The organism is Bacillus sp. V59.32b (assembly GCF_003429085.1).
Taxonomy (GTDB): domain Bacteria; phylum Bacillota; class Bacilli; order Bacillales; family DSM-1321; genus Peribacillus.
Map to the genome: position 1 here is coordinate 1 of NZ_QVTC01000052.1, position 57552 is coordinate 57552.

General features: G+C 41.0%; 60 protein-coding genes and 1 tRNA gene. 38 read left to right on the plus strand and 23 right to left on the minus strand.

Features of this window, described 5'->3' with window-relative positions; translation table 11 throughout:
- Positions 1-296: 296 nt before the first annotated feature.
- Complete coding sequence (locus D0463_RS12280) at positions 297-485, minus strand: YjzD family protein (protein WP_117307687.1); 189 nt, start codon at positions 483-485, stop codon at positions 297-299.
- Positions 486-729: 244 nt separating this feature from the next.
- Here D0463_RS12280 and D0463_RS12285 point away from each other — a divergent pair, with 244 nt between their 5' ends.
- From D0463_RS12285 to D0463_RS12300, 4 genes are all read left to right on the plus strand, one after another.
- Positions 730-1455 (plus strand): hydrolase, encoded by a 726-nt coding sequence (locus tag D0463_RS12285; RefSeq protein WP_117307688.1) that lies wholly within the window; start codon positions 730-732, stop codon positions 1453-1455.
- An 82-nt stretch (positions 1456-1537) separates the two neighbouring features.
- Complete coding sequence (locus D0463_RS12290) at positions 1538-2341, plus strand: hypothetical protein (protein ID WP_117307689.1); 804 nt, start codon at positions 1538-1540, stop codon at positions 2339-2341.
- A gap of 161 nt (positions 2342-2502) precedes the next feature.
- Entirely contained in the window at positions 2503-3456 is a 954-nt protein-coding gene (locus D0463_RS12295; protein ID WP_117307690.1) for a BMP family ABC transporter substrate-binding protein, read from the plus strand.
- 19 nt (positions 3457-3475) lie between these two features.
- Positions 3476-3661 (plus strand): ComZ family protein, encoded by a 186-nt coding sequence (locus tag D0463_RS12300; protein ID WP_117307691.1) that lies wholly within the window; start codon positions 3476-3478, stop codon positions 3659-3661.
- A 129-nt stretch (positions 3662-3790) separates the two neighbouring features.
- Here the strand turns inward: D0463_RS12300 and D0463_RS12305 are convergent, their stop codons facing one another.
- Positions 3791-4012, minus strand: a complete 222-nt coding sequence (locus D0463_RS12305) for a hypothetical protein (protein WP_117307692.1) — start codon at positions 4010-4012, stop codon at positions 3791-3793.
- 204 nt (positions 4013-4216) lie between these two features.
- On the opposite strand from D0463_RS12305, the gene D0463_RS12310 reads away from it, so the two are divergent.
- Both D0463_RS12310 and fabF read left to right on the plus strand, forming a co-directional pair.
- The gene (locus D0463_RS12310) at positions 4217-5149 is read left to right on the plus strand and encodes a beta-ketoacyl-ACP synthase III (protein WP_117307693.1); all 933 of its coding nucleotides are present in this window, start codon (positions 4217-4219) and stop codon (positions 5147-5149) included.
- A 174-nt stretch (positions 5150-5323) separates the two neighbouring features.
- Positions 5324-6562 carry a beta-ketoacyl-ACP synthase II gene (fabF, locus tag D0463_RS12315; protein ID WP_117307694.1) on the plus strand — a complete coding sequence of 413 codons (1239 nt, stop codon included), beginning with the start codon at positions 5324-5326 and terminating at the stop codon, positions 6560-6562.
- Positions 6563-6668: 106 nt separating this feature from the next.
- Here fabF and D0463_RS20125 read toward each other — a convergent pair whose 3' ends face one another.
- The gene (locus D0463_RS20125) at positions 6669-6791 is read right to left on the minus strand and encodes a hypothetical protein (protein ID WP_290369216.1); all 123 of its coding nucleotides are present in this window, start codon (positions 6789-6791) and stop codon (positions 6669-6671) included.
- Positions 6792-7005: 214 nt separating this feature from the next.
- Between D0463_RS20125 and D0463_RS12320 the strand changes: the two genes are divergently transcribed.
- Both D0463_RS12320 and D0463_RS12325 read left to right on the plus strand, forming a co-directional pair.
- On the plus strand, positions 7006-7773 hold the full coding sequence (locus D0463_RS12320; RefSeq protein ID WP_117307695.1) for a DUF2268 domain-containing putative Zn-dependent protease: 768 nt from the start codon (positions 7006-7008) through the stop codon (positions 7771-7773).
- A gap of 155 nt (positions 7774-7928) precedes the next feature.
- Entirely contained in the window at positions 7929-8684 is a 756-nt protein-coding gene (locus D0463_RS12325; RefSeq protein WP_117307696.1) for a YjbA family protein, read from the plus strand.
- Positions 8685-8813: 129 nt separating this feature from the next.
- Here D0463_RS12325 and trpS read toward each other — a convergent pair whose 3' ends face one another.
- Together trpS and D0463_RS12335 are read right to left on the minus strand one after the other, a co-directional pair.
- The gene (gene trpS, locus D0463_RS12330) at positions 8814-9800 is read right to left on the minus strand and encodes a tryptophan--tRNA ligase (RefSeq protein ID WP_117307697.1); all 987 of its coding nucleotides are present in this window, start codon (positions 9798-9800) and stop codon (positions 8814-8816) included.
- 112 nt (positions 9801-9912) lie between these two features.
- The gene (locus tag D0463_RS12335) at positions 9913-10257 is read right to left on the minus strand and encodes a DUF3899 domain-containing protein (protein WP_117307698.1); all 345 of its coding nucleotides are present in this window, start codon (positions 10255-10257) and stop codon (positions 9913-9915) included.
- Positions 10258-10623: 366 nt separating this feature from the next.
- Here D0463_RS12335 and D0463_RS12340 point away from each other — a divergent pair, with 366 nt between their 5' ends.
- From D0463_RS12340 to D0463_RS12365, 6 genes are all read left to right on the plus strand, one after another.
- A complete protein-coding gene (locus D0463_RS12340) occupies positions 10624-12330 on the plus strand; it encodes a peptide ABC transporter substrate-binding protein (protein WP_117307699.1) in 1707 nt (568 codons plus the stop codon).
- 150 nt (positions 12331-12480) lie between these two features.
- Positions 12481-13410, plus strand: a complete 930-nt coding sequence (gene opp3b / locus D0463_RS12345) for an oligopeptide ABC transporter permease (RefSeq protein WP_117307700.1) — start codon at positions 12481-12483, stop codon at positions 13408-13410.
- Positions 13410-14444: an oligopeptide ABC transporter permease gene (gene opp3C, locus D0463_RS12350; RefSeq protein WP_117307701.1), complete on the plus strand. Its 1035-nt coding sequence runs from the start codon at positions 13410-13412 to the stop codon at positions 14442-14444. Before opp3b ends, opp3C begins: the two co-directional genes overlap by 1 nt.
- 17 nt (positions 14445-14461) lie before the next feature.
- Entirely contained in the window at positions 14462-15505 is a 1044-nt protein-coding gene (locus tag D0463_RS12355) for an ABC transporter ATP-binding protein (protein ID WP_117307702.1), read from the plus strand.
- Positions 15505-16446 (plus strand): ABC transporter ATP-binding protein, encoded by a 942-nt coding sequence (locus D0463_RS12360; RefSeq protein WP_117307703.1) that lies wholly within the window; start codon positions 15505-15507, stop codon positions 16444-16446. Before D0463_RS12355 ends, D0463_RS12360 begins: the two co-directional genes overlap by 1 nt.
- Positions 16447-16867: 421 nt before the next feature.
- Entirely contained in the window at positions 16868-18073 is a 1206-nt protein-coding gene (locus tag D0463_RS12365; protein ID WP_117307704.1) for a putative glycoside hydrolase, read from the plus strand.
- Between the two features lie 123 nt (positions 18074-18196).
- Here D0463_RS12365 and D0463_RS12370 read toward each other — a convergent pair whose 3' ends face one another.
- Positions 18197-18385, minus strand: a complete 189-nt coding sequence (locus D0463_RS12370) for a hypothetical protein (protein WP_117307705.1) — start codon at positions 18383-18385, stop codon at positions 18197-18199.
- A gap of 135 nt (positions 18386-18520) precedes the next feature.
- Here D0463_RS12370 and D0463_RS12375 point away from each other — a divergent pair, with 135 nt between their 5' ends.
- From D0463_RS12375 to pepF, 6 genes are all read left to right on the plus strand, one after another.
- Positions 18521-19096 carry a GNAT family N-acetyltransferase gene (locus D0463_RS12375; RefSeq protein WP_117307706.1) on the plus strand — a complete coding sequence of 192 codons (576 nt, stop codon included), beginning with the start codon at positions 18521-18523 and terminating at the stop codon, positions 19094-19096.
- Positions 19097-19606: 510 nt separating this feature from the next.
- Entirely contained in the window at positions 19607-20002 is a 396-nt protein-coding gene (spxA, locus tag D0463_RS12380; RefSeq protein WP_117307707.1) for a transcriptional regulator SpxA, read from the plus strand.
- Positions 20003-20480: 478 nt separating this feature from the next.
- The gene (mecA, locus tag D0463_RS12385; RefSeq protein ID WP_117307708.1) at positions 20481-21152 is read left to right on the plus strand and encodes an adaptor protein MecA; all 672 of its coding nucleotides are present in this window, start codon (positions 20481-20483) and stop codon (positions 21150-21152) included.
- Between the two features lie 158 nt (positions 21153-21310).
- Entirely contained in the window at positions 21311-22819 is a 1509-nt protein-coding gene (cls, locus tag D0463_RS12390) for a cardiolipin synthase (RefSeq protein ID WP_117307709.1), read from the plus strand.
- Between the two features lie 873 nt (positions 22820-23692).
- Entirely contained in the window at positions 23693-24904 is a 1212-nt protein-coding gene (locus D0463_RS12395) for a competence protein CoiA (RefSeq protein WP_160118422.1), read from the plus strand.
- A 79-nt stretch (positions 24905-24983) separates the two neighbouring features.
- The gene (gene pepF / locus D0463_RS12400; protein WP_117307711.1) at positions 24984-26801 is read left to right on the plus strand and encodes an oligoendopeptidase F; all 1818 of its coding nucleotides are present in this window, start codon (positions 24984-24986) and stop codon (positions 26799-26801) included.
- Positions 26802-27260: 459 nt separating this feature from the next.
- On the opposite strand, the gene D0463_RS12405 is transcribed toward pepF, so the two are convergent.
- The 4 genes from D0463_RS12405 to D0463_RS12420 form a co-directional block, all read right to left on the minus strand.
- A complete protein-coding gene (locus tag D0463_RS12405; protein ID WP_117307712.1) occupies positions 27261-28157 on the minus strand; it encodes a ClpXP adapter SpxH family protein in 897 nt (298 codons plus the stop codon).
- A complete protein-coding gene (locus D0463_RS12410; RefSeq protein ID WP_117307713.1) occupies positions 28154-28558 on the minus strand; it encodes a globin domain-containing protein in 405 nt (134 codons plus the stop codon). The genes D0463_RS12405 and D0463_RS12410 overlap by 4 nt, the downstream gene beginning before the upstream one ends.
- A gap of 244 nt (positions 28559-28802) precedes the next feature.
- Positions 28803-29480, minus strand: a complete 678-nt coding sequence (locus tag D0463_RS12415; protein WP_254052789.1) for a lytic transglycosylase domain-containing protein — start codon at positions 29478-29480, stop codon at positions 28803-28805.
- A gap of 43 nt (positions 29481-29523) precedes the next feature.
- The gene (locus D0463_RS12420; protein WP_117307714.1) at positions 29524-30102 is read right to left on the minus strand and encodes a CYTH domain-containing protein; all 579 of its coding nucleotides are present in this window, start codon (positions 30100-30102) and stop codon (positions 29524-29526) included.
- 141 nt (positions 30103-30243) lie between these two features.
- Between D0463_RS12420 and D0463_RS12425 the strand changes: the two genes are divergently transcribed.
- The 4 genes from D0463_RS12425 (at position 30244) to D0463_RS12440 (ending at position 33488) form a co-directional block, all read left to right on the plus strand.
- Positions 30244-30612 (plus strand): UPF0738 family protein, encoded by a 369-nt coding sequence (locus D0463_RS12425; RefSeq protein ID WP_117307715.1) that lies wholly within the window; start codon positions 30244-30246, stop codon positions 30610-30612.
- A 172-nt stretch (positions 30613-30784) separates the two neighbouring features.
- On the plus strand, positions 30785-31426 hold the full coding sequence (gene yjbM / locus D0463_RS12430; RefSeq protein ID WP_117307716.1) for a GTP diphosphokinase: 642 nt from the start codon (positions 30785-30787) through the stop codon (positions 31424-31426).
- 334 nt (positions 31427-31760) lie between these two features.
- Positions 31761-32555 (plus strand): NAD kinase, encoded by a 795-nt coding sequence (locus tag D0463_RS12435; protein ID WP_117307717.1) that lies wholly within the window; start codon positions 31761-31763, stop codon positions 32553-32555.
- A gap of 18 nt (positions 32556-32573) precedes the next feature.
- Positions 32574-33488, plus strand: coding sequence for an RluA family pseudouridine synthase (locus D0463_RS12440; RefSeq protein ID WP_254052790.1), 915 nt, complete (start codon positions 32574-32576; stop codon positions 33486-33488).
- Positions 33489-33570: 82 nt separating this feature from the next.
- Here D0463_RS12440 and prpE read toward each other — a convergent pair whose 3' ends face one another.
- On the minus strand, positions 33571-34314 hold the full coding sequence (gene prpE / locus D0463_RS12445) for a bis(5'-nucleosyl)-tetraphosphatase PrpE (RefSeq protein ID WP_117307718.1): 744 nt from the start codon (positions 34312-34314) through the stop codon (positions 33571-33573).
- Between the two features lie 194 nt (positions 34315-34508).
- On the opposite strand from prpE, the gene mgtE reads away from it, so the two are divergent.
- The gene (gene mgtE / locus D0463_RS12450; RefSeq protein ID WP_117307719.1) at positions 34509-35870 is read left to right on the plus strand and encodes a magnesium transporter; all 1362 of its coding nucleotides are present in this window, start codon (positions 34509-34511) and stop codon (positions 35868-35870) included.
- A 133-nt stretch (positions 35871-36003) separates the two neighbouring features.
- Here mgtE and D0463_RS12455 read toward each other — a convergent pair whose 3' ends face one another.
- On the minus strand, positions 36004-36786 hold the full coding sequence (locus tag D0463_RS12455; protein WP_117307720.1) for a YhfC family intramembrane metalloprotease: 783 nt from the start codon (positions 36784-36786) through the stop codon (positions 36004-36006).
- 304 nt (positions 36787-37090) lie between these two features.
- Between D0463_RS12455 and fabI the strand changes: the two genes are divergently transcribed.
- The 7 genes from fabI to spoVIF all read left to right on the plus strand — a co-directional run bounded on the left by fabI (position 37091) and on the right by spoVIF (position 41120).
- Positions 37091-37861 carry an enoyl-ACP reductase FabI gene (gene fabI, locus D0463_RS12460; protein WP_117307721.1) on the plus strand — a complete coding sequence of 257 codons (771 nt, stop codon included), beginning with the start codon at positions 37091-37093 and terminating at the stop codon, positions 37859-37861.
- A 195-nt stretch (positions 37862-38056) separates the two neighbouring features.
- A complete protein-coding gene (locus tag D0463_RS12465; RefSeq protein WP_117307722.1) occupies positions 38057-38617 on the plus strand; it encodes a hypothetical protein in 561 nt (186 codons plus the stop codon).
- A 58-nt stretch (positions 38618-38675) separates the two neighbouring features.
- Positions 38676-39038 carry a DUF1360 domain-containing protein gene (locus D0463_RS12470; protein WP_117307723.1) on the plus strand — a complete coding sequence of 121 codons (363 nt, stop codon included), beginning with the start codon at positions 38676-38678 and terminating at the stop codon, positions 39036-39038.
- A gap of 522 nt (positions 39039-39560) precedes the next feature.
- Positions 39561-40052 (plus strand): YhcN/YlaJ family sporulation lipoprotein, encoded by a 492-nt coding sequence (locus D0463_RS12475; protein ID WP_117307724.1) that lies wholly within the window; start codon positions 39561-39563, stop codon positions 40050-40052.
- Positions 40053-40133: 81 nt separating this feature from the next.
- Complete coding sequence (gene spoVAE, locus D0463_RS12480) at positions 40134-40490, plus strand: stage V sporulation protein AE (protein WP_117307725.1); 357 nt, start codon at positions 40134-40136, stop codon at positions 40488-40490.
- A gap of 108 nt (positions 40491-40598) precedes the next feature.
- Complete coding sequence (locus D0463_RS12485; protein WP_117307726.1) at positions 40599-40727, plus strand: YjcZ family sporulation protein; 129 nt, start codon at positions 40599-40601, stop codon at positions 40725-40727.
- A gap of 135 nt (positions 40728-40862) precedes the next feature.
- Positions 40863-41120 carry a sporulation-specific transcription regulator SpoVIF gene (gene spoVIF, locus D0463_RS12490; protein ID WP_117307727.1) on the plus strand — a complete coding sequence of 86 codons (258 nt, stop codon included), beginning with the start codon at positions 40863-40865 and terminating at the stop codon, positions 41118-41120.
- Between the two features lie 154 nt (positions 41121-41274).
- Here spoVIF and D0463_RS12495 read toward each other — a convergent pair whose 3' ends face one another.
- Positions 41275-43536, minus strand: coding sequence for an ATP-dependent helicase (locus D0463_RS12495; RefSeq protein WP_117307728.1), 2262 nt, complete (start codon positions 43534-43536; stop codon positions 41275-41277).
- 165 nt (positions 43537-43701) lie between these two features.
- On the opposite strand from D0463_RS12495, the gene D0463_RS12500 reads away from it, so the two are divergent.
- Positions 43702-44013 carry a hypothetical protein gene (locus D0463_RS12500; RefSeq protein ID WP_117307729.1) on the plus strand — a complete coding sequence of 104 codons (312 nt, stop codon included), beginning with the start codon at positions 43702-43704 and terminating at the stop codon, positions 44011-44013.
- Positions 44014-44045: 32 nt separating this feature from the next.
- Here the strand turns inward: D0463_RS12500 and D0463_RS12505 are convergent, their stop codons facing one another.
- The 7 genes from D0463_RS12505 to D0463_RS12535 all read right to left on the minus strand — a co-directional run bounded on the left by D0463_RS12505 (position 44046) and on the right by D0463_RS12535 (position 47872).
- Positions 44046-44531: a spore coat protein gene (locus D0463_RS12505; protein WP_117307730.1), complete on the minus strand. Its 486-nt coding sequence runs from the start codon at positions 44529-44531 to the stop codon at positions 44046-44048.
- 69 nt (positions 44532-44600) lie between these two features.
- Positions 44601-44927, minus strand: coding sequence for a hypothetical protein (locus D0463_RS12510; protein WP_117307731.1), 327 nt, complete (start codon positions 44925-44927; stop codon positions 44601-44603).
- 151 nt (positions 44928-45078) lie between these two features.
- Positions 45079-45501: a GNAT family N-acetyltransferase gene (locus D0463_RS12515; RefSeq protein WP_117307732.1), complete on the minus strand. Its 423-nt coding sequence runs from the start codon at positions 45499-45501 to the stop codon at positions 45079-45081.
- 4 nt (positions 45502-45505) lie between these two features.
- Positions 45506-46021 carry a YjcG family protein gene (locus D0463_RS12520; RefSeq protein WP_117307733.1) on the minus strand — a complete coding sequence of 172 codons (516 nt, stop codon included), beginning with the start codon at positions 46019-46021 and terminating at the stop codon, positions 45506-45508.
- Positions 46022-46110: 89 nt separating this feature from the next.
- Positions 46111-46833 carry an alpha/beta hydrolase gene (locus D0463_RS12525; RefSeq protein ID WP_117307734.1) on the minus strand — a complete coding sequence of 241 codons (723 nt, stop codon included), beginning with the start codon at positions 46831-46833 and terminating at the stop codon, positions 46111-46113.
- Positions 46834-46963: 130 nt separating this feature from the next.
- Positions 46964-47176: a hypothetical protein gene (locus D0463_RS12530; protein WP_367946585.1), complete on the minus strand. Its 213-nt coding sequence runs from the start codon at positions 47174-47176 to the stop codon at positions 46964-46966.
- Positions 47177-47326: 150 nt separating this feature from the next.
- Positions 47327-47872 carry a DsbA family oxidoreductase gene (locus tag D0463_RS12535; RefSeq protein ID WP_301950644.1) on the minus strand — a complete coding sequence of 182 codons (546 nt, stop codon included), beginning with the start codon at positions 47870-47872 and terminating at the stop codon, positions 47327-47329.
- Positions 47873-48093: 221 nt separating this feature from the next.
- Between D0463_RS12535 and D0463_RS12540 the strand changes: the two genes are divergently transcribed.
- A tRNA-Val gene (locus D0463_RS12540) sits at positions 48094-48166 on the plus strand.
- 713 nt (positions 48167-48879) lie between these two features.
- The gene (locus D0463_RS12550; protein ID WP_117307738.1) at positions 48880-49521 is read left to right on the plus strand and encodes a hypothetical protein; all 642 of its coding nucleotides are present in this window, start codon (positions 48880-48882) and stop codon (positions 49519-49521) included.
- A gap of 180 nt (positions 49522-49701) precedes the next feature.
- Here D0463_RS12550 and D0463_RS12555 read toward each other — a convergent pair whose 3' ends face one another.
- The 3 genes from D0463_RS12555 to fdhD all read right to left on the minus strand — a co-directional run bounded on the left by D0463_RS12555 (position 49702) and on the right by fdhD (position 52616).
- Complete coding sequence (locus tag D0463_RS12555; RefSeq protein WP_117307739.1) at positions 49702-50418, minus strand: 3-ketoacyl-ACP reductase; 717 nt, start codon at positions 50416-50418, stop codon at positions 49702-49704.
- A 365-nt stretch (positions 50419-50783) separates the two neighbouring features.
- Positions 50784-51803 carry a GTP 3',8-cyclase MoaA gene (gene moaA / locus D0463_RS12560; protein WP_117307740.1) on the minus strand — a complete coding sequence of 340 codons (1020 nt, stop codon included), beginning with the start codon at positions 51801-51803 and terminating at the stop codon, positions 50784-50786.
- A gap of 24 nt (positions 51804-51827) precedes the next feature.
- Complete coding sequence (gene fdhD / locus D0463_RS12565; protein ID WP_117307741.1) at positions 51828-52616, minus strand: formate dehydrogenase accessory sulfurtransferase FdhD; 789 nt, start codon at positions 52614-52616, stop codon at positions 51828-51830.
- 540 nt (positions 52617-53156) lie between these two features.
- Between fdhD and D0463_RS12570 the strand changes: the two genes are divergently transcribed.
- The 3 genes from D0463_RS12570 (at position 53157) to D0463_RS12580 (ending at position 57422) form a co-directional block, all read left to right on the plus strand.
- Entirely contained in the window at positions 53157-54425 is a 1269-nt protein-coding gene (locus D0463_RS12570; protein WP_117307742.1) for an L-lactate MFS transporter, read from the plus strand.
- 74 nt (positions 54426-54499) lie between these two features.
- A complete protein-coding gene (locus tag D0463_RS12575; protein WP_117307743.1) occupies positions 54500-54859 on the plus strand; it encodes a Na-translocating system protein MpsC family protein in 360 nt (119 codons plus the stop codon).
- Between the two features lie 202 nt (positions 54860-55061).
- The gene (locus tag D0463_RS12580; RefSeq protein WP_117307744.1) at positions 55062-57422 is read left to right on the plus strand and encodes an FdhF/YdeP family oxidoreductase; all 2361 of its coding nucleotides are present in this window, start codon (positions 55062-55064) and stop codon (positions 57420-57422) included.
- Positions 57423-57552: the final 130 nt, after the last annotated feature.

The following is a 57552-nucleotide window of genomic DNA, read 5'->3' on the forward strand; positions in this document are numbered from 1 at the left end:
AGTTCCTAAAGTAAAACAGTGGTTTGGCATTAGAGGAACCTCGGCTAAAATCTGCCACATCGTGTGGCAAACGCCGACGCCAGCACATCCTGTGCAAGTCCGAGGGGCTGGGCGCTGGCCGACTAAGATCGCCACGTCCTGTGGCGACGTCGGCACTAGTAGGTCCTGTAGCCGAGCCTTACAAGGCGGAGACTAGGCGTAGTTGTGCTTAGGCACAGAGCAACGTATATAATTTGCTTTACCAAAAAGGACATCCCAAACATTTGGGATGTCCTTTACTCACTAAGAAAGTGGCATTAATGATGTGTTTTTTCAATCGGATCATTCGGAAGCAAGGCAGGTACAATCATGATTAAAATGGTTGCCCCGACCGCTAAAATCGTGGCTGTTGTAAAATCGTATGAAACCCCGATCATATTGGAAACCACATAAGTAAGCATATGAACTAATATCATCGTCCAGAAAAACGTCATAAAGTATCGCATTGAATTCACCTCGTTCCACTACAATCGTTGTTTATTTTACCACACCTAGTTTACTTATAGCATTTATTTTAAATAAATTATTTGAAAAAATCTAGACAATTGCTCCTATAGAATATTATAAATGAGTTAAGCAATTTTCAAAATGAAGCCGGAAATAGGCGTTATATGATAGGCATATAAACTTTCTGAATTCCTCGCCAAACATATAGTAATACAGGTAATTTCCCAAAAAGGAGCAGTACTTATGGAACAGCGAACATTTCAAAGTGAAGGCCAATGGAATATCGTCTATTACCCGGTGAAGCCCAGCGGTTTTTCGGTGCTTATCATTGGAGACCAAAACCATTTTGTTGAGGAAGAAAACAGTTATTGGCTCCAGCATCCGGGAAGATTACAGATTTTAGACCGTTTAAAAGAATGTGGCTATATGGTTTTCTCGTCCAATTTTTACAAAAGCGGATGGGGGAGCCAAAAGGCTGTTGAATTGGCGAAAAAAATATATTTTATCATGATGAAGAATGAAATATTGAATAGTAAAATTCATATCTTGGCTGAAGGGACGGGGGCTCTTACCGCAGTGAAGCTGATGGATAACATGAAGGAGCATATCAGATCGGTTGTTCTAATTAACCCTTGTTTATCATTAAAAGCGCATTTAAAGAAAGAAAAGGAAAATAAATTTTTTTATAAAACGCAGCTTAAAGAAATTTCAAGAGCGTACGGTATGAAAGAAGAGAGGTGCGAGCAGTTCATCATATCTTCTGAGGAGACATGGCCAAATAAAGAAATTCCCTTGAAAATCATTCAGGTCGTCGAAAGCATGGAAAAGGGTCAGACGGATTTATACAGAAGGCTTGAGCAGCAATCCGAAAGAGCAGAAACAGATATCACGTATTTGCTACCGGAAAAGAGATACAAAATTCCTTTGCAAATTCAACAATTCTTTAAGAAATATGAATCTTCTTTATGATAAAAGATATATTTACATGATTGCCTGCATACGATACAGCATGCGTACGGCAGTATAACAAACATGGTCGGGGGGCTTAATCATGGAATTATCCATTGTTTTAGGAGCCTATCAGTTTATCGGGTTTCATGTGTGCAAGCATTTGCTGGATCAGGGCATTGAGGTGCTTGGTGTCGATTGGACCGAGGATCCAGACTCTGATCCTATAATAGAAGAAAAGCAATTGGAGATAGGGAGAAATTCCAATTTTACTTATCTGCCGTTAAATCAATTGCAAGCTAATGAAGGAACAAGTAAGACAACTCTCTTTATCTGCTGGTATGATGTGATCAAAGCCAGAATTAGTATGGATGAGGGTGTGAAAAACACGATTCCAATTTTGATGAACAAGTTCCAAGAAAGGGCTGAAAGGCCACGCATTGTTTTGTTATATCCGCTTGGCATCGCGGATGAAGAACAAATCTGTCCAGCGGATCAAATCATTTATCTTCCAACCATCTATGGACCATGGCAACATGAAAACATGGTATTCGAGCAAGGAATACGAAGCAATAGTACAGCAAAATTAAAATCAGCCATTGAAGATGAATATACGCTTGACGCGATATATATAAAAGACCTCCTCGATTCTTTCGAAAACATGCTCAGTCAATCTGAAAAGAAGATCATAGTGCGCAGTTCCGCAGCAGATCAATGGGCTCTCGCAGCGAGGGAGCTATTTGACACCCCTGTGATTGATGATGTGGCTCCTGGACAGGTTGGGACGAAAGAGACGGCAGGTTATGTGTACGAAGTAAATAATAATATTACACCTAAGCAAGGAATAGAACGGCAAAGGCAGCATCATAAACGCCAGGAGCTTCTTAGACGATGGAAGAGCCGCTAAACATAATCCTTTTCATTTAATTCTCGAAAAAGTAAAATGAAAGAGGACATAATTACCAGGTAGTTCGCACTAGCCCGAATACTTTATAAACATTTATCTATGAAAGATAGCTATTTTCTATGTTCAGGAGTGTTTGCTGTTACTTTAAGGAGTTGCATATGATGGTTAAGAAAATAGGTATCATCTTTTATATTTTCATACTGCTTTTGGCCGGGTGTGATCAACTAATGGGCGCGGGAAATCTAAAAAAAGTCGGACTGCTTGTTCCTGAAACGATAAACGATCAAGTATGGGGAACAAAGGGCTATAAAGGATTATTGAATATACAGTCGCGTTTTGATGTCGAAGTCTATTACAAAGAAAGCATGAATTCTAAGCTCATTGTTGAGCAAGCGGTAAAGGATTTTCACGAAAAGGGCATAAACCTAATTATTGGTCATGGCAGTGATTTTGCAGATTATTTTAATGAGATAGCTAAGGATTATGAGGATATCCATTTTGTAAGTTTTAACGGAGATGCTGGCGAACCCAATACAACGAGTCTGAAATTCAAAGCACATGCCATGGGTTTTTTTGGTGGAATGGTAGCTGCAGAAATGTCCAAAACAAACAAGGTCGGAGTCCTTGCTGCATTTGACTGGCAGCCTGAAGTTAAAGGTTTTATAGAGGGAGCGAAACATCAGAAAAGAGATATTGAAGTGGATACTCAGTATGTCGGTGACTGGGATTCTGAGGAGAAGGCGTTAATCTTGTTTGATGAAATGACGGCTGGTGGAGCGGATGTTTTGTATCCCGCGGGAGACGGGTATAATGTACCTGTAATCGAAAACATTAAAGAAAAGGGGTTATATGCCATCGGTTATGTATCGGATCAATCAGATTTAGGAGAGTCCACAGTCCTGACGAGCACGATCCAGCATGTAGATGTGCTATATGAACTCGCAGCCGAGAGGTTTAATGAAGGGGAACTCAAATCAGGTAATTTATATTTTGATTTCCAAGACCAAGTCATTACGATGGGGAAATACAGCCCGCTCGTAGATAAAGATTTTAAACGGGAAGTGGATGAACATATCCAGGACTATATCGAAACCGGCAAACTGCCAAACGAATAATATATGAGGAGCAGATAAGATGGAGCAGGATAAGAATATGGAATTCATGGCAATTGCTATGAAATATTTTCCAGAAGCAAAAGCGAAATTAGAAGCGGCAGGCATTTCATTTTCAATGGAGATGGCAGAGCCCTTCATGGACTTATTCCAAAAAGTAATGTACGAAGCCTACGAACTAGGCAAAAAGGAAGCGCAAGAAAGTTAAAGAATCTCGTGATTCGTGAGCCTTTAAGGCGGCGATGAGGAGTAGTCGTAAAAGAAAGTTATCTTTTTCTTTCGGCCAATGAAAAAAGCTGGCTTAGCATGATGAAGCCAGCTTTTTTCTATGTCTGGATTATCTGTCCTTGGTTAGCCATTTGGCCAGCAATGGGTTGAGTTTGGATAGGCCGGGTTTAATTTGATCGTAGACATTCATTAGGACATCGATATTTTCCATGAGTTTTTCATAATCGATATTGCTTGTTTCGGTTTCAAGAATTGATTCCTCTTCTTCCTTTGCTTCCGCTCTTCTTCCGAACATCAGTTGTGTAAACCGGTCTCCGTTTCTCTGTTCCACTCGTCACATGCACCACCTTAGCTTTCCGCTTCCTTTGTCTAATCTACTGTATGAATGCAAAGCATTCCTTGGATAGGCCCTTGTCTTTCTCGGAAGAAATAATTGTTTTCTATTGCAAGATGGAGAAGTTTTCTATAAAATTAGTACCAGGTAATAATAATTGATAATAATTACAAATGAAAATAAAAATAAAGGGGTGTCCATATGAATGCTGGCATTTTAGGAATTGGCCGCTACTTACCTGAAAAGATTTTAACTAACCTCGATTTGGAAAAAATAGTCGATACTTCTGATGAATGGATCAGGACGAGAACGGGAATTGAAGAAAGAAGAATAGCAAGTGATGATATCGATACATCTGACATGGCTTACGCGGCGGCGCTAAAAGCCATTCAGGAATCAGGAATTTCAGCAGAGGATATTGACTTGATTTTAGTGGCTACGGTTACTCCGGATCAGCCGTTTCCCTCTGTTTCCTGTATGCTTCAAGAAAAATTGGGCGCAAAAAAAGCTGCCGCCATGGACATTAGTGCAGCATGTGCCGGATTCATGTACGGGATGGTAACCGCGGGTCAATTTATCCAAACAGGAGCTTATAAGCATGTATTAATAGTAGGAGTGGAAAAACTCTCCAAGGTTACAAACTGGGAGGATCGCAATACAGCCGTACTTTTCGGTGATGGGGCAGGAGCAGCGGTTATGGGCCCGGTTTCCGATGGCCGGGGGATTCTTTCCTTCGAATTAGGGGCAGATGGTACAGGAGGCAAACATTTATATCAGGACGAACACATTATCATGAACGGTCGCGAAGTGTTTAAATTCGCGGTGCGCCAAATGGGGGAATCCAGTGTCAATGTCCTCGAGAAAGCCGGTCTGTCAAGGGAAGATGTCGATTTACTCATCCCGCATCAGGCGAACATTCGGATTATGGAGGCCGCTAGGGAACGACTAAACCTCCCCATTGAAAAAATGTCAAATACAGTTCATAAATACGGTAATACCTCTGCATCTTCCATCCCGATTGCAATGGTTGAGGAATTGGAAGCAGGAAAAATTAAGGATGACGACGTATTAGTTATGGTCGGTTTTGGCGGAGGCCTAACCTGGGGAGCGATTGCGCTTCGCTGGGGAAGATAATCATAATAAGAGGAATTATTCATTCTGTAAGGAAAGAAAACGCGCTGATAAGTAACGAATATTAGGTGTAGTTGCACTTATGCAGGAAGAAGAGTTTAACATTCCTATCCGCGAAAGTTAAACGTTAATCACACGAATGTCGTTGATTGCATTTTGAAAGGAGAATTATTTTCTATGAATAAACGCCGGGTAGTTGTAACAGGAATCGGATCAGTCACTCCATTAGGAAATGATGCAGAAACAACATGGTCGAATATTCTCGCCGGTAAGTCAGGAATCGGACCGTTAACTCGCTTGAATGCGGATGAATATCCCGCCAAGGTGGCAGCGGAGGTAAAAGATTTTAGCATTGAAGAATATATAGACCGGAAAGATGCCAGAAAGATGGATCGCTTTACACATTATGCAATCGCGGCTTCTATGATGGCGGTCAAAAACGCAAAGCTTGAAATCACTGAGGAAAACGCGCCGAGGGTAGGCGTGTGGATCGGTTCGGGGATTGGCGGGATGGAAACATTCGAAACCCAGCATGAAACGTTTTTAAACAGAGGGTATAAAAGGGTCAGCCCCTTCTTCGTACCAATGATGATTCCAGATATGGCTGCCGGCCAGGTTTCAATCATGCTTGGTGCCAGAGGAGTGAACTCCTGTACAGTAACAGCCTGTGCTTCCGGTACGAATTCGATTGGTGACGCGTTCAAAGTCATCCAACGAGGCGATGCGGATGCCATGATAACCGGCGGAACCGAGGCCCCCATCACATCCATGGCGGTGGCAGGTTTCTGTGCCAATACTGCATTATCGACTAATCCTGATCCGCAGACGGCAAGCCGTCCTTTCGACTTAAACAGAGATGGTTTTGTGATTGGAGAAGGAGCGGGGATCATCGTGCTTGAAGACTTGGAGCATGCGTTAAACCGCGGCGCCGATATTATTTGTGAAATCGTCGGCTACGGATCTACAGGTGATGCTTATCATATTACCGCCCCGGCACCTGAAGGAGAAGGCGGAGCGCGTGCGATGAAAATGGCGATTAACGATGCCGGCCTCAGCCCGGAGGATATTCAATATGTGAATGCCCATGGAACAAGCACCGCTTATAATGATAAATATGAAACGATAGCCGTGAAAGAAGTGTTTGGCGAACATGCCTATAAGCTTGCTATGAGTTCGACTAAATCGATGACAGGCCATTTGCTTGGAGCAGCTGGGGGAGTGGAGGCTGTTTTCACCATCCAGTCCATCCGTGACGGAGTGATGCCGCCAACGATGAATTTGAAAACGGCTGACCCCGATTGTGATTTGGATTATGTACCAAATGAAGGAAGAAAAGCTGAGATAAAGGCGGCAATGAGCAATTCTCTTGGCTTTGGCGGGCATAATGCAACGATTGTGTTCAAAAAATACGAATAATGTGACTTCCGGTGCATCCGATTTTGACGGTGCACCTTTTTATGTTCAAATATCAGAACCATAAGAAAAGGCAGCAGTTAGCGAGACTGCTGCCTTTCTTAATAAGTTAATTTTTCCGGGATTGAGTATTAAACGATTGAAACTGGCTCATTAACTTTTGTCGGTTTTTCTTGTCCTTTAAAAAATATGCGGCTCCAACTGCCAATCCGCCCATAAGCAATTTTCTCATCGTTATACCTCCTTATAAATTAGCATATAAAGATTACTTCCCTTGATGAAGTACAGATAAACGACTATATTAAAGGAACTTTTATCCAAATGCCAAACAGCAACTCAGCATCAGTTATTTAGGTTCCCCTCCTGAGGTTATTTCAATTCGGCAGCCGTCCCGCACTGGTTGCGGTTGCATAGTATGTTGTAAAAGAAAAAATTGGAGTGAGGGGATGGCGGTCATTAATACAAGGGAATGGTTGGAGAACGATTTGGCCAATCCTATAGAAATGCTAAGAAAATGTGAGGAGACTTATACGAAAACCGAATTGGAACAGTATTACGAATACTTGAAGAGATTCGGTATGTATACACCTTCTGCTAAAATACGACAAGATCTTGATCGCTTAATTGACAAAGATATCTGGGGGAAAACCAAAGAAATCTTTTCAAAATATAGAGCCTTATGGAAGGGTACAGATATTCCAGTTTATATTTTTCCCTATAAAGGGTCCGGTCGTTTGCTTCGCACGAAGGATAATAAATCTGGTTTGGCTTTTAAAGACAGACTGTTTCTTTTTATACATTCCACCATTAGCGATAAAGAGCTTGAAGCGGTTTTTGTGCATGAATATCACCATGTATGCCGGCTTAACTTACTGAAGAAGTCACCTGCGAAGTATACCTTGCTCGACTCCATCATTATGGAGGGATTGGCTGAATATGCCGTTTCAAAGCATGTAGGCAAGGATTATTTGGCGAAGTGGACGTCTTTATATGAAGAAAGCGAAATACTTAATTATTACGTGCGTCATTTAAAGCAACGACTTCAAACTAAACGTTCTGATGAGCTTCATGATCAATTGTTGCTCGGGATGAAGCCTTATCCAACCATGCTTGGTTATTGTGCAGGATATTACATGGTAAAGAAAGCTGGATTAATTCCTATTAAAAAATCTTTTACAATTTCCTCTGAAGTATTTCTGAAAAAAATGGAGTAAGCCTTATCGAAAAATCGGTAAGGCTTACACAAAAAAAGGTCACATATATTAGTTATTGGTATTTTTATCCCATCCATATGCAATACAGGAATAATTTCTCTAAGCTCTGCCTATACTGATGGACAAATAGATTTATGTAAGCGAGGGGTTAGATGATGTTATATCTTCACGATGTATGGGTGAATTGGTTTGAAGGGGAAGAAAACGGCTATAACATTTGCCATTTCCATGAATGGAGAAAAGATGACGGCATTGAACTGTTAGATCAAGTACCGTTATTTAAAATTTCGGCCCCGTTATTCAACTACATAGAAAATGATTTATCGGAGTTGCCTCAAGCACTGTTGAATGATGTCTATCAAAAAGCGTATTCAAGAAAAAACCACGAGAGAGTTCAATTGGATTACTGCTTTGTCGTAACGGATGGTTCCGGAATCCTTGCGGTGGATACAATCGGTTACCATATCCCGATTCGAAAAAGCAGACTGATCCCCAGACAGGAACAGATTGTATATGATATGGTCGATAATCATCCGGTGATGGAATTCATGTTTACAGAATCAGAGTCAACGGCTAAGGAGCATCATATTTTATCTCCTGACCCGGCTTTCATGAACGGATTGACAAGAAGGGAACGCCAGCTTAAGCAGCTTTTGTTCATGGCGCTCGACCAGCTTTTCACAGCTAACAATACGGCGGAAATTCGCTATTGGTACACGGAATGGGCTCCAGAAAAATATGAATATATTCACGCATTGGAATTCGAAGACGCATGGCATGAACTATATGAAAAAATTCAAGAAGGTTGGTCGGACAAGCATTCGATCCTCTGTGAAAACTTGGTTAAAGGGCAACCATTTTTTGAAAAGCTGTGGGAAATGGAGATAGGTGACAGCCCGTCCATGACATAATAAATGCAAGCGAGGAACGTCGACTAACACTTGCAACGGTCCTGTATCGACATCGGCGCAAGATACCAGTCATATTGAAATTGATATACTTTCTTTAATGAAAAAACGGGATCCGCAATGGTCCCGTTTTTAGCGTTTTCTTCCCAGCCCGATGCTATTATACATTTTGCGAAGCATCTTATTCGCGACCGCATTCGCTTTTTCTGCGCCCTGATCCAAAATATCATCAAGCTCTTTTGATTCCAATAACTCATAATATCTTTGCTGAATCGGCTTGATTTCTTCTAAGACAACCCCGGCTAACCCAGATTTGAATTCACCGTAGCCCTTTCCTTCATACATCGCTTCGATTTCCTGGACGCTCTTCTTGCTGAAAATAGAATAGATGGACAGAAGGTTGGAAACCCCGGGCTTATTTTCTTTGTCATATTTGACAATCCCCTCTGAGTCCGTCACGGCGCTCTTGATTTTCTTCTCAATCTGTTTAGGATCATCCAGGAGAGTAATCGTTGCTTTTTTGTTCGGATCGGATTTACTCATCTTTTTCTCCGGCTCCTGCAGGGACATAATCCGTGCGCCAACCTTTGGAAGGCTGATTTCGGGAACCGTGAAAATCTCGTTATACCTTTTATTAAACCGTTCTGCCAAATCTCTAGTAAGTTCGATATGCTGCTTTTGGTCGTCACCAACAGGCACAACGTCTGTGTCATATAGAAGGATATCAGCGGCCATCAGCGGCGGATAGGTGAGAAGTCCAGACGATACGCCTTCTTTACCGGCGGATTTATCCTTAAACTGGGTCATCCTTTCGAGCTCTCCGATATAGGCGTTACACTGCATGATCCACCCTGCCTGTGCATGCGCTGGGACTTCTGATTGAATGAAAATCGTATTTTTTTCGGGATCGATTCCGATTGCGACATAAAGCGCGGCAAGGCTTTTGATATTCTTTCTCAGCTCCAGGCGATCCTGGGGAACTGTAATGGCATGCTGATCCACAATACAGAAAAAACACTCGTATTCCTGCTGCAGGTCGATAAATTGTTTCATGGCTCCGAGATAATTTCCCAATGTAACGGAACCTGTAGGCTGAATGCCTGAAAAAATCCTTTTCACGTACCAAGTCACTCCTTAACCCTTTTTCATAATTTTATTTTTGTTAAATTTTATGGAATAAACCCATTATAACTTTAAGCCTAACTATAAGCATAAACATTTTTCCAAGAAATCATAAGTAATAGATAAATAAAGCTCCAAGTACGAATAACAACAGAATGAAGCCAACTCCGACCAAGGAGTTATAAGGGAAGGAAACCAACTCTGAAAGCGGAGTTTTTTTCTCCTTTTTCTCCCGGCTTTCGCTTGATTCCAATACAGTCCGAAAACTGTAGAAAATAGCATCAAAAAAGCCTCTTTGAACAACCATCGTGAAAAGAGAGATCATAAGCAGCCCGGCTGCGATATAAAAAGTGATGTTGATAAAATAAAGCAGCGTAATTTCTCCATGAGAGATAAAGGATATTGAAAAAACAAATCCAAGGATGATTGCAGTCCACATAAAGATTTTTTTCATGATAAGACCTCACTTGCTATTTATGTAAGAAGTAGTATATCAAAAAGGGGGAAAAAGATATATCTTGAATAACTACTAGTTATTCTAAGATAATGATTTCCTTATATTATTCACGCTAAAAGATAATATAACGAAAAACGACAAACTTTGGCAATGAATTAAACCAAACATTTTTAGTTTAATTTGCTGGTTTAAAGTGCTAAAATGTTAAGAAATATTAACGAAATGTAAAAAACAAGAGCTCGAATGTCCTATTTCCATAATTTTCGGTAAACTTTTTTGAAAAAACTTATATACAAAATTCTAAAAACTTGTATATAATAATCTTTGTAAGAATTTTTAATAAAAAAAAGGGGTGTCTCGAATTTGAAAAAGTCAAAATTTTCTTTGCTTTTGATTCTTACACTTGTTTTCAGTTTAATCTTAGCTGCATGTAGCGGTGGAGATAACGAAACAGGTGGCGAGAATGACGGAGGCAAAGACGATGGCAAAGCTAAAGTTGCAGCTACTCAGGAATTGAAGATTCTTGATTCTTCAGAAATTCCAACAATGGACACAGCATTGGCTGAAGGTTCAACAAGCTTTGACTATATCAATAACGTAGGTGAAGGCTTATACCGTCTGGACTTGAAAAATAAGCCGGTTCCAGCAATGGCTGAAGGTGAGCCTGAAATGAATGAAGACAAAACTGTCTTTACTTTCAAGCTTAGAGATGCTAAATGGTCAAACGGAGATCCTGTTACTGCTCATGATTTCGTATTTGCATGGCAGAGAGCGATCGACCCTAAGACTGCTTCTTCATACGGACCGTACATGATGGGCGGAAAGATCAAAGGCGCTCAAGAAATCACGGATGCTGCAGCGGCTAAAAAGTCTTACGACGTTAAGTCATTAGGCGTAGTAGCTAAAGATGACAAGACATTGGAAGTTACTTTAGATAAGCCTATCCCATATTGGGAAGATTTATTTGCTTTCCCGACTTTCTACCCACAACAAGAGAAGTTTGTAACTGAAAAAGGGAAAGATTATGCAAGCAATAAGGACAACTTATTATACAATGGACCATTTGTAATGACTAAATGGGATGGACCTACTGGTACTGAGTGGGTTCTTGAAAAGAACGACAACTATTGGGACAAAGATAACGTAAAACTTACAAAACTTACTTTTAACGTAGTTAAAGACTCTAATGCTCAAGCTACTGCTTTCGAAGCTGGTGAGGTAGATAGAACATGGAAGCTTTCTTCTGACCTTGTACCTCAATACGAAGGCGATGAGCGCTTGGTTAATGAATTAGAAAAAACGACTTTTTGGTTGAAAATGAACCAGAAAAATAATGAGGCACTACAGAATGTAAACATCCGCCGTGCAATCGCACAAGGATTTAACAAAGAAGATTTCGTTAACAGCATTCTAAACAATGGTTCACTTGTAGCTAACGGTCAAATGCCTAAGGATTTCGTAACGGATCCTGCAAGCGGCAAAGACTGGCGTGAAGTGAACGGTGACTTAATCAAGTTCGACGCAGAAGCTGCTAAAGAATCTTGGGAAAAAGGCTTGAAAGAAATTGGCAAAAAAGAACTTACTATTCGTTACCTTGGTGGGGACACAGAAACTGCTAAGAAAACGTCTGAGTACATGAAAAACCAATTGGAAACCAACCTTCCAGGTTTGACAATAAAAGTTGAAAATGTTCCGTTCGCAGTTCGTCTTGAGCGCGATAATAGTCAAGATTATGATCTCCAGGAAGCTGGATGGGGCCCGGATTACCGTGACCCAATGTCCTTCTCTGACTTGTTCGTAACTGGCGGAGGAAGCAACAGAATGGATTATTCCAATAAGGAATATGATGCGTTGATCAAAAAGGCTCGTACTGAACTTGGTGACCAACCCGAAGAATACTACAAGACATTGTTAGAGGCTGAAAAAATCCTTATCGAGGAAGATGTTGCGGTCGCACCGATCTATCAGCGTAACTCTGCAACGCTTACAGCAACAAAGATTAAGGACATCGCGGCTTACGATTACGGTCCAGACTATTCTTACAAATGGGCTTATGTAGTCGAAGAATAAAAAATAATGGCAGATTTTCGTTTCTAAATATATAATATTTTAGAAGTTGAAAAGAGAGTATATTTCATAGATATACTCTCTTTTTCCCTGTAGTAGAATTATTCGGACTAAAGGGAAAATTAAAATTTTTCGCAATAGGAGGTGCACAAAATGGCTAAATACATGGCTAAACGGGTTTTATATATGATCATTACATTGTTTATCATCGCTTCTGCAACTTTCTTTCTGATGAAGCTCATCCCAGGATCCCCATTTGCCAATGCTAATAAATTAACCCCTGCACAGCTGGAAATCATGAACGAAAATTACGGCCTTAATCAGCCAGTGCCGGTTCAATATGCCAAATACATGGGTAATCTCGTGCAAGGGGATCTCGGTATTGCCTTCCAATTTGGGAATACCCCAGTTAGTGATTTGCTTGTCAGCAGATTAGGACCTTCCTTGCAGCTTGGTTTGCAAGCTATGATCTTAGGTGCAATTGTAGGAATATTATTAGGAGTCATAGCGGCTTTAAAGCAGAATACATGGATTGATTACGGAGCCACATTCGTAGCCGTAATCGGGAAAGCCATCCCTAGCTTCGTTTTTGCCGGTTTGCTACAATATTTCATTGCCTTTAAATTAGGCTGGTTTCCGGTTATTTTCTGGAAGGGACCGGAATATACCGTACTTCCAACAATCGCCCTTTCGATGTTTTCACTTGCAACATCAGCCCGATTTATGAGGACTGAAATGATTGAAATATTAAGTTCGGATTATATTACGCTGGCAAAAGCAAAAGGTGCAAGCTTTTTTGAAATTGCTTTTAAGCATGCGTTACGAAATGCTTTGATACCAGTTATAACAGTGCTTGGACCTTTAACGGCTGCATTGATGACCGGGTCTTTAGTTGTAGAAGAGATTTTCGGTATCCCTGGAATTGGGGAACAAATGGTTAAGTCAATTGCGGTTAATGATTATAATGTTATTATGGGTACCAATCTGGTATATGCTACTTTATTTGTTGTAATCGTTTTGATTGTGGACATATTGTATGGTGTCATTGATCCACGAATTCGAGTTGTGGGAGGGAAGAAATAATGGCACAACTTAATGAAAAAATATCTCCTGAAAAATTCAAGCCGGCCATTATTGATTCCGCGAAGAGTGAAGAAATTAACAAGCCTAGCTTAAGTTTCTGGAAAGATTCTTGGTTGCGCGTCCGTAAAAATAAAGCTGCGGTAGCCAGCATGGTGATTATGATATTAATGATCATAATGGCATTTCTCGGCCCGGCTATCAGCGGCAAGGATGGTGCTGATCAAGAGGTTTCGCTAAATAATCTTCCGCCAAAAATCAAGGCACTGGAAAACGTTAGCTGGCTGCCTTTTGACGGAATGAAAACATTAAATAACGGTAAAGTAATCGATGCCTATGAACAAAAAAATGTTCCGGATGATTTATATTTTTGGTTTGGCACCGACGCACTGGGACGGGATTTATTTACCCGTGTCTGGGAAGGTACACAGGTTTCTTTAACCATCGCTTTACTGGCGGCTTTAATAGATTTGGTAATAGGGGTCGCTTATGGTGCAATCTCCGGATACTACGGCGGACGTACTGATAATGTCATGCAGCGGATTGCCGAGGTGTTAATGGGAATACCGAGCCTGGTTATCGTGATCCTCATGATTCTTGTTCTGGAACCGGGTATCGTTTCAATTGCTGTTGCCATGAGTGTTACCGGCTGGGTAACAATGTCGCGTGTAGTCCGCGGACAGGTTTTAAAATTGAAAGAACAGGAATTTGTACTCGCATCCCGAACATTGGGGAATTCCCATGCAAAAATCATTACTAAACATTTATTACCCAACCTGGCGGGTGTAATAATCATAAATACGATGTTTTCGATTCCGAATGCGATATTTTTTGAAGCATTTCTAAGCTTTATCGGATTAGGGCTTCAGCCGCCGGATGCTTCTCTTGGTACACTTATTGATGACGGGTTCAAAGTATTGCGCCTGCATCCGCACGAAATGATCATTCCTGCGATCGTGATCAGTATTATCATGGTATCATTCAATATGCTTGCTGATGGATTAAGGGATGCCCTCGATCCAAAAATGCGAGATTAAGAGGTAGGTGAAGATAATTGGAGAATATATTACAAGTTAAGGACTTAAATATCTCCTTTCACACTTTTGGTGGGGAAGTTCAAGCAATACGCGGTGTGGACTTTGAACTGAAAAAAGGAGAAACGTTAGCGATCGTTGGTGAATCGGGTTCTGGTAAATCAGTAACAACCAAGTCGATTATGAGGCTTTTGCCTCCTGGAAATTCAGAAATTAAAAATGGCGAGATTTTATTTGATGGAAAAGACCTCACAAATCTATCTGACAGACAGATGCAAAAAATTCGCGGCAAAGACATTTCGATGATATTCCAGGATCCTATGACATCCTTGAATCCTACTATTAAAATAGGAAAACAAATCATGGAGCCGATCATTAAGCATCAAAATGCAAGCAAAGCAGCCGCAAAGGAAAGAGCAATGGACTTGCTACGCCTCGTAGGAATTCCGCAGCCTGAAAGTCGCTTTGAGCAATATCCGCACCAGTTTTCCGGCGGGATGAGACAAAGGGTTGTTATTGCGATTGCATTGGCTTGTAATCCGAAAATATTGATTGCAGACGAGCCGACGACGGCACTTGATGTAACCATCCAGGCACAAATTTTGGAATTGATGAAGGATTTACAGAAAAAGATTGATACATCCATCATCTTCATTACCCATGACCTTGGAGTTGTGGCGAATGTTGCTGATCGAGTTGCCGTGATGTATGGCGGGAAAATCGTTGAAGTCGGTACGGTTGATGAAGTATTCTACAATCCTAAGCATCCTTATACATGGGGATTGATCAGTTCTATGCCAAGCCTGGACTCAAAGGATGAAGAACTTTACGCGATTCCAGGAACGCCTCCAAACTTGCTTAATCCTCCAAAAGGTGATGCATTTGCTCCGCGAAATGAATACGCGATGCAAATTGATTTAGAGGAACAGCCTCCGATGTTCAAGGTTTCAGACACCCATTATGCAGCAACGTGGCTTTTGCATCCGGACGCCCCGAAGGTTGAACCGCCTGAAGCTGTTAAGAGACGGATGAAGAAGTTCCTTGCAGATCAGGAGGGAATATGATGGAACAACGTGAAAAATTAGTAGAAATACGGAATTTAAAACAGTATTTTAATGTTGGCAAACCAAACATGGTTAAGGCTGTTGACGATATTTCTTTTGATATTTATAAAGGAGAAACACTCGGTCTTGTTGGTGAGTCCGGCTGCGGAAAGTCCACCACCGGACGAACGATCATTCGTCTTTATGATGCTACAGATGGTGAAGTCATTTTTGACGGCGTCGATGTGCATGGAAAGAAATCGAAAAAAGAGCTGAAGGCTTTCAACCGTAATATGCAAATGATTTTTCAGGATCCGTCGGCTTCTTTGAATTCGCGAATGAAGGTGTCTGATATCATCGCTGAAGGCATTGACATTCACGGTCTCGCTAAAACAAAAGAAGAACGGATGGAGATGGTCTACGACTTATTGGAAACAGTAGGTTTAAACCGTGAGCATGCGAACCGGTATCCGCATGAATTTTCCGGTGGCCAGCGCCAGCGTATTGGAATTGCGCGTGCATTGGCCGTTCAGCCAGAATTCATCATTGCTGACGAGCCCATTTCTGCTTTGGATGTATCCATCCAGGCACAGGTAGTCAATTTGATGAGAAACCTTCAAAAGGAAAAAGGACTAACATACTTGTTCATCGCCCATGATTTGTCGATGGTTAAGTATATCAGCGACCGGATCGGGGTTATGTATTTTGGTAAACTTGTAGAGCTGGCCCCGAGCGACGAGCTGTATAAAAATCCTATACATCCTTACACTCAATCACTGTTATCAGCCATTCCACTTCCGGATCCGGAAAGTGAAAGGACAAGAAAGCGGAAGGTATACAATCCCAATATTCATGATTATGCGGAAGGTGAAGATGTTAGAATGCGTGAAGTGAAGCCGGGGCATTTCGTATATTGTTCAGAAAAGGAATTTCAACAATACCAGGCAATACATGCTAATTAACTAATAACGACCTCTTATAGGGGTCGTTTTTTTATTGTTTAGGAAATTATAAATTGATTTTTTGTGTGGATAACTAATTTAGATGATCTATATCCAGCTCCAGCGCCTAGCCCCTCTCTGGTCTAGCCAATCATCCGATGGGGGCCCACAGGACGTGGGTCAGAACGACGAAGACATAACGATGTGGCGGTATTAGTCGTTCTTCCTTACGTACAAGGCGCTTGCTCTTTTGTTCTGCCAACACATAGATGTCCAAAGCCGTCTTGAGTTTTTTAAAACAAAATAGGAGTAAAACCTTTGATACGTGGTAAAGGGTGAATGATTGGCTATTACTAAGTGTTTCCTCAAAAAATAGCCTCCTTCTTATCGCCCGCTAGATTATAATAGATGATGGGACTACAAGTTTGAGAGGAGCGGCAACATGAATGTATTCAAGAAGTGGGCAATAACCGGCATTGCTATAGCAAGTGTATTTCCAGCATACGGATATTCGGTTCAAGCAGAGGAAACAAATACCGCTACAGAACATCATAAGTATCAAGTGGCACTATCAACAAAAAATATACCAGAGGGGATCCCGAGATTTGTCTATGATTCCGGTTTGACGTTTACATATCCGGATGCGGTACGCGGTATATATGTTACAGGACATTCAGCGGGAGGCGAAAATTTTAATAGACTTGTGCAATTGCTTGATAAGACCGATTTAAATTCTATGGTCATTGATATAAAGGATGACTGGGGAAATGTAACCTACCGGCCGGAAGATCCAAATTCTCCATATGCGGGAATTGGTAAGAACTACATAAAAAAGCCAGTTGAAATGCTTAAAGAACTGGAAAAGAAAGAAATCTACCCAATCGCGAGGATTGTTGTTTTTAAGGATTCCCTGTTACCGAAGGAAAGGCCTGAACTTTCTTATATGGACGGCAATGCAGTCTGGAAAAATGGAAGAGACGAGTCTTTCGTTAATCCATTTTTGAAGGAAGTATGGGATTATAATGTTGGAATAGCAATTGAGGCAGCAAAAATGGGTTTTCAGGAAATTCAATTCGACTATGTCCGCTTCCCCGAAGGTTTTGAAAAGCGGGATAGCACCCTGAAATATAGCATGGGTGAGTATGAGGACCTGAAGATGGACAATACCCAAAAAAGGGTACAAGCTGTGACGGACTTTGTCGCCTATGCACGTGAGAAATTACAGCCATACGGAGTAAAAGTGTCAGTAGACATTTTTGGGTATTCGGCAACTCTTCCGGAAGCACCGGGAATCGGGCAAAACTTTTCAAAAATATCCGAAAATGTGGATGTCATCTCTTCCATGATATATCCAAGCCATTGGACATCATATTTCGGCATTGCAAAACCTGACCTTGAACCATATAAAGTGGTTGCTGAATATGCAAAATTGGAGAATCAAAAATTGACTGAGCTAAAAACTCCCCCTATATCCAGACCGTGGCTGCAGGATTTCACTGCTTCCTACTTAGGTTCTGGAAATTACAAAAAATATGGAAAGGCTGAAGTCGAAGCTCAAATAAAAGCGTTGAAAGATAATGGAATCAATGAATATCTGCTTTGGAATGCAGGCAACCATTACACGCAGAATGTAGACTTTACGCCGTAGTATTCACCTAAAAAAAGGTACCCTATTTTTTTAGGCGATGCTCTAACAACATCGTCTAAAAATAGGGTATCCAATTTCGATTTGGTTGACTTTTCACTCAGATGATGTAAACTGCACAGTATGTTATTTTTTCTTTTTTCCGCCAACGTTTTTCCATCCTGATTGAATTCCAGCCGAATGGTCTGAAATATCAGAATGACGTTTCCCACCAAATAATTTTTCTCCGATGCCGTTCGTTAACACACCGTTTATTGCTGTAATACTGATGATGAGGACAGCAACCACTGTTAAATCGAATATATAACCGGCCATGGTAACCTCCCAATACGCTGTAGCCCTTGCACCTACAAGCGAATTTTTCATCCTTATCTGTATTTTAATTGATATGCAGCCGCTTTTAAAGTGAAATTTTTCCTTTTGGCCGGGTACAACGAGAGGAGCCCTATTATGAATTGGTATGAAAAGTTAAATCAATATTTTCCGGTTGAAGAAATGAAGTCCAAGAAGCATATGGAAACCCTTTTGAAAGAAAAGGGTGATATATACCATAAGGACGAAGGACCGAATCATGTGTTGATGTATGCAGAAGATGATCGCTTCGTCTTTGTGGACTACTTATTTGTTTCCGGAAATTCACGCGGTCAAGGTCTTGGGCAGAAACTAATAAACAAACTTAAAATGAAAGGAAAACCGATATTATTAGAGGTTGAACCTGCAACTGAACAGGATGCCGATACTAGAAAAAGGCTTCGTTTTTATAAACGGGAAGGTTTTAATCATGCTTCGTCGATTTCTTATAAACGCCGCTCTTTGGCCACCAATGAAATTAATGAAATGGAAATTCTTTTCTGGGCAAATGACTCTGTAGATGAAAAGCAAATATACGGTTGTATGAAAAAAACGTATGAACGAATACACACATATAAAGATAAATTTTTTTACGGCAAGAACTATCAACCTGTAGAAGAAGTATTAACACTAAATGACCGGAAAGATGAACACGATATATTAAAGGTCGTATAGGATTTAGGAGTGAAGAAAATTTTTTTCTTCGCTCTTTTTTTTACCATTAACCCTATTTTTTTCAAAAAGCAGGAACAAAGGACTATATTTTCTAGAATAAAAAGGATATATTTAATATCTGAAGAATTCTTTTTTTTAAAAAATATTTTATTTTTTGTTTAAATGACTCAGGAATGGGTAAATAAGAATAGGCATATTTATTAAATCAATGAATGTAAGTAAAATGTGAATGAAAAAACGGTTAATTGAGAATATAGACGGAATTTTTTCAATCAGAAACCAGTGGAAATGAATTCTTAATACAGCAACAAGATTGATTTATAAAGGGAAAAATCAAGAAATATTCAAGGTTTTTAACATTTTTAAAAAAAGGTATTCAATTTACTAGTTTTAGTGTATAATTATTTGTAGAGATTACTTATTTAAAGTTATTTTAATCTAGAGTGGAAAGTAAAGGTTGATTTCCCAGCATAGATCGTCGATTCTATATTTAGGGAGTGTGAATATTTCATGGTAACATTGTATACATCACCGAGCTGTACATCATGCCGGAAAGCAAAGGCTTGGTTGGAAGAGCATCATATTGAATACTCAGAAAGAAATATATTCTCTGAACCTTTATCCATTGATGAGATCAAAGAAATTCTCCGAATGACTGAAGATGGAACGGATGAGATTATTTCTACAAGGTCCAAAACCTTTCAAAAGCTTCATGTTAACTTAGAAGCTTTGCCTCTTCAAGAACTATATAAACTAATCAAAGATAATCCAGGCATGCTAAGAAGGCCGATTATCCTTGATGAAAAAAGGCTGCAGGTAGGTTATAACGAAGATGAAATTCGCCGATTCCTGCCACGCAAAGTCCGTACATTCCAGCTTAGAGAAGCGCAAAAAATGGTTAATTAAATGAATGTGTAAGGCCCTGTCAGGTTCTCCTGGCAGGGCTGTTTACTTTTTCTTCCCAGAAAGCTATGTTAAATAATATGGACTATAAAGCAAGGATTGACTCAGTTCAGCTTTACGGAAAAGACGATTGCAATCTTTGTTCAACAGTTCGCCTATAGAAACTACCTTTCGGGCCGATATATATATAAAGAAATACAGCTTTTTCCATTATTGATAAGAGGTCTCTTCATAGTTGCAGACTCGTGATTTTTTTTGTAAAATGAATGAAATATTAGGCAAACGATTGTTTTTAAAATGGGACATGTTTTTCATTTCCCTTATCGATGGTTTTGTCATAAAATAAAAGAAAAATAGAATATTTTTTCCCGAAAGGCTGTGATTACAAATCCGGCTTCATGGGTAAATATATTAGAAAGAGCTACTGTAAGCTCGGGGGTAATTATCCCTTCCAAACGTCAACAGAAGGGAGAGGACTATCATGGAAATAGAACGTATTAATGACGATACCGTAAAGTTTTACATTTCTTATATAGATATTGAAGAACGCGGCTTTGACCGAGAAGAAATCTGGTACAGCCGTGAGCGCAGTGAAGAGCTTTTCTGGGAAATGATGGACGAGGTCCATCAGGAAGAAGAATTCATGATTGAAGGCCCTTTATGGATTCAGGTTCAGGCGCTTGAAAAAGGTCTGGAGGTTCTCGTGACAAAAGCACAGTTAAGTAAAGATGGTCAAAAGCTGGAGTTGCCAATTTCGGAAGAAAAGCTGAAGGATCTGCCGGTGGATGAGAAGATCGAATCACTCCTGGATCAGCACTTTCATGGAAAACAACAGGAATCCAATCCGCTTCAATTCGAGGATGGCATTTTAGAATTTGTCACCGAGTTTGATGATTTCGATGATTTAATCGCGTTAAGCACGCGATATGGTCTAGATGAGCTAACCACTAAGCTGTTTGCCTACGGCAATAAATACTATTTGTACATTGAGTTCTCTGAAGAAGAAATTGATGAAGACGAAATAGATAACTTTTTAAGCATCCTTCTTGAATATAGTGAGGAATCTCCGACTACCGTTCATATGCTTGAAGAATATGGAAAAGTCGTAATGGAAAGCGATGTTTTTGAAACAGTAAATAAATATTTTGCATAATGACAGGCCGATTTCATACAGGAATCGGCTTTTTTATGATATAAAATTTTATATAAGAATTTTTTTTCGCTGAGGAATTGCTATTTTGACTAAAAGAATAGTAAGGGCTCATTAAGGGTATATACGTATGAGGATAGATGGATAGGCAGGTGGAATTGATGAAAACTGGAATTCGTGTATTGTTGCTGGTGATTATTTTAAGTGGTTTGTGGTTTTTATTTAGGGAAACATCGAGAGGAGACATTCTCGGTTTCTTCAGTATTATGCTTACATTATCACTAGTAATTATCGGGGTGATTATTTTCCTTGAAAACAGGCATCCGGCCCAAACGATTACTTGGCTGGTTGTGTTTGGCGCTTTCCCTTTATTTGGCTTCATTTTATATTTCCTCTTTGGCAGAAACTACAGGAAAGAGAAAATGTTTCGCAAAAAGTATTTCCTGGACAAGGAAGCGTATTTAAAAATCAATGGAGAGCCTGATGGCAATAACGAGAGAATGCTGGAGATGGGGGACCATCAGCAAAAGCTGTTCAAGCTTGCGCAGAGAATTGGCAACAGCCCGATTTCGTTTGGGACTGAAACGAAAATATTGACGAATGGCAACGAGACATTTTCTCATATTCTGGATGAGCTAAAAAAAGCAAATCATCATATACATATGGAGTATTACATTGTGCGCCATGATAATATCGGTATGGATATCAAGAAGGTGTTAATCGCCAAAGCGAAGCAAGGCGTAAAAGTGCGCTTTTTGTATGACTCAGTGGGATCATGGCAGCTTTCAAGGGAATATATTCAGGATCTAAAAAATGCAGGGGTCGAGATGGTCGAATTCGGCCCGGTAAGGCTTCCTTTCTTAAACAATAAATTTAATTTTAGGAACCATCGAAAAATAATTGTCATTGATGGATCTGTGGCGTTTATGGGCGGCTTGAACATAGGTGATGAATACTTGGGCCGCGATGAACACTTCGGGTTCTGGAGAGATACACATCTCATGCTGAAGGGGGAAGCCGTCCGGACTTTACAGCTCATCTTTTTACAGGATTGGTATTACAGCACCGATCACAGTTTCTTGACCGATGAATATTTATCACCGATCCCCATCGTTCATAATCATGGCGGGGTTCAAATGATTGCCGGAGGTCCGGACAATGAATGGACGGTGATTAAAAATATCTTTTTCTCAATGATTTCATCAGCAAAGGAATCAGTTTGGATCGCATCACCGTATTTCATCCCTGATGAAGATATTTTCCAGGCGCTGAAAATTGCCGCGCTTAGCGGCCTGGATGTAAGGCTCCTCGTTCCGAAAAATCCGGATAAACGAATTGTCTTTCATGCGTCACGTTCCTATTTTCCAGAATTGCTGGAAGCAGGTGTGAGGATATTCGAATATAAAAATGGCTTTATGCACAGCAAAATTGTCATTGTCGATAATGAATTGGGTTCGATCGGCACTTCTAATATGGACATGCGAAGCTTTCATCTGAATTTTGAAGTGAATGCGTTTTTATATAAAACAAGAAGCACTCAAAAGCTGGTGAATGATTATTTGCAAGACATTATGGAATCCAGGGAACTGCATCTCGAAACATTCTCAAAGCGAAATATCGGCTTAAAACTGATCGAATCGACATGCAGACTGTTGTCTCCGCTTTTATAACCATCTACGGACCTGAGAAATCAGGTCCTTTTTGATTTCTTTTCCGCAGAGTTTAAATATAATAAATGGGCAGAAGGTCGGGTTATCGAGTATGAGCAGAAATTTGAGTAATCGACCACAAACCAGAATAGTCGAGCAGAAATTCGATCATTGACATAAATTCAGATCATCGAGCACAAATCGGGATCATCGAGCACAAATTCAGATGATCGAGCACAAATCCAGATCATCGAGCACAAATTCAAATCATCGAGCACAAATAGGGATGATCGAGCAGAAATCCGGATGATCGAGCACAAATCGGGAGCAACGAGCACAAATTCAGATTATCGAGCAGAAATGGAGATGATCGAGCACAAATTCAGATGATCGAGCAGAAATCTGGATGATCGAGCAGAAATGTAGATGATCGAGCACAAATTCAGATCATCGAGCACAAAGTCAGATTATCGAGCACAATCAGATGATTGAGCACAAATTCAGATCATCGAGCACAAAGTCAGATTATCGAGCACAATCAGATGATTGAGCACAAATCCGGATGATCGAGCACAAATCCGGATGATCGAGCACAAATCGGGAGCAACGAGCACAAATTCAGATTATCGAGCACAAATTCAGATTATCGAGCACAAATTCAGATCATCGAGCACAAATCCGGATGATCGAGCACAAATAAAAATAATCGCGCACAAATCGACTTTAAAGGGCATTTCCATCCCCAAAATGGCCGGATCTACATACTTACAGCGAATCTATTGCATAAATTTGTTCTCCATCTTTAACATCACAAGTCTAGCGAGTTTTCTTAATGATTTAGAAGGAATTAAAGCGGACCGACTAGAATGTATACAGATAGAAAGGGGGCAAGCGATGCTGACTGCAAAAAATAAGAGTGGTGCCTATGTAACACTGCATAATACCAGCACGAAAGAAAAGTTGTTGAAAATGAAACAGGGGGACAGCTTCTACTGTCCTTGCTGCGAGCACGAAGTCATCATAAAATCCGGAAAGATAAAAATCCCCCATTTTGCCCACATCCGCAATAACTCCTGCCATGCATCCTCTGAGCCTGAATCCGATTATCATCTTTTAGGAAAAACAAAGCTATACCTGTGGCTGAAATCGAAAAAGTATCATGCTTTCCTGGAAGCATATATTCCCGAAATTCGGCAAAGAGCTGACATCCTCGTTATTATAAATTCACAGAAGTATGCCATCGAATTTCAGTGCTCCGCCATTCCTGAAGAGGATTTTATCTCCAGAACAAATTCCTATCGTGCTCAGGGCATCATCCCCATTTGGATTCTTGCCGACCGAAATATCAAAAAGATAAAACCGAATGAGTTTTCGTTGCGTAATTTTGATTGGTTCTTTCTCACAGGCGGAATGGACTCGCCTTCAATCATTACTTACTGTCCGTATAAAGATCAACTTACAAAGCTTGAGAAGATCCTCCCTTTTTCTCCCCGAACCGTTTTTGCTAATCAATGTCATGAGACACTTTCCTCTGCCTCTTTCCCATCCTTTTTTCATGCTTCATCACGGCAGCTGCCTTATCTCCGCCAGTGGCGGGAGAAAAGAAAGTCATGGTCTTTCCAAAGCGTAAGAACAGCAAAGGTAACTGATCCTTTCTTCCAATTTCTTTATGTAAATCAAATTTCTCCGGCTACCCTTCCGCCCGAAGTCGGAATACCTGTTGCCGGAATCCATTTGATTCACACAGCGGCCGTTCAGTGGCAAGCTTATGTTTTTATTGATATGCTTTTTCGAAAAGAAGCTGGCCAAAGCCTGTCCATGGATGAATGTATCCGCTCTTTCAAAAATCGAATAAAAAGCGGAGATATCCGCTTAAGAAAACTGCCGCTGCTTGATTCCAAAGAATACCTGCAACCGTTGATAAGCTATGTGTCATTTTTCAAAAAAACAGGGTATATAGAAGAGTATAAAACCGGATACTTTAAAGTAATGAAAAAAGTTAGGGTCGCTAAGACATATGACCAATGGCTGGAATGGGAGAAAAATTTTTATTACAGGCACCAAAAGCTGCTACAGGCGGACAATAATGGTAAAATAGCATTTTGAAGTCATAAAACAGCAGGATTTTTTTGAAAAACACAGAAATAGATTAGGATAGAACTTTTTGAAATGGAGGATTTCGTTTATGGCACAGGACACAGAAATAAAAAAGCTTCCGGCTAGAGATGAAATAACGGTTGACGATACATGGAGACTGGAAGATATTTTTGCTACCGAAGAGGAATGGGAGAGTGAATGGAAAGGGATCAAGCAGGACCTGGCAAAAGCCGAATCGTTTAAAGGCACGCTAGGTGAAAGTGCTGATAAATTGTTTACCGCACTTCAGTTCCAGGATGAAGTTTTTGAAAGGCTTGGCAGAGTTTATACCTATTCCCACATGCGTTATGATCAGGATACGACAAACTCCTTTTATCAAGGCATGGACGACCGCGCCAAAAACCTATATTCCCAAGCAGCCAGTGCGTTTTCGTTTGTGGTTCCAGAATTGCTTGGCGTTGATGAAAGCAGGGTACAGCAATTCCTGCAGGAGAAAGAAGAACTTAAGCTTTATGAACACGCATTAGAGGAAATTAACAAACAAAGGCCGCACGTGCTAACGGCTGAGCAGGAAGCATTGCTGGCGCAAGCATCCGAGGTGTTGGGTGCCTCCAGCAATACGTTCGGGATGTTGAATAACGCCGACCTTGTATTTCCAACTATAAAGGATGAAGACGGCAATGAAGTGGAGATCACGCATGGTCGTTATATTCGCTTTCTTGAAAGTGAAGACCGCAGGGTTCGGGAAGAAGCGTTCAAAGGTGTATACGCCACTTACGGGCAGTTTAAAAACACATTTGCGAGCACCCTTTCTGGAGCTGTCAAGAACCATAATTTTAACGCGAGCATACGTAAATATGAGTCAGCGCGCCATGCGGCATTAAGCAATAATAATATCCCGGAGAGCGTTTATGATAATTTAGTGAATACAGTGAATGAAAATCTCCATTTGCTTCATCGCTATGTGGATTTAAGAAAGAAAGTGCTCGGGCTTGAAGAACTTCACATGTATGACCTTTATACTCCATTGGTAAAGGAAGTAAAGATGGAAGTGCCCTACGGCGAGGCGAAAGAGTATCTTTTAAAAGGCTTGGCACCGCTCGGAGAGGAGTATTTGGATGTCTTAAAAGAAGGCTTCGAAAACCGCTGGGTTGACGTTCAAGAGAATAAAGGAAAACGCAGCGGTGCTTATTCATCCGGCGCCTACGGAACAAACCCGTATATATTAATGAACTGGCAAAGTAACGTTAATAACTTGTTTACCCTGGCACATGAATTCGGACACTCTGTCCATAGCTATTATACAAGAAAAACACAGCCTTACCCATACGGCAACTATTCTATTTTTGTCGCAGAGGTTGCTTCTACATGCAACGAAAATCTGCTTAATGATTACTTGCTAAAAACGATCGATGATGAAAAGAAGCGGATTTATTTGTTGAACCATTACTTAGAAGGATTCAGGGGAACTCTATTCCGCCAGACGATGTTTGCGGAATTTGAACATCTCATCCATGAAAAATCGCAAAAAGGTGAAGCACTAACCGCTGATATGCTCACCAAAGAGTATTATGAGTTAAATAAGAAGTATTTCGGAAGCAATATTGTCATTGATGAGGAAGTTGGTTTGGAATGGTCTAGAATTCCGCATTTCTACTACAATTACTATGTATATCAATACGCAACCGGAATCTCTGCGGCTACAGCATTAAGTAAACAGATTCTCGAAGAAGGACAGCCGGCAGTCGATCGCTATATTGAGTTCTTGAAGTCGGGAAGCTCCGATTATCCGATTGAAGTATTGAAAAAAGCCGGAGTGGACATGACAGAAGCTGATCCGATTAGGGAAGCGCTTAAAGTATTTGATGAAAAGCTAACGGAATTGGAAACATTATTACAGCAGTAAATCGAAAAAAAGCTGCGGAACCTTTTATCGGTTAAAAACCTTTAAAACGGTTCCGCTGATTAAAAAGATTAAAAAAATAGAATAAAGTAAAAAGCAGAAGAGGCGAGCTAATATAGATAGGGATGATTTTCATTAATCCAAGCAGTTGGAGAAATAGCATCCCAGCTAAAAATAACAAAGATAAGACAAACTTTGCTATCATTAGGGCATTCCCTCCTGTACAGGTTTTTATTCTATATATATGAGTAAAGACAAACCATATTCAAAGAATATGACAATATTGTGAAAAAAAGCACAAACCCCTTGAAAGATCGAAGGGATATTTGCTATATTACAAGTGAAGTTGTTCACATACAAACATATACCCCCTTTGTTTAACGTGAAAAATTTCCCCATCCCCTTTGTTCGTATGAATGAAAAAGCCTTGCAAACTGTTGATTTGCAAGGCTTTTTCTATATTTAGACTTCATTAGTCCCGGTGTACTTCCAAAATGTTCCGTGCTTAGCGGGAATCATTTGAACGGTTTGCTTTAATAAGAGCTTTTTCATTTCCCGTTCCACTTCATTTTTAGACATATTATAAACGACTTCGATTTCTCTCGTAGCGATAACTTTGAAGGATTGGACAAAAGATTCTAGGGATGGAGGACTTTTTGGATCGGGAAGACCGTTTAACATATCATCAAGGATATTTACATATACGTCATAAGGGTAAAAACCTGAAATTTTGATTCCTTCTTCTTCGATATTCTGATTGAAGAAGACTAGGGTCGGAATCTCGCTAACATCCATCTCGGAGGTGATTTTTAAATCACATTGAAAGCCTTTAGCAGCACTTTCAGACGTGATATCATTCATAAATTCATCAACATCGAGACCGACTTCACGGGCGCATTCCGTCAGGTTACTCATACTGGTAATGTCTTGCTTTTCGAGAAATAATAACTCCTGAAGCTTTCTTAGAAAGAGAATCGCAAGTTTACGTCCCTGCAGTTCCGCCGCCTTTATCGCTATAGAGGCGCTGTACGGGGAAGCGATTGGGTTTTCCATCCACAAGCTCCCGTCACAGGACATTCCTGATCTGGAGGCCGTCCTTTCCCAAGCTTGAGCAATATTTTCAAAGTTTTTGTTTTTTCCTCTGTTAAGAGAGGCCAGTTTACCGCTTAACACATGCTTTAAACTGAACAATTGGCCATATTCAATTTGTAATTTTTTTATGATAGGTTCTAAAGCCCAGCATTCAGGACACAAGGGATCGATAAATACGTAAATTTCAATGGGCTTTTTACAAGCGCCATGGTGGGATTGAGACTTTATCCAATCTGTAATGTTGAAAACCGGTTTTTGAGAACTCACATGCCTTCTCCTTTCCAGTCTTTTTCAGGTGTATTGATCATGTGCTGCGCTGTCAGGTATAGACGGTGATAGAAAAATTCCCTAATTTCTCCTTCCATCCCGACTTCGTCCATCGCTTCTCTCATGCACGATAGCCATGCATCGGCCCGGCTGGGTGTTACCTCAAAAGGGATATGGCGTGCTCTTAACATCGGGTGACCGTGTTCATTCGTATATAATTGAGGACCGCCAAGATACTGGGTCATAAATTGTTTTTGCTTTCTGGCGGTTTCTGTTAAATCATCCGGAAAAATCGGTATAAGCTCCGGGTGTTTGCTTACATTGGAGTAAAAGACATCGATAAGCTTATGCAGGCGCCCTTCTCCAATTGCGTCATATGGCGTAGGGTTTCCATCTTTCATGCTGATTACTCCTTTAGTTATATTATGCTTATTTTATCAATCGCCTTCCGATTTCTCAAATCTAACGCTTGTTAACGATAAGAATGAAGGAGCAGAAGCTTATAACTAAAGGTTTCGACTGTATGTAAGCGATTTCAATTCCTTTTTTTAAAAAGGCTGCCTCTTTTTAATGAACCTACCGGATTGCATGGTACGGTTGCTCCTGAGAAAGAAAATCCTCCCGACCTGAGACAGCCATTTTATATTAACTATAATACGTATCCGTAACTTTTCTTACATAATTTTGAGTTTCTTTAAACGGTGGTATTCCCCCGTGTTTATCCACGTTTCCGGGACCGGCATTATAAGCGGCAAGTGCAAGGCTTATGTTCCCATCATAGCGATCCAGCATCTGTCGGAGATATTTGCTTCCACCCATGACATTTTCAAACGGATCCAGTATATTCTTTACGCCGAGACCTCTCGCGGTTGAAGGCATTAATTGCATTAATCCCGTAGCACCGGCGTGGCTCATTGCATCAGGATTAAAGTTGGATTCCTGCTTGATCACTGATTTAATGAGTTTCTCAGGCAGATTATACAATTCCGCCGCCTTTTTAATGATATCTTCAAAACCTGCTGAAGAAGAGGCAGATAAGGTTGCGGGCGCCTGAGCAGGAGTAAAGCTTAAGGAAGATGGAACATCGGTCATGCTTTTAATCGGCATGCTATCAAACAGATTGCCAAGAGTATTTTTATTGGTGAGAATATCGACAAGTCCCCCGAGGGTTTGGGAAATGGAATGATCCCCGTCTTGGCCGATAGCCGCAACCAGCATTTCCTGAAAAAGGTTTTCGGGCTGTTGCTCGATAGGATTTTGTGTACCGGTTAATCCTTGCAAAGCCTGGAGATCCATCATCATTTTTACATCCTGTAATTTCAAATTAATATTCACCTCAAAAAAATAGTTTGAATGTTTGTCTAAATTACTTGTTTATCATTGCATTATACAGTCTTCTAATTTTATTTTCGGTTGTTCTGGCGGGAATGTTAAGGTTTTTAAGCAAATTTATAAAAATATTCTGGCCTTCCGTCTTGTTCGTTACTTCATATTCTACTTCATAATCTTCTTCATTTAAATAAGTGCTGTGGTCAAGAACAAGCAATCCGCCTTGATATTGGAGTTCTGCCCGGTTTGTTTGAAGCGTCCCAAAATATTGAATGTTCTTGGGGGATATGCCCATCGTTTCAATGAGCTTGGCAATGCCGCTTTCCGGTAACGAAGTTCCTTTTAAGATGCTATCTGCCTGTTTCTTTGTCAGCTCCAGATTCGTTTCAAGTAAGCCGTCTTTTGCCGGCTGCTTAAGTGTTAATTCATATCTCTCGTTTTTTTCACGAATTCTTAAAGCTGATTTTTGATCCTTTAGTTCAAAAAGCGGTGTATCAAAATAGTGATTTAGCTGGGTTGTAAAATCTGTTTCGGCAACATTGAAATGTTCCATCAGCTTGTCAAATTCATTCCTATATAATAAATTTTTAAATTCAATCTCGATGTGTTGATCCACAGGAAATCATCCTTTCCTTAAATCTTCGATTCGTTCATTTTATTCATTATGTCCCGAATGCATCTAAACAGCAAACTTGAATTTTTAGGAATCATACCTGGAATGTGATAAAATGAAGTCGTGAAATTGGGAGGTTGAATTATGAAAGAGAGAATTACGATCAATGAAGCCGACATCATCAATAACGAACTGGTGCTAAAAACGGGTGACTCCATTGATTTATCCAAACTGACACCAAAAGAACAGTTGTTGGTTGATTCCGACGGTATTGCTTTTATATACATCACGGAAAATCATGATGATTATACATATATTTCATTGCCTGAAATCATCTGGCCTGCACTAAAGGAAGCCTGGTCAAGGAAATTACCGGCCGTAGTTACCTCGGATAATAAGAAGCTTGAATTGACAGAGATATTTGAAGAACTTGCTTATTTAATCGACAATATTCAGGGGAACGGGAATTATGGGGAAGAATTTGTTTCAAAAGTAGAACAGACTTTTCTTTAAATGAGAGTATAACTTTTTCAACTTTGAAAGATGTCTAGATGCGACGTACAGGATGTGATCTTTGCGCCGACGTCCTTACAGGAAGTGGCGGACATAGTCGTTCTTCCTTAATTACGGCGCTTGCGCTTTTCTAAGTTGAAAACTGAAAAGCTTTGGGGACAGGGGTGCAGCCATGGAACATTGGGATGATTTTTTGGCTCCTTATAAACAGGCTATTGAGGAGTTGAAGCTAAAATTAAAGGGGATGAGAACTCAATTCGAGCGTGAGCAAATACATTCGCCGATTGAGTTTGTCACTGGAAGAGTAAAGCCGATTGTCAGCATTCTGGATAAAGCCGTTCAAAAGAATATCGCCTTGGATAACTTAGGTGCAGAGATGCAGGATATTGCCGGTATTCGGATGATGTGCCAGTTTGTCGATGATATCAGGAGAGTAGTAGAGCTGTTGCGTGCGAGAAATGATTTTGAAATAGTCGAGGAAAGAGATTATATTTCCCACAAAAAAGCAAGTGGTTATCGATCTTATCATATGGTGATCCGCTATCCAGTTCAGACCATCCATGGTGAAAAGAAAATTCTTGTAGAAATACAGATTCGGACATTGGCGATGAATTTCTGGGCAACAATTGAGCATTCTTTAAACTATAAATACAAAGGGGACTTTCCTGAAGACATTCAAATCCGCCTCAAAAGGGCAGCAGAAGCAGCTTTTTTACTTGATGAAGAAATGTCGCAAATTCGATTGGAAATTCAGGAAGCGCAGCGGATTTTTTCAAGAAAGAAAGAAACATTTGGAAAATCTGAACGGAAATAGGCTTCCGAACCATGGATGTATTATCCAAAATCAGATTTTATTATCCAAACTCAGGATTTATTATCCGAACTCAGGTTACATGTTCAGCCGATTCAAAAAATCATGATAATGAATCCAATAAGACGGCCGGGGCAAAGCAGACTATAAATTATTAAGCCATCATAGCATTTTCTTATTTTAAATAGCCCCGCCTCCTTTTCAATTGACTATGGTATATGTCTCTGTTGATTCACATAAGCTGAGATTCCCATCAAATCAAGATTCGAACAAATGACTAATACTGCTTTTCTAATATAGTATCCGCTAAAAAAATCTAGTAAACAGGGTGAGATCAATGAAATTTGCGATAACCTCAAAGGGAGACGCCAAATCGAATACGCTTATGCACAAAATGCGCACATATCTTCAGGATTTTAAACTGGAGTATGATGAAAACCAGCCGGATATCGTTGTATCAATAGGTGGAGACGGGACTTTATTATATGCGTTCCACCGTTATAAAAACCGTCTGGATAAAACGGCTTTTGTCGGTGTTCATACGGGTCACCTTGGTTTTTACGCAGATTGGACACCGGGGGAAATAGAAAAACTCGTCATCGCCCTGGCTAAAACACCGTTTCAGGTCGTGGAATATCCTCTTTTGGAAGTGATTGTCCGATATCAACATGGAGGAAGAGAGTCCAGATTCCTTGCCTTAAATGAATCGACCGTAAAAAGTGTGGATAGTACCCTTGTCATGGACGTTGAGATACGCGGTCAGCATTTCGAAACCTTCCGCGGAGATGGCCTTTGTATCTCAACTCCATCCGGAAGTACGGCATACAATAAAGCATTGGGCGGTGCTATTATCCATCCTTCCTTTGATGCGATCCAGCTTGCTGAAATGGCTTCGATCAACAATCGGGTTTTCCGTACAGTGGGATCGCCGTTATTACTGCCGGGACACCATACGTGCATGCTGAGACCAGTAAATAACGTAAACTTCCAAATAACGATAGATCATTTGTCACTGCTGCATGAAGATGTTAAGTCGATGCAGTTTCGGGTTGCGGATGAAAAAATTCGTTTTGCCAGATTCCGGCCGTTTCCTTTTTGGAAAAGGGTCCATGATTCTTTCATTTCAGGTTAAGGAGTTACCGATGCCCACATGTCAAACAGGAACCTTCAAAAACCTTTCCGGCTTGAATGGATGACCGTAAATAACGATGACGGCAAGCTTCTGAGAACTTTCCTTGCTGAACAACATATTTCGAAACGGACATTGAAAGCGATCAAATTCGACGGTGGAAAAATAAAAGTGAATGAAAAAGAGGTAACCGTCCGGCATCTTCTTACTGCCGGAGACAAAATTGAGGTTATCTTCCCACCGGAAGAAGCAAACAGTCGGCTTATTGCTGAAAATATCCCCCTCCAGATTAAATATGAAGATGACTATGTTCTTGTAGCAGTCAAACCGGCTCACATGAATACGATCCCTTCCAGAGAACATCCGGCAGGCAGCCTTGCCAACGCGCTGGCCGGTTATTATAAGAAAAGAAAGTTGTCATCTACCATCCATATCGTAACAAGGCTTGACCGCGACACTTCAGGCCTTGTTTTAATTGCTAAGCATCGACATGTGCACCACCTCTTAAGTGAACAGCAGAAGCAGGGCTTGGTGAAGCGGCGATATACAGCAGTTGTAGAAGGCATTCTTAAAGAAGAGAATGGGAAAATAGATGAGCCGATTGGCCGAAGACCCACGAGCATTATTGAACGGGAGGTCAGGGCTGACGGCCAATATGCTTGTACGCTTTTTGAGGTAATCGCCAGATTAAAAGGGTATACCCATATTGAGCTTCAGTTATTGACCGGACGTACGCATCAAATCCGGGTCCACTTATCACATTATGGTTTCCCGCTTGCGGGCGATGATCTATATGGAGGGGGCAGGAAAGATATGGCTAGACAGGCCTTGCATTGCAGCAGTGTAACGTTCTTTCATCCTTTTTTAAACAGGACCCTTACATTTGAAGAACAACTCCCGGCTGATATGCTTAAGCTCATTAATCAATCGCAGTAGCCCGGTCTGCTGCATACAATTAAGTAAGTTTATAGAAAAATATCTTTTTTAAAAGTGTAGGACACGTTGTGCTTACAAAGTTTTAATCGAAAGTGGAGCGAAACTTTTCAGGAATATAAGGCATGGCTGAAGGTACATCTATCAGTTCCATTTCCGGATAGCGTAAGGCGGTTAATTTACCGCCAAACACACAGCCAGTATCGATGTTGTATGTATGGTTCACTCTACGCGCTTCCTTAACCGGGGTGTGTCCATAGACGATCCATGCATCACCCGTATATTCCCCGGCCCAGTCAAGCCTAACCGGGGTTCCGTCTGGGTGTTTAGCTCCGGTGATGTCTCCATATAGAACAAAAGTCTGTATCTTATTGTTGTTCTTACCGATGTAGTCAGCTCGAATGCCTGCATGGGCGATGATTAACTTTCCATCGTCGGCCATCTGATAAAGCGGAGACTGTTCGTAGAGGTCGAGAAACTTTTTTCTTATTTTCTTTTGTTCACGGACGGGCAGGGCTTCATATTCGGCAACAGTCGTTTCAAGCCCGTGTTTGATTTGCACCTTGTTTCCCTGGAAATACCGGTACAGTTTATTGCAGTGGTTGCCTGGTGAATAAAGGGCTAGCTTTTGGATAATAACGAGCTCATATACCGTGTCAACCACTTTAAGGGAATCCGGCCCCCTGTCGGTCAGATCTCCGACAAATGCGAGGATCCTCCCCGTGGGATGAACCGGTATACCGCTATCCCAGGAGTAGCCGAGTTTTTCTGTCAATTCCTTGAATTCCCCGAAACAGCCGTGAATGTCACCAATGATATCTATCTGCATTTTTAACACCCTCTGAGTAGTTTCTTTAAAAATGGAGCTAATAGTATAATACCCTGAAGGGGAAATTAAATAACAATAAGGAACGGAATTGCACCCCAGCTGCTAACTTCAAGATGTTTTGCATACGTCCTTTTGGTACAAATAATAATAGTTCAACGCTGCTTGAGATTTTGCGCGGGAGGAGGTACGGAAAAATGTCGGATTCCTTGGAAAATATAAATACAGGTTTACTAATCCGAGCCTTAGAGGATGGGGACATAGATTCCTTCCGAAATGAATTTATGGAGTTGCACGCTTACGACCAGGCACAGTTTTACACAAGCCTTGAGGATGATCTCCGTTCGAAGGTTTACCTTTATCTATCGCCGGAAGAAATGGCAGATCTCTTTGAAAATATTGAAATTGAAGAAGAAGAATATGAAAACCTGCTTGCGGAAATGGCACCTGCTTATGTGGCTGAAATGCTTTCTCATATGTATGCCGATGATGCGGTGGATGTTTTAAATGAGCTGGATAAGGAACAGGCTGTCAGCTACTTGACGATCATGGATGACGAAGCTGCCCAGGAAATCAAAGAGCTTTTAAGCTATGAAGAATATACGGCCGGAAGCATCATGACCACGGAATTTATCGCGATTTCCGCCAACCAAACCGTCCGTTCGGCGATGTATATCCTCAAAAAAGAAGCGCCGCAGGCTGAAACGATTTATTATGTGTATGTGATCGATGATGACCGTAAGCTTTTAGGTGTCATTTCGCTTCGTGATTTAATTATCGCCGATGATGAAACGATGATTTCCGAAATTATGTTTGACCGTATCGTGGCCGTATCGGTAACGGAGGATCAAGAAGAAGTGGCGAGAAAAATGAGGGATTATAATTTTCTGGCTGTACCGGTAGTTGATTTCCAAGAGCATCTGGTGGGGATCATTACGGTCGATGACATTATGGATGTTATGGAGGAAGAGGCCTCTGATGATTATTCAAAGCTTGCGGGTATCTCAGATTTGGATCGGGTGGATAAAAATCCCTTTGCCGCAGCAAAAAAACGGCTGCCCTGGCTTGTGATTCTATTGTTTCTGGGAATGATGACCGCCAGTTTGATCGGCAGATTCGAGGAGACATTGAGCCAAAAAGCCATACTGGCCGTTTTTATTCCCTTGATTGCAGGCATGGCGGGGAATACCGGGACACAGGCACTGGCCGTCGCCGTTCGGGGAATCGCAACTGGTGACCTTGAGGAAGCAAGCAAGTGGAAACTCATTATGAGGGAAGCGGGGACTGGCTTAATCACAGGGACAATCTGCGGAACGCTGGTGATCTTCATCGTTTTCTTCTGGCAGCATGACTGGGTACTTGGATTTTTGGTAGGCGCCTCGATTTTTGCCACTCTAATCGTTGCCACTATCGCCGGATCTCTTGTACCGCTTCTTATGCATAAAATGAAAGTCGATCCTGCTGTGGCATCCGGACCATTCATCACGACTATCAACGATATTATTAGTATTTTAATCTATTTTGGCATGGCAACCTTGTTCATGAGCTATCTGTCGTAGTGTCAAAGTAAATCGCCGAGTGGTAAGCCTCAAAAGGTGGGGAATAGGTGTTGCACTTACGCTAGGAAAGCAACTATCTCCCAAAACAAGAACCTGCAGCTTGGAGTGGCTGCAGGTTCTTGTTGGATTCGGCTTATACAGGGTTTGAAAATAACTTTCTAGACTTCCGGATCCACATTATTGCTCCAACGGCAATAAATACGTAAAAGATTTCGATTATGAAAATGTTCGTAATCACATCCTTTTGGTATAGAGCTGCAGGGAAGTTTAGCAGGGCGTGAATTCCAATTGCATATAGGAGATAGACTTTCTTATTCTCCTTAACTGCATATAAGACAAGCAGGGAAAGAGCAATCTGGAAAGCGATAGCTGAAATCCTCTCGATTCCGCCGAGCAAGTACAGGTAGGAAGGTTCACTAATTAATTGCTGCTTTACCGGCTGCAATGCGTCTTTCGTCTGCTGATTAATGAGCAGCTTATCGAATGTGCCATTATTGATCATGAAGGCATAAGCTAGCATGGTAATATTGGTGATTCCTACAATCATCACTGACTCCAGACCGCCGTGGCCAAGTCCGAAGGCCAAACCATCCTTACATTCCCGATATTTTTTCAATAGGAAAGAAAACATGAGGAAGCGCCCAGTCTCTTCAAAAATTCCTGCCATTAACCCTCCATAGAGCATATAAGCCCAAGGATTTTCCAACAGCGAACTGGCCGGGCCGTTATTAAACACCACAAAAGGGACTAAACCCTCTAAAACTTGAACGAATAAAAAGAAAGTTAACGCACCGACAAGTAAAACTTTTAATGAAATTTTATATTTTTTCTTGAAATAGACAGTCAGCACAATTGGAATAATGATTGCAATGGCAATACTGATGATAAGGGATATCATACTCTCCGTTTTGACCATTTTTTCACCTCCTGATTAATTTGAAAGATTCTAATGGATCTGGCTTTCAAAGAGAGAATTTCTTTGGTTAAAGCGAGTAATGATTTTTAGCAGAATCGCATTGCCGAGAAACAAGCCGGCTCCGATTAAGAATAATACAGTCGAGGCTTTTATGTAAGATTATTCCAATAGAATGATTTTAAAACAGAATCATTGTTTTAACAATATGTTGTTTCGAAAAATGTTTTATTCGTCTCGATTGTTTGATATACTCTAATTAGTACTAGGTGCTAATAACTTGTATTAAACAGGAGGCATATAAGCCATGACTCTCTCTTTAGATGGAAAAACGTATGTTGTAATGGGTGTTGCCAATAAACGAAGCATTGCCTGGGGAATCGCTCGTTCCTTGCACGAGGCCGGTGCAAAATTGATTTTTACATATGCAGGTGAACGGCTTGAAAAAAACGTGAGGGAACTGGCTGAATCTCTAGGGGCTTCATCGCTGGTATTGCCTTGTGATGTGACAGATGATGAAGATATTAATAAGTGCTTTACTGCAATCAAGGAAGAAGTCGGTACCATCCACGGCATAGCTCATTGCATTGCTTTCGCCAATAAGGAAGAACTTGAGGGGGATTATATGAATACAACCCGTGACGGTTTCTTGCTTGCCCACAACATTAGTTCCTATTCATTGACTGCGGTGGCAAAGACTGCAAAGGAATTGATGTCCGAGGGCGGCAGTATCGTCACATTGACGTATCTTGGCGGCGAGCGCGTCCTTCCGAATTATAATGTGATGGGTGTTGCAAAAGCCTCACTGGATGCGAGTGTGAGATACCTGGCAAACGACCTGGGCAAGCAGGGAATCCGGGTGAATTCCATTTCTGCCGGACCGATCCGCACCTTGTCAGCGAAAGGTGTCAGCGACTTTAATTCCATTTTGAAAAAGATTGAAGAGAATGCCCCTCTTCGCCGTACCACAACACCGGAAGAGGTTGGCGACACAGCCGTTTTTCTATTCAGCAACATGGCCCGTGGGATTACAGGAGAAAACATCCATGTTGATTCCGGTTATCATGTAATCGGTTAAAAGGTACTGTCTGATAAAAGAATACGTTATTAACTAAGCTTGTCCTATCCGGGCAAGCTTTTTTTTATGTTTTGTGCTTAAGGAAAAAGGACACATCATAAAATGATAAATTGCCCATATATATTATAGAAAGTCTGTTTATTTTTAAACTCAATGGATTTTTCGAAAATTATGTACTAAAGAGAGGAGCGTAAAATGGACGATAATACTAAACAAAAGGCTAAGCCACTTTTATATATTGTCCAACCGGAAATGCCGCCGCAGGAAGCGCCACAAATGCAGCAGGTACATCGTTCAAAGGGCCATCAAAAAAAGAGAGAAGGCGTGCCGGGTGAGGAGTCACTATTTGCGGAGCAGGATGATGAAAATGAAGAACAGCGAAAAAAAACTGACGAAGACAGCAAATTAGAGCAAGTGAAGCAGGAATACGGCGTGTATGAGGCGTTAAAGGAAATTGAGGATGAAATCGTCGCGGTTAAAAAAATAACTAAGCAAAAGGAAGAGGATTTTTCCTCATTGAATAGCAATCATATGTACAGTAACACACCCGAAGGACGGGATGCTTTGCTTTTAAAGCTGAATGAGCTTGCGCAGTACCCCGCCAACGCGCAAAAGCCACTCTGTGAAGCAGTGGTAAAAGGGAAAATCCTTAGCCTTCAAGTGCTCGATAAACATGAAGAATCTATAAAAGTAAAAGCTGGTACGGCCGTATTTGACCTTGATATTTCCGAAATACAGCATTTTAGGCTGGTATGATCCGCCTTTTATGGAAATATGCCATGGAATAAACCACACTTAGCGGAGGATAGGCGTGATGCTGGAAAACATCGATTTGACCATGATTATATTGCTCGGCCTGGCAGCATTCCGGCTGACCAGGCTTATTGTCTATGACAGAATTACGGAATTTATCAGAAGGCCGTTTTTTAAAGAGATAGAAGAAACAGTAGAAGATGGCACGGTAGAAATTTATTTTACCCCAAAGGAAGAAGGAGTCAGAGGTTGGATCGGAGAGCTTTTGAGCTGTCATTGGTGCACAGGCATTTGGGTGAGCATGCTGCTGGGAGGATTATATCTATACCAACTACCATTTAGTGATTATGTCATCATTGTTCTCGCAATAGCAGCGATTGGCTCTATCATTGAGACAATAATCAGCGGGTTGATAGGCAGTTGAAAGAACCATAGCATAAGGTGTCTTCATATACTATATAAGTTGAATTAAGCTGTCCACCAATTTATTTTTGACTCATTCATGTGAAACATGAGTTTCACATGCCTTTCAGCATAGCTGAAAGGTCGCTCCAACTGCATAAGGTAGAGGAGAAAGCGAGCTTTCTCTCGACCTTATGCAGTTGGAACTTAAATGAGCCAAAAATCAACGATATTAATTATCAACGCGCAATTCTTTAGTTCAACTTTCTTAATGGTACTAAAAGGAGGATTTGCTATGAATAAACAACAGCCGGGATATCCATACCCAAGACCCTTAGCCAAAGGCAAACCTGTTAAAGTGAAGAAAGGCTGCGGATGCCAAAAAGGCAAATGAAATCGGCTCAAAAACAGCTAAGTTTAAGAAGAGTGTGTAAACCTTATCTTTCAGAGGATAAGGTTTTTTTCTGGGAAAAATTTCATTCATAAAAAATGTACAAAGTCGAAAAATAGTAAACAGAACAAACATTAATGAGGACGTGAGAACATGCCAAAAAAAAGGCATAATACAGCCTATTATTTCCTCTTTTCCCTAACCTTTCTGTTTATGATCACAGGATGTGCAGGTAACAGAGACAATCAGAAAGAGGGTATGGCCCTTATCCAGAGGACGGATCCTCCTGCCATGGACATCAGAAGCGTTACATATCAAAAAGATGGAGTGCCGGAGAAGGTGAAAAGTGAGGTGGTCAGAATAGACGGCATTTACGATGTAGTTGCCGTTCAAAACGGCAAAGACATTCTGGTCGCTTATAAAGTGAATCATATGCACAGGTTTCAAATGAAAAAGATTGAAAAGAATGTGAATGACCGTCTGAAGAAGAAGTTTAAGGGGTATAAATTTACCGTCTCCAGTGATTATAAGATCTTTCTGGAAACAGTGAGATTAAATAACATGCTCAGAGAAAAAGATGTCCCTGAAAAGAAGGCGAAGGAAAAATTTCAAAAAATAGTGAAACTGCAAAAAGAATTAACGTAAGGTCAACAACGATTGCCTGTTTGGCAACAACGAAGAGCAGTTATTTTCGAGCAAGTCAAATCTTGAAGGGTGGAATGTAGAATGCTCCCAATGTTTTTTTGGGCGTTTGTCGTCGGAGGGATCATTTGTGTAATCGGCCAGCTGATGTTTGATGTAGCAAAGCTGACCCCGGGTCATACACTTAGTACCCTTGTAGTTATCGGAGCGATACTCGACGGTTTTGGGCTTTATGAACCGCTGATGGATTTTGCTGGAGCGGGTGCAACCGTCCCGATTACCTCTTTTGGAAATTCCCTTGTCCATGGCGCGATGCAAGAGGCAGGGAAGCATGGACTAGTGGGCGTTCTCACCGGGATGTTTGAAGTAACCAGTTCAGGTATATCTTCTGCGATTGTATTCGGCTTTATTGGAGCTTTGGTATTTAAGCCCAAAGGATAGGGATTTGTACAGTAAATTAGGTTTATTGCATGGGATGCTGCCTATACATCAGTCACTAGCCTTACATATGTTAAAGTAACCTAAGCGAAAAAGCGAGGTGAAATAAAAATGTACGGATATGGATGTAGTGGATATGGATACGAAGACGCTGGATATGATAAAGGCCACGGGTACGGTTTTGTTTTAATTGTGGTCTTGTTTATCTTGTTAATTATTGTCGGTGCGGCTTATTGCTAATCTTGAAAAACGGAATGGGTTTAACCCGTTCCGTTTTTTTATGGATATAGAAGTCCAGATGTTCATAATGTCCTCATTTCCTCACAATAAATATTCCTTTACATAGGATAGTAATACAGTGAAGGAGGGCTAAAAGTGGACAATAATTTCTTTAAAAACATGGAAGGCAAAACAGGCGTAAATATGAAGGATGTATTTGAATTGGCAAATTCGTTGCAAGGTGCAAATTTTAAAGATGAAAAGACGGTTCGCAACGTGATTAAACGTGTTTCCAGAATTGCCAATAAACCCGTCAACCAAGAAATGGAAGATAAAATCGTCAAGTCCATCGTGAAAGATGGCAATAAGCTCGATTTCAGCACGATTGCTAATATGCTTAATAAAAAGAAGTGATCAGATTGATATAAAAAGGGGCCAACAAAAAGCTCATCCAAACGTGCTTTTCGTAGGCCCTTTTTTTAGCAGATTGAAAACGATCCTGTATATAATCAATTCAACAAATCGGGCAATCAGTCTGTGAAACCCGCTGATCATCCAAAGCCCTGATTTATAGCTTTAGAAACCGTGAAGGATAAGCTGTTTTTCCTCGTCTCGTTTGCGGTACAGAAAAGTAGAGGCCGAGACTTGCGCGGGTTGCCGCTACATACAGCAGCCTCCGCTCTTCTTCTAATGGCTCAAGCTCACCCTTGCGGTAGGAATCTAAGGCGAAATCATGCGGAATGCTCCCATCGACGGTAGATAATACATACACTGTTTTGTACTCGAGTCCCTTTGAACGGTGAATCGTTGTAAGCTGAATAGCATCGGTTACGTGCTTGGAAAGCTGTTTCACTTCCTTATTCATTCCGATCATATGGTCAACGTGATCGAGAAATTCACCGATGGTTTCAAAGCGTTTAGCGGCAACCTTGATATCCCGGATGTCGTCCGAGCCCTTCTCGATATTACCTTCATTGCCCCGCTTTTTTACAAAGTCTTGATAGCCCAGATCCTTTTCAATGATTTCCAGGGCGACGGGCGGCCTGACATTCTTCAGTGATCGAATCTTTGCAGGGAGAGCCTTCAGCTTTCTCTCCTGAAAAGCATGTCCTGTTTTAATAAAGGAAAAGGCATCGATAAAATCACAATCCTGTAGAATGGTCAGTGCCTTCATCTCTTGGAGGACGCTTTGCTTTAAAAAAAGCGAGGATAACACATCGGCTGCAGCTTTTGCATTCTGCGGCTGCATACTTAAACGCAAAAAAGAAAGCATTCCTTTGACAATCCGCCGTTCATAGAAGGATTCAGCATCCTGTTCAATCACAAAAGGCAAAGAACCGGCTGCGAGTCTTTCGAATACTGCGCGTGACATAGAATGGGTTCGATAGAGAATCGCGAAATCGCCGGGTCTTGCTCCCTGGGATAATTTTTCCTTAATGTCAGTCACGATCATCGTGGCTTCCAATTCCTCATCATATGGATAAAACAAAAATGGAGGATCACTGAAATTGTGTTGAGCGCTCATCGTTTTGTCTATCCGGTTTTGATTGTTTGCAATGATCCGGTTTGCCGTAGCGACAATTTCATGTGCGGAACGGTAATTTTCCGTGAGTTTAACCACTTTTGTGCCGGGAAAATCCTTTTCAAAATCAAGAATAAAGGACGGGTTACTGCCACGGAATGAATAGATGGCCTGGTCATCATCCCCGACAACACAAATATTTTTCGAGTCAGACGAAAGGAGTTTCACTAGTTCATATTGAACGTTATTAATATCCTGGAATTCATCGACATGAATATATTGAAACCGCTGCCTGTACCTCTCCAAGATTGCTGGGCTAGATTTTAAAAATAAATAACAGCCGACAAGCATATCATCAAAGTCATACATCCTTGTTTTTTCTTTAGATTCTTCATATTTTTTGTATAAAAAAGCACATGATTTTTCCCAATCATCAACCGGTTTAATATCTTTCGGAAAAATGAGCGAGTTTTTCCATAGTCCGATTCTCTGAAGGGCCTGATCATAAGCAAATTCTTTTTCATCCAGTCCGTATTCACGTCCGGCAGCTTTTATGATTTTTTCCTTTTCCCAGTCCCACTTTATTAGAAGGTCGCGCTGCCATTTTTCCGGCTCATGAAACATCAATATTTTATAAAAGATGCTGTGGAAGGTTCCACTGACCAACTGATTTACGTCTGATACAGAGATTTTAGGATAAGACAGCAGCCTTTCTTTCATTTCTTTAGCGGCCTTCGCCGTAAACGTAACGAGCATAATGTCTTTCGGGTCGACTTTTTTCTCTGCAATCATATATGCGGTCCGTACCGTCAATACTCTTGTTTTGCCGCTCCCGGCCCCTGATAAGACGAGCAGAGGACCATCGATGCTGGTAGCAGCTGTCATTTGCTGTTTATCAAGCGTTACCCCATGTTCTTTGAGGAGTGCAAAATATGCAGCCTCGTTTGTGTATGGCATAGGAAGCTTTTCTGTGAACGATGGATTTCCCTTTATCGGTCTGCTTTTTATAAAAGGTACGTCCGAAGAAACACCGATATTTCTCTGTTTCGGAAGCCTGAAACCGGAACTTGTAGAGTTCTCCATTACTTTCTCAGATTCAAGCTGCAACACGGCTTTTTCACAGTTTGAAGAGGGAGCGGTGTGATCAAAATACGGGGGTTCATGGATGCCTAGATGTAATTTCATATGGCTCCCACAAATCGGACAAGAAAGTTCTCCGCGCCGGCCTTGTTCATATAAGGCCTGAAGCCGTTCAGCAGATACAGCTTCAAGACGGATTATCTCTTTTCCTGATTTAGCTGCATTCATTGATATGACCTCAAATTCTATTTAATATTCAAGCAGTATTCATCATACCAAAACAAATTCGAAACCAAAAGAGTCAAAAAGATGTGTTTATATAACAAAAAAATGGGTATATATCTATGTAAGAAGTTTTTTGATACATAAAGTGTAATCAAAGGGGTGAATATGATGGGATACATTCTTCCAGTGACTCAATATGAATATATTCAGTACGCAAATCGCACGGTGGGCGCAGAAAAGCAACCGGACAAGCTTGTACAAGGCGTTATGCCAATCAGACCGATTACATTTATTCAGAGCATGGATAAGGAAACAGAAAATATAGAAAAAGACGAATCGATACAGAATAGCAAGCCTTTGAACACAGCTTCCGCTTATTTTTCTGTTCCATCATGGAAAAGCAAGATCCCTGAGCATATTATCACTCAAACGACGGCCGAATTAACCGGTAAAGGCGGACATGTTAATGTAAAAATATAAAGAAAAGGACACATTCCGTGTCCTTTTCTTTTTTAGAGGATATCTAGTTCTACGATAAGAGCAAGCAATAGTTGCAGCAATAGCTGGATATTGACGGCCACTTGCGCATCCGTTGTTCTGATATCAACATCTCTGGAGTTTTCGACAATTGTTTTTTGGCGTGTGATTTGCGTAATCTTAGATGACTGAAGCAGATCCTGAGTGATTTTATCGGCTCTGTCCCCATCTGCGATTGAAATGCTGATTACTACTGCGATAGCTGCTTGAAGGGCTGCCTGTAAAGAAAGGGCCGCTTTAACGTCAGTGGAGTTGACCTCTACGTTGCAGGAATCTTTAATATAAATAAGCTCTTCGGACAATTGATACTCGGATTTTTTTTGCGTCGCATCTTGTTCGATTTCGTTGTCGTCGTCTTTGCAAAAATTGTCCATCGGGTGTTTTGAGCATGGATCCAATGCAGACCATCTACTTTCATGTCTTTCATGTCTTTCATTGCTTTTATAAACATCTTGATTCATAATGATCCTCCTTTTTAATTATTCACTTATAAAGTATGCTAGTCAGGCAACTATGTTTGGACGAATGTATCACTCCAAACGTCTATTTTTTCTTCTTTCTGCTAAGTTGAGTTTCGAAAATGCTTCTTGATCGAGGCTTTCATCTGATTCAGTATCTCTGACATTGTACATATTGGTCCCCGGGTTTACATCAGCTTCTGTTATTGTGTTTCGATTGCCCATCAGTGCTGCTGATTGCTTCTGTAGAAGTTCGATTGTGCTTCTCAATTTATCCCTTTCCTCTTCAGAAAGATTGAACTTCCCTTTACTGATGCCATGCTTTTTCAGTGTACGGGACACCATTAATTCCATTAGCCGTCTCTGGGATTCTTCCATGTCGATTTCATTATTGTTCACGTTACCCCTCCTTCATGTTTCTTATAATAGGTTATGAGACCAAAGGCGAATTGCTCATAGGACAATAGTGGAATTTTCTAGTTGCCGGAGGTGGATAAGAAATAAAAAAACCGGACGCTTCATGTTTTTGTACATGAAGCGTCCGGTTTAATTAGATTTCTTTTATCATCGTTTTGTGTGGAATGCCCGCATCAAGGAATTCATCAGAAACCGTCAAATAACCAAGGCTTTCATAGAAGGGAATCGCGTGTGTCTGTGCATTCAGCTTCAATTTCTTGATGTCTGTTGAAATCGCGAATTCTTCGATGGCTTTCATGATCTTGACACCAGCGCCTTTTTGGCGTGATGAAGATATAACGCAAATGCGCTCAACCTTGCCAATGCCGTCTAACACGCGAAAACGGCCGGCTCCGATCGGGTTATCGGCGTCATACAAAACAAAATGGGTTGCGTCCTCTTCGTATTGGTCAATTTCTTCCCGTGCTGGAACATGTTGTTCGTCGATGAAGACCTTTGTACGAATGAAATAAGCATCCTTGCGTTCTTGCTCAGTTTTTGCAATGATTACGTTCATTTTTCTATTCCTTTCCTAATATGAATGTTTCATGGACGGACCACGAACCATTTTCAAGCTGATACAGAAGATGGAAACGATCCACTTCCTCTGAATGTGTGACATCAAGCATTCTTGACTGGCCGAACACATCGGAGTGTTCATCGTCTGAAAGCTGCTGTCCAATCGTAATGTGCGGGACAAAAGCATATTCATTTATACTCTTGAAGAAATCTTTACTATGAAGAGTTTCGTGTAATTTTTTCAGTTCAGGAGTTAGTTCAACTTTGAAATAAATGGTATTGTTAACAGGCTGGAAAGAGCTGACCTTAAGGACATTTAAGGTAAACGGCTTTGAATCCGAAGAGATTTGCGAAAGCTTTTCCGCAACATTCTTGATTTCAGTGTCGCTAGCTTCAAATGCCCCTTTAATTGTAATATGCGGAGGGATGAGTGCGTAATGCGGATCATACCGTTTTCGATAGGCATTTGCTTTGTCCTGGAGATTTTTTGATGGGAAAATGGCCACTCCATATTTCATTTTGGTACCTCCTCGTATAAAAAAGTGAATGGTCTAACATGTGCAGTTATATAATTATAACAAAGTTTGGATGGAATAATTAACCTGACTTAAAAAATTTCCTTGAGTGCCCGTTTTAAATCAGGCTGCCAGTATTTCCACGTATGATTTCCGTCGAATTCATCGTAAAAATAAGAAAACCCTTTTTGTTTAAATACCTCGCTGATTCTGCGGTTCGGCTCGATAAAGTTCTTTTTCGTTCCCTCTGTCGTCGGCACCTCGGTTTCCTGTTTGCCGATGACATGATACAGTTCAATGAGGTGAGGGTGCTCAAAGTCCTTAACCGCTTGCAGGGCGGCATCGTTTATATAAGGAGATTGCAGAATGCATTTGCCGAATGTATGTGGATATTGTAAAGCCGTCAATAGGCTAACGGTCGCGCCAAGAGAGTCCCCGATTAAAGCCCGTCCCATTCCCATTTGATACGTGGGAAACTCTTTATCGAGAAACGGAACCAGCTCATGGGCGAGAAAGCGTATGTAGGCAGAATGCTTTTCACCAGAAGGATGATATTTGCTCCTGCGGTCGTGGACATCCCGGTAAGGAATACCGACAATGATTAGATTTTCGATTTCCTGCAGGTGATGCAAATCGTCAGCGACCCTTCCGATCCGACCAAGTTGAAAGTAATCCCGGCCATCCTGGGCAATAGCCACAGAATATTTATAGAGGGGAGAGAAATTTGCAGGAAGATAAATCAATAATTCAAATTCTTCCCCCAACTCCTTGCTCGTAAACGCATATTCTTTAATGGTTCCTTTAGGTATACTCATCGTCTCACACTCCATATATGAATGTCGTATCGATTACGAACATAATTCTAGCATAAAGAGGTGTGACTTTTCCTGTTAGAAGATTAATGGAAAGGAAATGGGCAGGTAAATATCATAGTGAAGGTCACCGTTATCCCAGTTGTTTATAGCGGGGCTGAATCAGGCGAGCGGAAAGAATGTTGGAAATTTTAAAGGTGCGTTTCATTTGCCGAAGAAAGCAGAAAGCCCGAATATATTCACCATCTATTTCAAGGACGGAAATCCTTCGCTGTGAAATCGTTTCTTTTTCGGAAAGGTAAATAATTTCCAATGGTGTTCCTTCTTCCAAGCTAAGCAGCAGCATCGTCTTCACATTCATAAACCTCCATTTCTTTGAATCTTAATTATATTATATACGAACGAACGTTCTTTATGCAAATAAAATAGAAACAAATGTTCTTATAATGGAAAAGGCACCATCCATAAAAATGGATAGTGCCCTAGGATCTGTATTTTAGTTTGCCGCTTCTTCATCCAGTATTCTTTCTAATGCTTCTTGCGTATGCAAGCCCTGGACGCGACGATTACCGATGAAAAAGGTCGGCACTGCCGTAATTTGAGCATCGTAGTAGGCATGCTTCAGCGCCTGCTTATGATGCATTTCATATTTGCGTTCGGATAATGCTTTCTTGAACTCATCCCTGTTTAATCCTACTGAAGCAGCGGTATCGGAGAGAACATCAATGTTCCCGATATCTTTGCCTTGCTCCCAGAATTCCTTCAGGACAGCTTCGACATACTCATTTCCTTTGCCATTCTCCTTGGCGAAACGAAATCCTTCATGCGCCAGGTGGGTATGAGGGGTCGGGTCCGTTTCCGGCATGACCATTTTCACGCCAAAACGTTCAGCGAGAGGGGAGATGGATTGTGTCCAGCCCTGCTGAAATTTTTCGCTTTTCGGGGATAATGTTTCAGCCGGATAAGGACGCAGTTCAAACGGCATCCATTCGATCTCAACATCTCGTCCTTTAATTGCTTCCTTAAGCGGAGCCTCCGCTATATAACAGAACGGTCAAACATAATCAGAATAGATTCGGACTTTCAACGTCATTTTTATTCCTCCTTTTTTTCACTGTTTAGTTTATCAATATAAGTGCAGGAAATACGAACGAAATGCTTGCGCTGATTTAAATAGAAGGGAAAAATATTATAAATGAGGTTGACTTTTTTCGGACAAAACATATAATTAGATATGTGCTTTATGATGTACATATATAATTCGATCTGTTAGCTCAGCTGGGAGAGCATCACCTTGACAGGGTGGGGGTCGGGGGTTCGAGCCCCTCACAGGTCATCATTACCAAAGGCTTAAATCCTTGATATGACAGGGATTAAGTCTTTTTTATTTGTTCTTCGTTTGAGGGCTAATTTTAATCATTTCATTAATGTCCAGTTCTTTTAACTCTATCTCATTTGGGTTTCTCTCTTTCTGTCATTATAGGGAGTAACATCATAAGCAAAGTAGTCGAACTGTAAAATAAGGCATAAATCTGTATCTAAAGAGTACGCTTCTTTTTTAAGAACTTTCTCTAATTTCTTTAGCTTTTCAAAAGTTGGCGGCATTTGCATATACTTTCCAAGATAACTCATTTTTTTCCCCTTTAATTATTTTGTACAATTAGATGATTAAAGCATAACTTATATACTAAATTTTTACAATTTCATGTTAATATTAGAGTGAGGTGTTAATAATAGGAAACATAATATTACATGAGTGGATTGAATATTCTTCAAACTTGAATTTCATAGAAGGACGAATTACAAGAGATGGAACGTTACTACTGGTCGAGAGCAATTTACAGGAGTTGGATTTTTTCCAACGTCCTGTACCAGAGAACCACTGGACGATTCGGATTATTAATGGTGCAAACGTTGAAACAGTTGAATTAATAAGGTAATTAAGTATTGTGAAAAATTTATATGACATTAGCAACTCTCAAATGTTAGAGTGAATTAAAGTCTACCTAAAGTTAAAGTGTTTGTATTTAAAATCGGGAGAGTTGAAAAGTGAAGCATGTATTGTCCATTTTAACTACTTTGTCAAATGAAAGACCAATTTTTCATTCAGAAGCAGACTTTCAACATGCTTTAGCATGGGAGATACATAAAGAAAACACAAATAATAAACTTAGATTAGAGTACAACCCAGCTATAGCAGATAGGAATATGTATCTTGATATTTGGGTTACATACCCAAATGGTAGCCGAACAGTATTTGAGTTGAAATACATTACTAAAAAAATAAGTTTGCAATTAAATGATGAAGCCTTCAATTTAAAAAACCATGGTGCCCCAGATTTAGCAAGATATGATTTTATTAAGGACATAGTAAGAATAGAAACGGTTTGTAACTCATTAGCAAGTACAAATGGTTATGCTATTATTCTAACGAATGAACCTGCGCTTTGGAAACAGACTGTGTTACGTGATAAGATCCCGAATGATATAGAGTATAGGATTCATCATGGAAAGATCTTAGAAGGACAATTAAAATGGGGAGTAAATACTGGGCAAGGGACCATGAAAAGTAGGGAAACTTCCTTAAATCTTTTAGGCTCCTATAAATTAAATTGGCTACCTTATTCGAAAGTAACGGATTCTAACGGTGGGGAATTTAGAATGGCAATTGTTGAAGTGCCTACTAAATAAAAGGAGCAACAACCTTGTTTATACAGTTGAAGAAAGGGATTGTTGAGGGATACTGATAGTTAAGCCCAGTAAGAAGCAGCAACAAGGAATAAATAAATTTAAGGAGCAGCCGGTATCGGCTTGCTCCTTATTTAATATCCCGCTGAAAAGAATTACACTTAGTGGCGTCTGCTGGATTTCTTAAGGATTTGTGGACCACATACCTGCTGTTTTTACAAAGACTCGCGGATTCAGCTTTAGCTGCGCTACCATGAATTCGGCAAGGTCTTCGGGCTGCATGACTTTTTCGGGATTGCCGTCGGTCAGATTCGTCTCAATCGCTAAATCGGTTGCCACTGTACTTGGAGTCAGGGCACTGACGCGGATGTTGTGCTTGCGCACTTCCAGCATTAGTGATTCGGTCAGCCCAAGCACTGCGAATTTGGAAGCACTGTAGGCGCTTGTCACGGCAGCTCCTCTTTGGCCCGCAGATGAAGAAATGTTAATAATGTCACCTGCTTTTTGCTCAATCATTCCTGGCAATACCGCACGGGTTACATTATATACTCCCATCAGGTTGACTTTGATTATATTTTCCCACTCTTCGGGAGTGAGCTCCATAAATTCACCGAATTTAGCAATTCCGGCATTGTTAATTAAGATATTGATCGCCCCGAGGTCTGATTTGATATGCTCAACGGCATGACTGACAGCATCAAGATCAGCCACATCTGCAGAAGCTGCTGAAACTTCAACATCATACTGCGCCAAATCAGCAGCCACTTTTTCAAGATTGGACATATTCAAACCAATCAATCCTACATTTACGCCTTCCTGGGCCAGCGCAATAGCTGCAGCCCGGCCGATTCCCCTGCCAGCTCCTGTGATTAAGGCAGTTTTTCCTTTTAATGAATTCATGTAATCACTCCTACATCATATTTGCGAAACTATAGATTATTTCATTCCACTGTGATAATTTACCCTAAGTGCCCCGGTTATTGCACGAAATAAGATTGTCCAAAACGAGCATGTGTCTTTTTACAGAATGTATTTTTGTCTTAATATAAGTACGGACTTTTTTTATGCAGGTGAATTGATATATTGATATAATATTTTATCGACAAATTCACAAATCTAAATGGATTTCTAACCACCTTTCTTTGAACGGTGAAAAAGGGGAAGAGTGGCAATAAATCCGTGCAAAAAATACCCCTCATAAAAGTGTTGAACACATTTGCTCAACATCTGCTATAAGGGGTTCTTGCTTCAATTCAAAGAATGATTCATCCTCCGATATGGCTCATTTCAATTTTCTTGCGAGTGGTGCCGGCCGTACTGCGTTCTTCGGAATAGCGGTCTTTGCGCACGTTCCAGAGCTCTTGCAAAAGACTTGCCAGCTCTTCGTCTGTCAGATTAGATCGAAGAGGGGATCTGAGATCATGCCCTTTTGAAGCAAACAGACAGGTGTACAGCATTCCGCTTGCGGACAGACGGGCCCGGTTGCAGGTTGAGCAGAACGCATCGGAGACGGATGAGATCACACCGATCTCATCATTGGATCCAATATAGCGATAGCGACTGGCTACCTCTCCTGTGTAGTTTGGGTCAATGGGTTCTAGTGGCATGACTTGGCTGATGTCGTCGATAATTTGCTTTTTCGGGTAGACATCATTGAGCTTCCACTCGTTTGTGTTGCCAACATCCATGTATTCAATAAAGCGGAGGATATGCCCTTTTTCACGGAAGAATTTGGCCATTGGAATGATTTCCGAATCGTTCATTCCCTTTTTAACGACCATATTTATTTTCACTTGCAAGCCTGCTTCACTGGCAGCATCAATTCCATCGAGTACCGTTTGAACGGACACGCCGCGGCCGTTGATTTTCCCGAATATTTCATCTTTTAAGGAGTCCAGGCTGATGGAAACCCGCTTTAAACCGGCCTCTTTCAACTCTCGGGCGTACTTGGGCAAGAGTGAGCCGTTCGTTGTCATTGCAATATCTTCTACACCGTGGATACTTTTGATTTTCCTAATAAGCTCAGCCAGATTGCTTCGCATTAAAGGCTCCCCGCCGGTGATGCGGATCTTTTTAACTCCTAAGGAACCAACAAATATCTTGGTCAGCCGTTCCAGTTCTTCGAAGGAAAGAAGTTCATTTCTTTTTAAGAAGGGATAATCCGGGCCAAATATTTCAGCAGGCATACAATAGGTGCAGCGGAAATTACATTTATCTGTAACCGAGATTCTTAAATCTCGAAGAGGGCGGTTGAAATAATCATATACCGTCGGTTCTGTTAGCACTGGCTTTTCCCTCCCTCGAACATTCTATTTTGTGATTCTTTCCGGACATGAGTATATATTGAATGATTTTCCACGAATAAAACCGACTGCCGTGATGTTTAAATCATTGGCCAGCTTAATGGCCAAATCAGTAGGTGCCGACTTTGATAAAACGATACCCACACCGATTTTTGCTGCTTTCAATAAGACTTCAGAGGAAATCCGGCCGCTAAAAACAATGATCTTATCGCGGACAGGTATACGGTTTAAAATACTATATCCAAATAATTTATCCAATGCATTGTGCCGGCCAATGTCAGTACGCACTGCAACCATTTCTTCAGGGGTACATAGTGCAGCATTGTGAACACCGCCTGTTTCCTGAAAAACCTCGGAACTATTTTGCATCTCGTTCATCAAACGAATACATTGAGCTGCCGTAACCGTCGTGGTTGATGTCGATGTTTTTGCTGTTCTCGCATCATTGTGAAAATAGAATTGGCGGCTTTTTCCACAGCACGAACCAATAAAGCGTTTCGAGTAATATTCCTGGCTCGTGACTGTAGCTGCTTTTAACTTTACATAAGCATAACCGCGGCTTTCGTCGATGCTGATGGAATCAATATCGCTATAAAAACGAATCGCACCTTCAGACGCTAAAAAGCCCACGACCATCTCCTCGAAGTTCGTTGGAGTGCAGACTATGGTAGCAAACTCTTCATCGTTCAAAAAAACCGTCAACGGAAATTCATTTACAATGACATCTTCCACTTCAAGGAACTCTTCATTTGTGTACTTTGTGATGGTATACTTTTCACTCATATTTTCTAGCATTGTCTTCACCCAATTTTTTAGAATATATAAATCTAAACATACTCTAATCTATTCTGTCCATCGTGTAAAATCGGTGTATCAAATTTTTTTAAAGGTATTGCATAGGTTTTCATAAAGTGATAATATTTTTTTAGTTCATAAATCTGTCACATTTTTGATTCGAGATAGCGATCCTGTCATCGGTTAAAATGTAAATGGAATTGGAAGCGATTAACTGTTGGTCCGATAGTAGCGAAACCTGCTTGAAACTAACCGTCAATCTTTCTCTGCATGTACATGCCCTGATTGTATGCATATGCAGAGAGGTTGGCGGTTATCTGTGTTTTTAAGACCTCTTTTCGTTGGCATTGTGAATAACGCCCGGATAAAGGTCTTCATGCATGAAAGTTGAGTACATAAAAAAGGTTCTACAGGTTCTTTTTCTTACATTTCTGTTGTTGTAGACAATCAGAAATGAACCTTGTCCGTTACGGAACTTGGAATTTCAGATTGGAATAGGAAGAAGATGCAAAAAGAACCACACAATTAGGGGGAAGACAGATGAAAAAGACAAAAAACCGCTGGCTTATCGCGGCATCGGCAGTGGGAATTCACATTTCCATTGGATCGGTGTACGCTTGGAGCAACTTTACAGATCCATTGATCGAAGAGTTCGGCTGGACTTCGAAGCAAGTACAATTAACATTTAGTTTAGCGATTTTATTTTTGGGATTATCCGCAGCATTCCTGGGACATTTTGTTGAGAAACATGGACCGAGAAAAGCCGGACTTCTTGCAGCAGGTTTTTTCGGAGCAGGGATTTTAGGCGCTGGATTGGCTGTTAGCCTAGGGAATCTTCCATTATTGTATTTAACTTATGGAGTTTTAGGCGGAATTGGTTTGGGAGTTGGATATATTGCTCCTGTTTCCACTTTGGTGAAATGGTTCCCGGATCGTCGTGGTCTGGCAACAGGACTTGCGATTATGGGATTCGGTTTTGCGGCTGCGATTGCCAGCCCGATCATGGATACATTGATTAAATCCGTTGGTACAGCGAATACATTTTACATTTTAGGTGCCTCTTATTTTGTTATCATGACATTATCATCATTATATTTAGAGAGACCACCTGTCGATTGGGCGCCAGAAGGCTTTAAAGAGAAAGTTCAATCAGGTAAAGCAAGAATTCAACAAGATCTATCTCAATTAACAGCAAATGAAGCGATTAAAACATCCCGTTTCTATTATTTATGGGTCATGCTGTTCATTAATATAACATGTGGAATTGCGATTCTGTCTGCTGCGAAGCCGTTAGCGCAAGAGAGCATCGGACTATCGACAGCAGAAGCAGCGGCACTTGTTGGAATATTAGGCCTTTTCAATGGATTCGGCCGTCTTGCATGGGCATCGATTTCAGACTACATTGGTCGTCCAAACACATATACGATTTTCTTTGCATCACAAATCATTTTATTTACATTGCTGCCCCACACAAAAGAAGCGATTCTTTTCCAAATCATGCTGGCAGTTATCTATACGATGTACGGTGGCGGGTTTGCAGCGATTCCGGCATTTATCGGTGACATGTTTGGAACGAAACAACTAGGCGCGATTCACGGATACATTTTAACAGCTTGGGCCGCTGCCGGGTTGGCTGGTCCAATGTTTGCAGCATGGATGAAAGATACAACAGGAAGTTATGGGACAAGCTTAACGTTCTTTGCCGGCTTATTTATAGTGGCATTAGTGGTTTCCTTACTCATTCGCCTGGACATTCGCAGGCTGCGTCGATTGAATGAGGCATCACAATCACAAAAAATGGCTAGTTGATCCTTTTCTAATAAAGTTTCGTATGATACAATACCTAACATGTTAAAGCCTGTAGGGTTGACAGGGAGGATATCGTGAATAAATACGAAGCAGAATTTAGCAATATCGTGCGTTCCTTTCGCAAAAAGCATATGGGCAAGGGACCAAGCAAAATCACCACAACTTTTTGTAAAAACTGGGCTATTTGTGAGATGGAGGGAAATCTCTCTCCAGTTGAGAAATTTATGGCCTCTGCCAATGAAGGAAAGCAGGCATTGCGATCAGCGAGAACCGAAATGGTCAAAGATATGTATCGCAAGAACCCGCCTGTAGAGATGGAAGAGTTCTTAGGATGTAAATTTAAAGAACTGTTTGTCGATATCGATCTAGATCGTGATTTTGGCATGTCGATCTTCGTGTTCGACGAAGACATTCAGGCAAAATTTAATAACTAGGTATGGCACTTGGTAGCGAACCTGCAAAAGACTAACCACCGTAAAACTCAGGAGGCTTATGGCTAGCCTGAGTTACGGTGGTTTTTCTTTTTTATACAAGTATGAATCAGTAAATATTACAATTGACCAATCGGAAATTAAGAGTGTTCTTATTTTCCTTTCATATACTAAGATTAAGAGAATTTATTGGGAGTGTTATAGAATGGGAAAAACAAAACATCCAGGACCACAGAAGAAAGATAAAATGCCTGCACCCAAGCATTGGGTAAGTCCGATTCCGTTTGGGCTTACGAAAGTAAAGCCGCACCATATAAGAGATACTATGAAAATAGTTTGGGACAACAAAGATAACTTAGGATATGCAACGAACATCATAACGAAAGGTGTTTGTGACGGTTGTGCTTTAGGAGTATCCGGTCTTTCTGACCAAACTTTAACAGGACCGCACTTTTGTACAACGAGGTTGAATGTACTTCGTTTAAATACAGTGGGTGCGATTGATCCTGATATTCTTCATGCAGATATCGATGAACTAAGAAAATACAGCAGCACCGAGCTTCGTAAACTGGGCCGCATTCCATATCCGATGATTCGCCGAAAAGGAGAGCGGAAATTTTCCAGGCTTACTTGGGACGATGCGATGGATATGATCGCTGGAAAAATGAAAAAGCTGGATCCGAAACAGTATGCGTTTTACTTAACCAGCCGGGGAATTACAAATGAATCCTACTATGTAGCAGGAAAAGTTGCCCGATTCCTAGGTACAAACAATATTGACAATGCCAGCCGTATTTGCCACTCTCCTTCAAAGACAGCGATGAAGCGTTCGATTGGGGTAGGGGCATCGACAGCAAACTACCTTGATTGGATCGGCACAGACGTCCTCTTGTTCTGGGGAAGTGTAGCGTCCAATAGTTCACCTGTATCGACAAAGTATATGCTCGAAGCAAAGAAAAAGGGAACGAAAATAATCGTGGTGAATCCTTACAAAGAACCAGCCATGGACAAGTATTGGATTCCTTCGAACCCTGAATCCGCATTGTTCGGAACAAAAATCGCAGATGACTTCTATCAAGTCAACATCGGTGGGGATATTGCTTTCATGCACGGAATTATGAAACACTGGTTTGACATGGAAGAAAGTCGGCTTGGATCAGCTATCAACCATGAATTTGTCAATGACCATGTAAACGGATATGAAGAATTAAAAGCAAAAGTCCAGGAACAAAGCTGGGAAGATATTATTACATCATCTGGTGTGACAAAAGAGCGGATTATTGAATTAGCTGAGCTGCTTGCGAATAGCAAAAATGCCGTATACGCCTGGGCACTTGGCTTGACCATGCACTCGTTTGCAACAGATAACATCTCACAGGTAGCAAACCTTGCATTGCTGCGCGGACACCTGGGCCGCAAGTATGCCGGCCTAATGCCATTCCGTGGACACTCTTCTGTACAGGGAAGTGGAGAAATGGGGGCTGACCCATTTGTGCTTCCTGGTGGAGATTTCTATGGGGAAAACATTCAACGAATCGAAAAATTGTGGGGATTTGATTTGGCAGAATGGCAAGGAGATATTGTTGGCGTAACGTTAGAAAACATCGTATTGCCGGAAGATCACGAACGTAAGATTAAGATGTATTACCTTTCTGGTGGTAATTTCCTTGAAACGATGCCTGATCCCGATTTTGTGGAAAAAGCTTTATCTGAACTCGAGATCCGTGTACACCAGGATATCATCCTGAACACCTCTACTCTTGTGGATGCCAAGGAAGCAGTTATTGTCATTCCTGCCAAAACCCGCTATGAGCAAGAAGGTGGCGGTACATCGACTTCCACAGAGCGGATGGTATACTTTAGCCCTGAAATTGAAGGGAATAAGAACCAGATTGAAGAGGCTCGTGCGGAATGGAAAATCTATATTGATCTAGCCAAACGAATTAAGCCAGAAACAGCCCATTTGGTTGATTTCAAAGATGGGCAAGAAATCCGGGATGAAATTGCCAAGGCTAATCCAAACTACGATGGAATACAGGACCTCAAAAAAGCAGGAGATGTATTCCAGTGGGGCGGAGCATGGTTATGCGAAGACGGAATTTGTCCGACTCCAGATGGCAAAGGAAATCTTATTAATGTTGACATTCCTGACCTCGGTAAAAAAGAAGGTCAATTTATTGTTACTTCCCGTCGCGGTAAACAATTCAATTCCATGGTTTACAATGAAGTGGACCCGTTAAATGGTGCAGGCAGATACGATGTATTGATGAACAAAGAAGATGCCCAAGAATTGAGCATTGCTGAAGGGGAAGGGATTGTATTGTACAACGGCTTTGGTGTATTCCAAGGAAGAGCGAAGTTTGTTGACATCGCCCGTGAAAATGTTGAAGTTCACTTCCCTGAAGGAAACTTCTTATTGCCAAGAGGCCGTTACGAGAAATTTGCAGGTATTCCTGATTACAACATCACGGTTACACTTGAAAAAGCCGACAGATACAATGCCCGTAAAGATGTTGAGTATAATGAAAGACATATTGCAGAAGATGATCTTGATGCTCCGGCATAAAAAGTACGCTTAAAGCAATTTATCAGCTTGCAGATAATCCGACTGGATGAATCTGCAAGCTTTTTTAATAGTAAGGCTCTGTTAAACGATAATGTTGTTTTTGGGAAGGGAATCTGCGAGACTCCTCGAA

Bases quoted from the DNA above. Each gene is read 5' to 3' on its own strand.
- D0463_RS12280 (WP_117307687.1), bottom strand. From the start codon at position 485: ATGCGATACTTTATGACGTTTTTCTGGACGATGATATTAGTTCATATG.
- D0463_RS12285 (WP_117307688.1), top strand. From the start codon at position 730: ATGGAACAGCGAACATTTCAAAGTGAAGGCCAATGGAATATCGTCTAT.
- D0463_RS12290 (WP_117307689.1), top strand. From the start codon at position 1,538: ATGGAATTATCCATTGTTTTAGGAGCCTATCAGTTTATCGGGTTTCAT.
- D0463_RS12295 (WP_117307690.1), top strand. From the start codon at position 2,503: ATGGTTAAGAAAATAGGTATCATCTTTTATATTTTCATACTGCTTTTG.
- D0463_RS12300 (WP_117307691.1), top strand. From the start codon at position 3,476: ATGGAGCAGGATAAGAATATGGAATTCATGGCAATTGCTATGAAATAT.
- D0463_RS12310 (WP_117307693.1), top strand. From the start codon at position 4,217: ATGAATGCTGGCATTTTAGGAATTGGCCGCTACTTACCTGAAAAGATT.
- fabF (WP_117307694.1), top strand. From the start codon at position 5,324: ATGAATAAACGCCGGGTAGTTGTAACAGGAATCGGATCAGTCACTCCA.
- D0463_RS20125 (WP_290369216.1), bottom strand. From the start codon at position 6,791: ATGAGAAAATTGCTTATGGGCGGATTGGCAGTTGGAGCCGCATATTTT.
- D0463_RS12320 (WP_117307695.1), top strand. From the start codon at position 7,006: ATGGCGGTCATTAATACAAGGGAATGGTTGGAGAACGATTTGGCCAAT.
- D0463_RS12325 (WP_117307696.1), top strand. From the start codon at position 7,929: ATGTTATATCTTCACGATGTATGGGTGAATTGGTTTGAAGGGGAAGAA.
- D0463_RS12335 (WP_117307698.1), bottom strand. From the start codon at position 10,257: ATGAAAAAAATCTTTATGTGGACTGCAATCATCCTTGGATTTGTTTTT.
- opp3b (WP_117307700.1), top strand. From the start codon at position 12,481: ATGGCTAAATACATGGCTAAACGGGTTTTATATATGATCATTACATTG.
- opp3C (WP_117307701.1), top strand. From the start codon at position 13,410: ATGGCACAACTTAATGAAAAAATATCTCCTGAAAAATTCAAGCCGGCC.
- D0463_RS12360 (WP_117307703.1), top strand. From the start codon at position 15,505: ATGGAACAACGTGAAAAATTAGTAGAAATACGGAATTTAAAACAGTAT.
- D0463_RS12365 (WP_117307704.1), top strand. From the start codon at position 16,868: ATGAATGTATTCAAGAAGTGGGCAATAACCGGCATTGCTATAGCAAGT.
- D0463_RS12370 (WP_117307705.1), bottom strand. From the start codon at position 18,385: ATGGCCGGTTATATATTCGATTTAACAGTGGTTGCTGTCCTCATCATC.
- D0463_RS12375 (WP_117307706.1), top strand. From the start codon at position 18,521: ATGAATTGGTATGAAAAGTTAAATCAATATTTTCCGGTTGAAGAAATG.
- spxA (WP_117307707.1), top strand. From the start codon at position 19,607: ATGGTAACATTGTATACATCACCGAGCTGTACATCATGCCGGAAAGCA.
- mecA (WP_117307708.1), top strand. From the start codon at position 20,481: ATGGAAATAGAACGTATTAATGACGATACCGTAAAGTTTTACATTTCT.
- cls (WP_117307709.1), top strand. From the start codon at position 21,311: ATGAAAACTGGAATTCGTGTATTGTTGCTGGTGATTATTTTAAGTGGT.
- D0463_RS12395 (WP_160118422.1), top strand. From the start codon at position 23,693: ATGCTGACTGCAAAAAATAAGAGTGGTGCCTATGTAACACTGCATAAT.
- pepF (WP_117307711.1), top strand. From the start codon at position 24,984: ATGGCACAGGACACAGAAATAAAAAAGCTTCCGGCTAGAGATGAAATA.
- D0463_RS12410 (WP_117307713.1), bottom strand. From the start codon at position 28,558: ATGAAAGATGGAAACCCTACGCCATATGACGCAATTGGAGAAGGGCGC.
- D0463_RS12425 (WP_117307715.1), top strand. From the start codon at position 30,244: ATGAAAGAGAGAATTACGATCAATGAAGCCGACATCATCAATAACGAA.
- yjbM (WP_117307716.1), top strand. From the start codon at position 30,785: ATGGAACATTGGGATGATTTTTTGGCTCCTTATAAACAGGCTATTGAG.
- D0463_RS12435 (WP_117307717.1), top strand. From the start codon at position 31,761: ATGAAATTTGCGATAACCTCAAAGGGAGACGCCAAATCGAATACGCTT.
- D0463_RS12440 (WP_254052790.1), top strand. From the start codon at position 32,574: ATGTCAAACAGGAACCTTCAAAAACCTTTCCGGCTTGAATGGATGACC.
- prpE (WP_117307718.1), bottom strand. From the start codon at position 34,314: ATGCAGATAGATATCATTGGTGACATTCACGGCTGTTTCGGGGAATTC.
- mgtE (WP_117307719.1), top strand. From the start codon at position 34,509: ATGTCGGATTCCTTGGAAAATATAAATACAGGTTTACTAATCCGAGCC.
- D0463_RS12455 (WP_117307720.1), bottom strand. From the start codon at position 36,786: ATGGTCAAAACGGAGAGTATGATATCCCTTATCATCAGTATTGCCATT.
- fabI (WP_117307721.1), top strand. From the start codon at position 37,091: ATGACTCTCTCTTTAGATGGAAAAACGTATGTTGTAATGGGTGTTGCC.
- D0463_RS12465 (WP_117307722.1), top strand. From the start codon at position 38,057: ATGGACGATAATACTAAACAAAAGGCTAAGCCACTTTTATATATTGTC.
- D0463_RS12470 (WP_117307723.1), top strand. From the start codon at position 38,676: ATGCTGGAAAACATCGATTTGACCATGATTATATTGCTCGGCCTGGCA.
- D0463_RS12475 (WP_117307724.1), top strand. From the start codon at position 39,561: ATGCCAAAAAAAAGGCATAATACAGCCTATTATTTCCTCTTTTCCCTA.
- spoVAE (WP_117307725.1), top strand. From the start codon at position 40,134: ATGCTCCCAATGTTTTTTTGGGCGTTTGTCGTCGGAGGGATCATTTGT.
- D0463_RS12485 (WP_117307726.1), top strand. From the start codon at position 40,599: ATGTACGGATATGGATGTAGTGGATATGGATACGAAGACGCTGGATAT.
- D0463_RS12495 (WP_117307728.1), bottom strand. From the start codon at position 43,536: ATGAATGCAGCTAAATCAGGAAAAGAGATAATCCGTCTTGAAGCTGTA.
- D0463_RS12500 (WP_117307729.1), top strand. From the start codon at position 43,702: ATGGGATACATTCTTCCAGTGACTCAATATGAATATATTCAGTACGCA.
- D0463_RS12505 (WP_117307730.1), bottom strand. From the start codon at position 44,531: ATGAATCAAGATGTTTATAAAAGCAATGAAAGACATGAAAGACATGAA.
- D0463_RS12515 (WP_117307732.1), bottom strand. From the start codon at position 45,501: ATGAACGTAATCATTGCAAAAACTGAGCAAGAACGCAAGGATGCTTAT.
- D0463_RS12520 (WP_117307733.1), bottom strand. From the start codon at position 46,021: ATGAAATATGGAGTGGCCATTTTCCCATCAAAAAATCTCCAGGACAAA.
- D0463_RS12525 (WP_117307734.1), bottom strand. From the start codon at position 46,833: ATGAGTATACCTAAAGGAACCATTAAAGAATATGCGTTTACGAGCAAG.
- D0463_RS12530 (WP_367946585.1), bottom strand. From the start codon at position 47,176: ATGCTGCTGCTTAGCTTGGAAGAAGGAACACCATTGGAAATTATTTAC.
- D0463_RS12555 (WP_117307739.1), bottom strand. From the start codon at position 50,418: ATGAATTCATTAAAAGGAAAAACTGCCTTAATCACAGGAGCTGGCAGG.
- fdhD (WP_117307741.1), bottom strand. From the start codon at position 52,616: ATGCTAGAAAATATGAGTGAAAAGTATACCATCACAAAGTACACAAAT.
- D0463_RS12570 (WP_117307742.1), top strand. From the start codon at position 53,157: ATGAAAAAGACAAAAAACCGCTGGCTTATCGCGGCATCGGCAGTGGGA.
- D0463_RS12580 (WP_117307744.1), top strand. From the start codon at position 55,062: ATGGGAAAAACAAAACATCCAGGACCACAGAAGAAAGATAAAATGCCT.